Source organism: Streptomyces sp. NPDC012827 (genome assembly GCF_042900905.1).
Classification (GTDB): Bacteria; Actinomycetota; Actinomycetes; order Streptomycetales; family Streptomycetaceae; genus Streptomyces; species Streptomyces gulbargensis.
This window is the reverse complement of the sequence record NZ_JBIBBY010000009.1, coordinates 61,677-119,347: the sequence shown is the minus strand read 5'-3', so window position 1 is coordinate 119,347 and position 57,671 is coordinate 61,677. Positions and strand designations below refer to the sequence as shown.

41 protein-coding genes and 1 riboswitch (2 of these 42 cut by a window edge) are annotated in these 57,671 nt (G+C 73.0%); of the genes, 11 read left to right on the top strand and 30 right to left on the bottom strand.

Features of this window, described 5'->3' with window-relative positions; genetic code table 11:
• Positions 1–2,866 carry the 5' portion of a GNAT family N-acetyltransferase gene (locus ACFY60_RS20715; RefSeq protein WP_388612252.1) on the bottom strand. 167 nt of this gene lie to the left of the window's left edge, so only the first 2,866 of its 3,033 coding nucleotides appear in the window; it begins with the start codon at positions 2,864–2,866; its stop codon lies off the left edge, out of view.
• 174 nt (positions 2,867–3,040) lie between these two features.
• Here ACFY60_RS20715 and ACFY60_RS20710 point away from each other — a divergent pair, with 174 nt between their 5' ends.
• Positions 3,041–3,322 (top strand): HPr family phosphocarrier protein, encoded by a 282-nt coding sequence (locus tag ACFY60_RS20710; RefSeq protein ID WP_309050903.1) that lies wholly within the window; start codon positions 3,041–3,043, stop codon positions 3,320–3,322.
• Positions 3,323–3,533: 211 nt separating this feature from the next.
• On the opposite strand, the gene ACFY60_RS20705 is transcribed toward ACFY60_RS20710, so the two are convergent.
• The 4 genes from ACFY60_RS20705 to ACFY60_RS20690 all read right to left on the bottom strand — a co-directional run bounded on the left by ACFY60_RS20705 (position 3,534) and on the right by ACFY60_RS20690 (position 8,303).
• On the bottom strand, positions 3,534–4,217 hold the full coding sequence (locus ACFY60_RS20705; protein WP_388612250.1) for a GntR family transcriptional regulator: 684 nt from the start codon (positions 4,215–4,217) through the stop codon (positions 3,534–3,536).
• A 188-nt stretch (positions 4,218–4,405) separates the two neighbouring features.
• Positions 4,406–5,176 carry a M23 family metallopeptidase gene (locus ACFY60_RS20700; RefSeq protein WP_388612248.1) on the bottom strand — a complete coding sequence of 257 codons (771 nt, stop codon included), beginning with the start codon at positions 5,174–5,176 and terminating at the stop codon, positions 4,406–4,408.
• 10 nt (positions 5,177–5,186) lie between these two features.
• Positions 5,187–5,351: riboswitch (cyclic di-AMP (ydaO/yuaA leader) on the bottom strand.
• A 211-nt stretch (positions 5,352–5,562) separates the two neighbouring features.
• Positions 5,563–6,960 carry a M16 family metallopeptidase gene (locus tag ACFY60_RS20695; protein ID WP_388612247.1) on the bottom strand — a complete coding sequence of 466 codons (1,398 nt, stop codon included), beginning with the start codon at positions 6,958–6,960 and terminating at the stop codon, positions 5,563–5,565.
• The gene (locus ACFY60_RS20690) at positions 6,957–8,303 is read right to left on the bottom strand and encodes a M16 family metallopeptidase (protein ID WP_388612245.1); all 1,347 of its coding nucleotides are present in this window, start codon (positions 8,301–8,303) and stop codon (positions 6,957–6,959) included. Before ACFY60_RS20690 ends, ACFY60_RS20695 begins: the two co-directional genes overlap by 4 nt.
• Positions 8,304–8,505: 202 nt before the next feature.
• Here ACFY60_RS20690 and ACFY60_RS20685 point away from each other — a divergent pair, with 202 nt between their 5' ends.
• Complete coding sequence (locus tag ACFY60_RS20685; RefSeq protein ID WP_388612243.1) at positions 8,506–10,962, top strand: DNA topoisomerase (ATP-hydrolyzing) subunit A; 2,457 nt, start codon at positions 8,506–8,508, stop codon at positions 10,960–10,962.
• Between the two features lie 48 nt (positions 10,963–11,010).
• Here ACFY60_RS20685 and ACFY60_RS20680 read toward each other — a convergent pair whose 3' ends face one another.
• The gene (locus ACFY60_RS20680; RefSeq protein ID WP_388612241.1) at positions 11,011–12,090 is read right to left on the bottom strand and encodes a CobW family GTP-binding protein; all 1,080 of its coding nucleotides are present in this window, start codon (positions 12,088–12,090) and stop codon (positions 11,011–11,013) included.
• A 240-nt stretch (positions 12,091–12,330) separates the two neighbouring features.
• Between ACFY60_RS20680 and ACFY60_RS20675 the strand changes: the two genes are divergently transcribed.
• Positions 12,331–14,016, top strand: coding sequence for an ATP-binding protein (locus ACFY60_RS20675; protein ID WP_388612239.1), 1,686 nt, complete (start codon positions 12,331–12,333; stop codon positions 14,014–14,016).
• Positions 14,013–14,708 carry a response regulator gene (locus ACFY60_RS20670; protein WP_388612237.1) on the top strand — a complete coding sequence of 232 codons (696 nt, stop codon included), beginning with the start codon at positions 14,013–14,015 and terminating at the stop codon, positions 14,706–14,708. The genes ACFY60_RS20675 and ACFY60_RS20670 overlap by 4 nt, the downstream gene beginning before the upstream one ends.
• 45 nt (positions 14,709–14,753) lie before the next feature.
• Here the strand turns inward: ACFY60_RS20670 and ACFY60_RS20665 are convergent, their stop codons facing one another.
• The 3 genes from ACFY60_RS20665 to ACFY60_RS20655 all read right to left on the bottom strand — a co-directional run bounded on the left by ACFY60_RS20665 (position 14,754) and on the right by ACFY60_RS20655 (position 19,155).
• Positions 14,754–16,346, bottom strand: coding sequence for a cation acetate symporter (locus ACFY60_RS20665; RefSeq protein ID WP_388612235.1), 1,593 nt, complete (start codon positions 16,344–16,346; stop codon positions 14,754–14,756).
• Complete coding sequence (locus ACFY60_RS20660; protein WP_388612589.1) at positions 16,343–16,819, bottom strand: DUF485 domain-containing protein; 477 nt, start codon at positions 16,817–16,819, stop codon at positions 16,343–16,345. The genes ACFY60_RS20665 and ACFY60_RS20660 overlap by 4 nt, the downstream gene beginning before the upstream one ends.
• 218 nt (positions 16,820–17,037) lie before the next feature.
• Positions 17,038–19,155, bottom strand: coding sequence for a type IIA DNA topoisomerase subunit B (locus ACFY60_RS20655; RefSeq protein WP_388612233.1), 2,118 nt, complete (start codon positions 19,153–19,155; stop codon positions 17,038–17,040).
• Between the two features lie 432 nt (positions 19,156–19,587).
• Between ACFY60_RS20655 and ACFY60_RS20650 the strand changes: the two genes are divergently transcribed.
• Positions 19,588–19,818, top strand: a complete 231-nt coding sequence (locus tag ACFY60_RS20650; protein ID WP_030211728.1) for a hypothetical protein — start codon at positions 19,588–19,590, stop codon at positions 19,816–19,818.
• Positions 19,819–19,941: 123 nt separating this feature from the next.
• Here ACFY60_RS20650 and ACFY60_RS20645 read toward each other — a convergent pair whose 3' ends face one another.
• The 7 genes from ACFY60_RS20645 to ACFY60_RS20615 all read right to left on the bottom strand — a co-directional run bounded on the left by ACFY60_RS20645 (position 19,942) and on the right by ACFY60_RS20615 (position 30,256).
• Positions 19,942–20,760, bottom strand: coding sequence for a S1 family peptidase (locus ACFY60_RS20645; protein ID WP_388612231.1), 819 nt, complete (start codon positions 20,758–20,760; stop codon positions 19,942–19,944).
• A gap of 129 nt (positions 20,761–20,889) precedes the next feature.
• A complete protein-coding gene (locus tag ACFY60_RS20640) occupies positions 20,890–22,440 on the bottom strand; it encodes an RNA polymerase sigma factor (protein WP_388612229.1) in 1,551 nt (516 codons plus the stop codon).
• A 376-nt stretch (positions 22,441–22,816) separates the two neighbouring features.
• Positions 22,817–23,758, bottom strand: coding sequence for a FadR/GntR family transcriptional regulator (locus ACFY60_RS20635; RefSeq protein WP_388612228.1), 942 nt, complete (start codon positions 23,756–23,758; stop codon positions 22,817–22,819).
• Positions 23,759–23,864: 106 nt separating this feature from the next.
• Positions 23,865–25,649 carry an ATP-binding cassette domain-containing protein gene (locus ACFY60_RS20630; protein ID WP_388612226.1) on the bottom strand — a complete coding sequence of 595 codons (1,785 nt, stop codon included), beginning with the start codon at positions 25,647–25,649 and terminating at the stop codon, positions 23,865–23,867.
• A 121-nt stretch (positions 25,650–25,770) separates the two neighbouring features.
• A complete protein-coding gene (locus ACFY60_RS20625; RefSeq protein WP_388612225.1) occupies positions 25,771–26,541 on the bottom strand; it encodes an NUDIX domain-containing protein in 771 nt (256 codons plus the stop codon).
• 108 nt (positions 26,542–26,649) lie between these two features.
• On the bottom strand, positions 26,650–28,716 hold the full coding sequence (locus tag ACFY60_RS20620) for a glycogen debranching N-terminal domain-containing protein (protein WP_388612223.1): 2,067 nt from the start codon (positions 28,714–28,716) through the stop codon (positions 26,650–26,652).
• Between the two features lie 115 nt (positions 28,717–28,831).
• Positions 28,832–30,256, bottom strand: a complete 1,425-nt coding sequence (locus ACFY60_RS20615; RefSeq protein WP_388612221.1) for a DUF4192 domain-containing protein — start codon at positions 30,254–30,256, stop codon at positions 28,832–28,834.
• A gap of 142 nt (positions 30,257–30,398) precedes the next feature.
• On the opposite strand from ACFY60_RS20615, the gene ACFY60_RS20610 reads away from it, so the two are divergent.
• Positions 30,399–32,582, top strand: a complete 2,184-nt coding sequence (locus ACFY60_RS20610) for a RecQ family ATP-dependent DNA helicase (protein ID WP_388612219.1) — start codon at positions 30,399–30,401, stop codon at positions 32,580–32,582.
• Between the two features lie 229 nt (positions 32,583–32,811).
• The gene (locus ACFY60_RS20605) at positions 32,812–33,441 is read left to right on the top strand and encodes a hypothetical protein (RefSeq protein WP_388612217.1); all 630 of its coding nucleotides are present in this window, start codon (positions 32,812–32,814) and stop codon (positions 33,439–33,441) included.
• Positions 33,442–33,679: 238 nt separating this feature from the next.
• On the opposite strand, the gene ACFY60_RS20600 is transcribed toward ACFY60_RS20605, so the two are convergent.
• The 5 genes from ACFY60_RS20600 to ACFY60_RS20580 all read right to left on the bottom strand — a co-directional run bounded on the left by ACFY60_RS20600 (position 33,680) and on the right by ACFY60_RS20580 (position 37,776).
• Positions 33,680–34,312 (bottom strand): hypothetical protein, encoded by a 633-nt coding sequence (locus ACFY60_RS20600; RefSeq protein WP_388612216.1) that lies wholly within the window; start codon positions 34,310–34,312, stop codon positions 33,680–33,682.
• A 103-nt stretch (positions 34,313–34,415) separates the two neighbouring features.
• Positions 34,416–35,126, bottom strand: coding sequence for a ribonuclease HII (locus ACFY60_RS20595; RefSeq protein ID WP_388612214.1), 711 nt, complete (start codon positions 35,124–35,126; stop codon positions 34,416–34,418).
• A gap of 426 nt (positions 35,127–35,552) precedes the next feature.
• Positions 35,553–36,461, bottom strand: coding sequence for an ADP-ribosylglycohydrolase family protein (locus ACFY60_RS20590; RefSeq protein WP_388612212.1), 909 nt, complete (start codon positions 36,459–36,461; stop codon positions 35,553–35,555).
• Between the two features lie 12 nt (positions 36,462–36,473).
• Positions 36,474–37,133 (bottom strand): histidine phosphatase family protein, encoded by a 660-nt coding sequence (locus ACFY60_RS20585; protein ID WP_388612210.1) that lies wholly within the window; start codon positions 37,131–37,133, stop codon positions 36,474–36,476.
• Between the two features lie 37 nt (positions 37,134–37,170).
• Positions 37,171–37,776: a YdbC family protein gene (locus ACFY60_RS20580; protein WP_388612208.1), complete on the bottom strand. Its 606-nt coding sequence runs from the start codon at positions 37,774–37,776 to the stop codon at positions 37,171–37,173.
• 233 nt (positions 37,777–38,009) lie between these two features.
• Here ACFY60_RS20580 and ACFY60_RS20575 point away from each other — a divergent pair, with 233 nt between their 5' ends.
• Positions 38,010–38,540 carry a TerD family protein gene (locus ACFY60_RS20575; RefSeq protein ID WP_388612206.1) on the top strand — a complete coding sequence of 177 codons (531 nt, stop codon included), beginning with the start codon at positions 38,010–38,012 and terminating at the stop codon, positions 38,538–38,540.
• Positions 38,541–38,638: 98 nt separating this feature from the next.
• On the opposite strand, the gene ACFY60_RS20570 is transcribed toward ACFY60_RS20575, so the two are convergent.
• Together ACFY60_RS20570 and nrdR are read right to left on the bottom strand one after the other, a co-directional pair.
• Positions 38,639–41,533, bottom strand: a complete 2,895-nt coding sequence (locus ACFY60_RS20570) for a vitamin B12-dependent ribonucleotide reductase (RefSeq protein WP_388612205.1) — start codon at positions 41,531–41,533, stop codon at positions 38,639–38,641.
• Positions 41,534–41,708: 175 nt separating this feature from the next.
• The gene (nrdR, locus tag ACFY60_RS20565) at positions 41,709–42,218 is read right to left on the bottom strand and encodes a transcriptional regulator NrdR (RefSeq protein ID WP_388612203.1); all 510 of its coding nucleotides are present in this window, start codon (positions 42,216–42,218) and stop codon (positions 41,709–41,711) included.
• 436 nt (positions 42,219–42,654) lie between these two features.
• Here nrdR and lexA point away from each other — a divergent pair, with 436 nt between their 5' ends.
• Complete coding sequence (gene lexA, locus ACFY60_RS20560) at positions 42,655–43,443, top strand: transcriptional repressor LexA (protein WP_209497163.1); 789 nt, start codon at positions 42,655–42,657, stop codon at positions 43,441–43,443.
• 127 nt (positions 43,444–43,570) lie between these two features.
• Here lexA and ACFY60_RS20555 read toward each other — a convergent pair whose 3' ends face one another.
• From ACFY60_RS20555 to ACFY60_RS20535, 5 genes are all read right to left on the bottom strand, one after another.
• Positions 43,571–45,544 carry an ATP-dependent DNA helicase gene (locus ACFY60_RS20555; protein ID WP_388612200.1) on the bottom strand — a complete coding sequence of 658 codons (1,974 nt, stop codon included), beginning with the start codon at positions 45,542–45,544 and terminating at the stop codon, positions 43,571–43,573.
• 37 nt (positions 45,545–45,581) lie between these two features.
• A complete protein-coding gene (locus tag ACFY60_RS20550) occupies positions 45,582–47,495 on the bottom strand; it encodes an IucA/IucC family protein (RefSeq protein WP_388612198.1) in 1,914 nt (637 codons plus the stop codon).
• 104 nt (positions 47,496–47,599) lie between these two features.
• Positions 47,600–48,337 carry a GNAT family N-acetyltransferase gene (locus ACFY60_RS20545; protein WP_388612196.1) on the bottom strand — a complete coding sequence of 246 codons (738 nt, stop codon included), beginning with the start codon at positions 48,335–48,337 and terminating at the stop codon, positions 47,600–47,602.
• Between the two features lie 109 nt (positions 48,338–48,446).
• Positions 48,447–50,294, bottom strand: coding sequence for an IucA/IucC family protein (locus ACFY60_RS20540; protein ID WP_388612194.1), 1,848 nt, complete (start codon positions 50,292–50,294; stop codon positions 48,447–48,449).
• Positions 50,295–50,330: 36 nt separating this feature from the next.
• Positions 50,331–51,842 (bottom strand): diaminobutyrate--2-oxoglutarate transaminase family protein, encoded by a 1,512-nt coding sequence (locus ACFY60_RS20535; RefSeq protein WP_388612192.1) that lies wholly within the window; start codon positions 51,840–51,842, stop codon positions 50,331–50,333.
• A gap of 314 nt (positions 51,843–52,156) precedes the next feature.
• Here ACFY60_RS20535 and ACFY60_RS20530 point away from each other — a divergent pair, with 314 nt between their 5' ends.
• Positions 52,157–53,332 carry a trypsin-like serine peptidase gene (locus tag ACFY60_RS20530; protein WP_388612191.1) on the top strand — a complete coding sequence of 392 codons (1,176 nt, stop codon included), beginning with the start codon at positions 52,157–52,159 and terminating at the stop codon, positions 53,330–53,332.
• 218 nt (positions 53,333–53,550) lie between these two features.
• Entirely contained in the window at positions 53,551–54,717 is a 1,167-nt protein-coding gene (locus tag ACFY60_RS20525) for a trypsin-like serine peptidase (protein WP_388612189.1), read from the top strand.
• Positions 54,718–54,849: 132 nt separating this feature from the next.
• Here ACFY60_RS20525 and hflX read toward each other — a convergent pair whose 3' ends face one another.
• Positions 54,850–56,343: a GTPase HflX gene (hflX, locus tag ACFY60_RS20520; RefSeq protein ID WP_309055116.1), complete on the bottom strand. Its 1,494-nt coding sequence runs from the start codon at positions 56,341–56,343 to the stop codon at positions 54,850–54,852.
• 205 nt (positions 56,344–56,548) lie between these two features.
• On the bottom strand, positions 56,549–57,671 hold the 3' portion of the coding sequence (locus ACFY60_RS20515; RefSeq protein ID WP_388612187.1) for a M1 family metallopeptidase. 467 nt of this gene lie beyond the right edge of the window; only the last 1,123 of its 1,590 coding nucleotides appear in the window; the start codon falls outside the window, past its right edge — the gene reads right to left on this strand; its stop codon occupies positions 56,549–56,551.

The window sequence follows — 57,671 nt, the reverse complement described above, 5'->3', positions numbered from 1 at the left end:
GCAGCTCCTCCAGGGCCGGGGTGTCGACGGGGGCGGAGCCGCGCCAGCCGAAGAGGAGCGGGGCGGTCCGGATGGACCGGACCAGCTCGGCGGCGTCCCGGTCGGTGGCCGGAACCAGCCGGTGGGCCGTGTCCCCGAGGAGTTCGGAGGCCGCGCCCGCGAGCCCGAAGGAGAGGACGGCCCCGACGGCCGGGTCGATGGCCGAGCGGACGACGGTGTCGACGCCCCTCGGGACCATGGCCTGGACGACGGGTTGCAGCTCCTCCGGCTTGCCGAGGACCTCGGTCAGCTCGGTGTAGGCGGTGCGGAGCTGCTCCTCGGTCGCCAGGTCGAGCCGGACCCCGCCGAGGTCGGGGCGGTGGCGCAGGTGGGGGGCGGTCGTCTTGAGGGCCACCGGGTAACCCAGGCGGGCGGCCGCGGCGACGGCGGCGTCGGGGGTGGGCGCGGGCAGGGCGGTCAGGACGGTGATCCCGTACCGGGCGAGAAGCTCAGCGGCCTGTGCGGCGCCTAGGGTGATGCCCCGGCCGTCCTCGGTCGCCTCCGCGAGGCCCCGCGCGATGAGCGCGGCGGCTCCCGTCTCGTCGATGTCCTCGTACTCGGGCACCCGCCCCGGCTCGGCGGCCTGCCGGCGCCACTGCCCGTACCGCACGGCCTCGGCGAGCGCGCGTACGGCCCGCTCGGCGGCGGGGTAGGCGGGAATCGTGCGGCACTCGGCCCCGTCGGCCCCGGCGTCGGGGCCCTCGGTACCGGGCGCGGCGGCCTCCGTCTCCCGCCGCCCGGCTGCCGGGGAAACCCCGTCCACCCGGGCGGCCCCTCCCGCGTGCGCCACCGGCCGCGCCGCGTGCAGGCCGGCGCCGGCGGCCGTACGGGAGGACGACCCCGCGCCGGCGGCCGCGCCCGTACGGGGTACGGCTGCCGCTCCCCCGCCGTCCGGGCGGCCCGGGGCCGGCGGGCGCGTGCTCGTGGCGGCGGCGAGGGCGTCCGCGAGGGCGCCCATCTCGACGTGGACGACGACCACCGGCTTGGCCGCGCCCGGGACGGAGGCGACGGCCTCGCGCAGGGCGGCGGCCAGGGTCTCGCCGTCGCCCGACTCGGTGGCGCCGTTCTCCCCCACCCAGGGGATCGCGGTCACGACGACCGCGTCGCTCGTCTCGTCCGCCAGCGCCGCCGCCAGCGCGTCCCGGAAGTCGGCCGGGCCCGCCGCGGTCGTCAGGTCGAGGGGCCGCATCGGGCGCAGCCCCTCCGTGAGGCAGGCGTCGTACGTGAGGAGGCCGAGGGACTCCGAGTTGCCGAGGATCGCCACCCGGGGCCCGGCGGGCAGCGGCTGGGCGGCGAGGAGGAGGCCCGCGTCGACGAGCTCGGTGACGGTGTCGACGCGGATCACCCCCGCCTGGCGCAGCAGCGCCGAGACGGTGGCGTGCGGGACGCGGGTGACCGGCACGCGGTGGCCGGGCGGGGCGCTGCCGCTGTGCCGGGCCCCCTTGACGACGACGACCGGCTTGACGGCGGCGGTGCGCCGGGCCAGCCGGGTGAACTTGCGGGGGTTGCCGATGGACTCCAGATAGAGGAGGACGACGTCGGTGCCGGGGTCGTCGTACCCGTGCTGGAGGAAGTCGTTCCCGGAGACGTCGGCGCGGTTGCCGGCGGAGATGAAGGAGGACAGGCCCGCGCCTCGCCGGTGGAGTCCGGCGAGGAGGGCGATCCCGATGGCGCCCGACTGGGCGAAGAGGCCGATCCGCCCGGCGGCAGGCATCTGGGGGGCGAGCGAGGCGTTGAGCCGGACGTCCTCGGCGGTGTTGATGATGCCGAAGGCGTTGGGGCCGATGATCCGCATCCCGTAGGAGCGGGCCTGGCGGACGAGGGCGCGCTGGCGCTCCCGGCCGGCCGGGCCGCTCTCGGCGTATCCGGCGGAGAGCACGACCAGGCCCCGGACGCCGTGCTCGCCGCAGTCGGCGACGGCCTCGGGGACCCGCTCGGCGGGGACGGCGACGATCGCGAGGTCGACCGGTTCGCCGACGGCGGCGACGGAGGGGTGGGCGGGGACGCCGTCGAGCCGGTCGGGCCCGTCGGTGAGCGCGGCGTTCACCGCGTACACCCGTCCGGTGAAACCGCTGTCGAGCAGATTGCGCAGGACGGTCCTGCCGACGCCGCCGGGGGTGCGTCCGGCGCCGACGACGGCGACGGACCGGGGGGCGAGGAGCCGCTGCACGGAGCGGGCCTCGGCGCGCTGCTCGCGGGCGCGCTGGACCGCGAGGGAGCGATCGGTGGGTTCGAGGTCGAGGTGGAGGCGGACGGAGCCGTCCTCGAAACTCCGCTTCTGGGTGTAGCCCGCGTCCGTGAAGACCTTGATCATCTTGGTGTTGGCGGGCAGGACCTCGGCGGCGAAGCGCCGGATGCCGCGCTCGCGCGCGACGGCCGCGATGTGTTCGAGGAGGGCGGAGGCGACCCCGCGCCCCTGGTGCGCGTCCTGGACGAGGAAGGCGACCTCGGCCTCGTCGGCGGGAGCGGAGGCGGGCAGTCCCTGGGCGTTGATGCGGTCGTAGCGCACGGTGGCGATGAACTCGCCGCCCACGGTCGCGGCGAGACCCACCCGGTCCACGAAGTCGTGGTGGGTGAAGCGGTGCACGTCCTTGGCGGAGAGCCGGGGGTAGGGCGCGAAGAAGCGGTAGTACTTCGACTCGTCCGAGACCTGCTCGTAGAAGCTGACCAGCCGGTCGGCGTCGGCGGCGGTGATGGGCCTGACGCGCGCGGTCCCGCCGTCGCGCAGGACCACGTCCGCCTCCCAGTGGTCCGGGTAGACGTGCTCCGGCGCTGCCGGTGGTGCCTGCCGTGCCGCCGCTTCCGGCTCTTCCGACGCGCTCTGCATGGGGCAAGCGTACGGCGGGGGTACGACAGTGGCACCGGTCGCGCGGCAGGGGTGTGCCGTGCAAGGTGGGGAGGGCCGGGCGGCGGCCCGCGCGGGGCCGGGCCCTGCGCGAGCACCGCGCATCCCGTGAGACACTGGTCTAGACAACCCGCTTGAGACTTGAAGGGCAACACCATGGCTGAGCGCCGCGTCAACGTCGGCTGGGCCGAGGGCCTGCACGCCCGCCCCGCGTCCATCTTCGTCCGTGCCGCCATGGCCTCCGGCGTTCCGGTGACGATCGCCAAGGCCGACGGCAACCCGGTGAACGCCGCGTCCATGCTCGCGGTGCTCGGCCTGGGCGCGCAGGGCGGCGAGGAGATCGTGCTCGCTTCGGACGCCGAGGGCGCCGAGGCCGCTCTGGACCGTCTCGCGAAGCTGGTGGCCGAGGGTCTCGAGGAGCTTCCCGAGACCGTCTGAGCCCGGCGCGGGTCCGCCCGCCGCTCAGCACGTGGCCGCGAAAGGGCCGGGGTCCGCTCATGGGCGCCCCGGCCCTTTCGCGTAGGCGCGCCCGTCCCCGCATCGCCTTCACCGCGGGGCGGACTGCACCGAATTCACTTCGTACCCGTGCCGCTTTTCGAGCAGCACAAAATACCCCCGCTTTTTCTTTTCTCTTTGTAGGGCACGCGTGTTAATTCCGCGCACTCGCCGTGTTGACGGCATGTTGCGGAAGCCTCACACGCCCCCGCGCCGGCCTTTTCAGCCGGTGCAGCGGCAGCGAGTGTTCCGCGTGCATCGCCGTCAGCGCGCGGGCCCGCTCGGCGTCCCCGCGCGCCACCGCGTCCACGATCGCGCCGTGCTCGGCCCAGGCCTCCACGGGCCGCTCCGGCTGCTCCACCACGTACATCCAGGCGATCTTGTGCCGCAGCTGGGTGAGCAGGGCGGCGAGGGCGGGTGAGCCGGAGGCCTGGGCGAGCGTCTCGTGGAACCAGCCGCCGAGCGGGCGCAGGTCCTCCCCCTGGCCCCGCCGGGCCCGCTCCTGCCCCAGTCTGACCAGGCCGCGCAGCACCTTCAGATGGGCCTCGGTGCGCCGCTGGGCCGCCCGGGCCGCGCCCAGCGGTTCGAGCAGCGCCCGGACGTCGAGCAGATCGGCCGCCTCCTGCTCGGTGGGCTCGGCGACATGGGCGCCGGCGTGACGGCGGCTGACGACGAAGCCCTCGGACTCCAGGGTCCGCAGGGCCTCGCGGACCGGGACGCGCGAGACGCCGTACCGGCCGGCGAGCTGTTCCTCCGTCAGCCGGCCGCCGGGCTCCAGAACGCCCGAGACGATGTCGTCCCGGATCGCCGTGCACACCGATTGCGCGGGAATGCGCATGTCCGACCTCCGCTTTGTTCCGCGCAGCGCTCGGCACCCTCGTGCCTTTCCGCGAATTCATTGCACGCGACTCTAGGGCAAGGGGCGGGAAATTCCGATGGCCGGGCCCCCTTCAGGGCATTCTTTTGGCCGAAGAAAAACCCCGGCTCGCGGGGAGCCGGGGCGGGTGGAGCTTTCGGTCGGGTGCCTCAGAGGGCGACACCACGGGCGCGCAGGTACGCGACCGGGTTGATGTCCGAGCCGTACTCGGCGCTGGTGCGGGCCTCGAAGTGGAGGTGCGGTCCGGTGGAGTTGCCGGTCGAGCCGGAGACGCCGATCTGCTCGCCGGGCTCGACGGTCTGGCCGACGTGGACCTCGATGGAGGCGAGGTGACCGTACTGGGTGTACGTGCCGTCGTTCATCCGGATGACGATGTTGTTGCCGTACGCGCCGCCCCAGCCGGCCTCGACGACCGTGCCGGCCCCGACGGAGACGACCCGGCTGCCGTAGGCGGCGTGGAAGTCGACACCGGAGTGGCTGCCGGAGGACCAGAGGGAGCCACCCGTCTTGTACCCGGTGGAGACGTACGAGCCGGCGACCGGGAGCTGGAAGGAGGCGAGGCGGCGGCGCTCGGCCTCGCGGGCGGCGCGCTCGCGGGCCTCGCGGATCTCCTGGGCGCGGGCCTCGGCCTTGCGCTTCGCCTCGGCGCGGGCCTTCTCCTTGGCGGCGGTCTCGAAGGCTTCCTGCTCCTGGGCGGCGACCTGCGCGTTGACGCGGTCGGCGAGCGAGTCCTCGGTGATGACGCGGGTGAGGCCGGTGTCCTCGGGAGAGCGCTCCTCCGTGTCGGCGGCGAGCGCCGGCGAGGCGAGGGTTCCGATGACGCCGGAGGTCGCGAGGGTGGCCGCGCCGGCGATGCCCACGCCGCGGCGCGCCATCCGGCTCGGAGCACGATGCTTCCCGGTGGCACGGGTGAACGCCAAGAGGACGGTCCTTTCCTTCCTTCTCGCCTACCGGGTTAGCTGACGGGTTCGGAGCAGGAAGGTCTCCTACGGGCCCCTCCGCGCGTGGCGAAGGCGTCCGATTCACCCCAGGGACTGCGTGCGGGTCCCCGGCTCCCCAGGCTCGCGCCTGACGGGGACTCGGCGATCGCTGTCCGATGCCGCGGGTGCGGCGCGTGCAACGGGCGGACAGCGCACATGACGCTATGCGTACGATCTTTCAATCGGCAAACAGACTCGGCTGTTTGTAAGACATGCCACAGGGCAGACGCGCACCCTTGCCCCCAATACGGACAAAGCGGAGGACCCTGACGTCCTGTGACATCAGGGTCCTCCGCCCGTTTCGCGGTCGGTCGACCGGTCGGCCGTCAGCCGGTCACGACGGTCACGTCACCGATGCCGAGGGCGCGTACGGGCTCCTCGATCTGTGCCGCGTCGCCCACCAGGACGGTGACGAGCCGGTCCACGGGGAAGGCGTTGACGACGGCGGCCGTGGCCTCGACCGTGCCGGTCTCGGCGAGCCGCGCGTACAACTGCGCCTGGTAGTCGTCCGGCAGGTGCTGCTCGACCTGGTCGGCCAGCGTGCCGGCGACGGAGGCGGCCGTCTCGTACTTGAGCGGCGCCACCCCCACCAGGTTCTGCACGGCCGTCTCACGCTCGGCGTCGGTGAGCCCCTCCGCGGCGAGCGTCCGCAGCACCTTCCACAGGTCGTCAAGTGCCGGGCCGGTGTTGGGGGTGTCGACGGAGCCGCTGATGGCGAGCATCGAGGCGCCGTTGCCCGCGGCGTCGGAACGGAGCACCTGCCCGAAGGCCCGCACGCCGTAGGTGTAGCCCTTCTCCTCGCGCAGGACGCGGTCCAGGCGGGAGGTGAGCGTGCCGCCGAGGCAGTACGTGCCGAGGACCTGGGCCGGCCACACGCCGGCGTGACGGTCCGGGCCGATCCGGCCGATGAGCAGCTGCGTCTGGACGGCGCCGGGGCGGTCCACGATGACGACCCGTCCCCTGTCGTCGGCGGTGATCGGCGGCATCGGGCGCGGCTCGGCCGGCTCACCGGTCCAGGCGCCCAGGGTCTCGGCGAGCACCTTGTCGAGGTCGACGTCGGTCAGGTCGCCGACGACCACGGCGGTGGCCGTGGAGGGCCGGACGTACGCCTCGAAGAAGGCGCGGACGGCGGCGGCGTCGATCGCGGCGACGGTCTCCTCCGTGCCCTGGCGCGGCCGGGAGACGCGCGAGTCGGCCGGGAAGAGTTCCTTGGAGAGCTGCTTGGCCGCCCGGCGGGACGGGTTGGCGGTCTCGTGCGGGATCTCGTCGAGGCGGTTGCGCACCAGGCGCTCGATCTCCGACTCCAGGAACGCCGGGGCGATCAGGGCCTCCGCGAGCAGGCCGAGCGCCTTGGGCAGCCGGGAGACGGGAACCTCCAGGGAGACCCGTACGCCCGGGTGGTCCGCGTGCGCGTCGAGAGTCGCGCCGCACCGCTCCAGCTCCGCCGCGAACTCCTCCGCGGTGTGCTCGGCGGTGCCCTCGGAGAGGGCGCGGGCCATGATGGTCGCCACGCCGTCGAGCCCGGCGGGCTCCGCGTCCAGCGGGGCCGCCAGGAAGACCTCCACGGCGACGACCTGCTGTCCGGGGCGGTGGCAGCGCAGGACGGTCAGGCCGTTGGAGAGCGTGCCCCGCTCCGGTGCCGGGAAGGCCCACGGCTTCGCCGTGCCGGCCGTCGGCCGCGGGTGGAATTCCATGCTGGTCAAAGACACGGCAGCGTCGCTCACTGGTCGGCTCCCTCTTCCTCGTCGCCGTCGTTCTCCTCGGTGCTCAGCGGCTCGTAGACGAGCACCGCGCGGTTGTCGGGGCGCAGCCGCGCCGCCGCGGCCTCCCGCACCTCCTCGGCGGTGACGGACAGCACCCGGTCCACCGCGGTGAGGGCGAGCTGCGGGTCGCCGAACAGGACGGCGTACCGGCACAGTTCGTCGGCGCGGCCGGCGACCGTGCCGAGCCGGTCGAGCCACTCGCGCTCCAGCTGGGCCTGGGCGCGCTCCATCTCCTCGGGCGTCGGCCCCTCGGCGGCGAAGCGGGCGAGCTCCTCGTCGACGGCGGCCTCGACGCGCGGCACCTCGACGCCGCCGGAGATCTTGACGTCCAGCCAGCCGAGCGAGGGTGCCCCGGCGAGCCGCAGCAGGCCGAAGCCGGCGGCGACGGCCGTACGGTCGCGGCGGACCAGCCGGTTGTGGAGGCGGGAGGACTCACCGCCGCCGAGGACGGTCAGGGCCAGGTCGGCCGCGTCGCACGCGCGCGTGCCGTCGTGCGGCAGCCGGTAGGCGGCCATCATCGCGCGCGCGGGGACGTCCTCGACGACGACTTCCCGAAGCTGCTCACCGATGATGTCGGGCAGCGAGCCGTCGCGCGGCGGCAGTTTCCCGTCGTGGGACGGGATGGAGCCGAAGTACTTCTCGATCCAGGCGAGGGTCCGCTCCGGGTCGATGTCGCCGACCACCGACAGCACCGCGTTGTTCGGCGCGTAGTACGTGCGGAAGAAGTTCCGCGCGTCCTCCAGGGTGGCCGCGTCCAGGTCGGCCATCGAGCCGATCGGGGTGTGGTGGTACGGGTGGCCCTCCGGGTAGGCCAGTGCCGTCAGCTTCTCGAAGGCGGTGCCGTAGGGCACGTTGTCGTACCGCTGGCGGCGCTCGTTCTTCACGACGTCCCGCTGGTTCTCCATCGACTCCTCGTCGAGGGCCGCGAGCAGCGAGCCCATGCGGTCGGCCTCCAGCCAGAGCGCCAGCTCCAGCTGGTGCGCGGGCATGGTCTCGAAGTAGTTGGTGCGCTCGAAGCTGGTCGTGCCGTTGAGCGAACCGCCCGCCCCCTGCACCAGCTCGAAGTGACCGTTGCCGTGGACCTGCTTCGACCCCTGGAACATCAGGTGCTCGAAGAGGTGGGCGAGGCCGGTGCGGCCCGGCACCTCGTGACGCGAGCCGACGTCGTACCAGAGGCAGACCGCGGCGACCGGGGTCAGGTGGTCCTCGGAGAGCACCACGCGCAGGCCGTTCGCCAGCCGGTGCTCGGTCGCTGTCAGGCCGCCGGAGCCGGCCTCGGCCGTGGCCGTGTGACCCATGGGCATGTACGTCCCTTCGATCGCGATGTGGAAAAGTCCTGCCACTGTATGCAAGCGCGCCGACACCTGGCGAAGTTCCCGGCCTCCCGCCATGTCCCTCGTCCGGGTCGCGGTCCGCGTTGTCGGTGGCACGGTCCACAATGGTCCGCGTCAGAACAACCTTGTTGGTGAAGCAATCCACCTTGTTGGTGAAGGAGCCGCAGCCGCGATGGCCCGCCGCAGCACGAAGACACCGCCGCCGGACGACGCGTACGAGGAGAGGATCCTCGACATCGACGTCGTCGACGAGATGCAGGGCTCCTTCCTCGAGTACGCGTACTCGGTGATCTACTCGCGCGCGCTGCCCGACGCCCGCGACGGCATGAAGCCCGTCCAGCGGCGCATCGTCTACCAGATGAACGAGATGGGGCTCCGTCCGGACCGCGGCTTCGTCAAGTGCGCGCGCGTCGTCGGCGAGGTCATGGGCAAGCTGCACCCGCACGGCGACGCCTCGATCTACGACGCGATGGTCCGCATGGCACAGCCCTTCTCCATGCGGCTCCCGCTCGTCGACGGCCACGGCAACTTCGGTTCCCTGGGCAACGACGACCCGCCGGCCGCGATGCGGTACACGGAGTCGCGGATGGCTCCGGCCGCGCTCCTGATGACCGAGTCGATCGAAGAGGACACGGTCGACTTCGCGCCGAACTACGACGGACAGGAGCGCGAACCGGTCGCGCTCCCCGCCGCCTACCCGAACCTGCTGGTCAACGGCGCCTCCGGCATCGCCGTCGGCATGGCGACGAACATGCCGCCGCACAACCTCGGGGAGGTCGTCGCGGCGGCCCGCCATCTGATCCGCCACCCGAACGCGGACCTCGAGACCCTGATGCGGTACGTGCCCGGCCCGGACCTGCCGACCGGCGGCCGGATCGTCGGCCTGGCCGGCATCAAGGACGCCTACGAGTCGGGCCGCGGCACGTTCAAGATCCGTGCCACGGCGACGGTCGAGAACGTCACCGCGCGCCGCAAGGGCATCGTCGTGACCGAGCTGCCGTTCTCGGTGGGCCCCGAGAAGGTCATCGCCAAGATCAAGGACCTGGTCGGGTCGAAGAAGCTCCAGGGCATCGCCGACGTCAAGGACCTCACCGACCGGGCCCACGGCCTGCGCCTCGTCATCGAGGTCAAGAACGGTTTCGTGCCCGAGGCCGTCCTGGAGCAGCTCTACAAGCTGACGCCGATGGAGGAGTCCTTCGGCATCAACAACGTGGCCCTGGTCGACGGGCAGCCGCTGACGCTCGGCCTCAAGGAGCTCCTGGAGGTCTACCTCGACCACCGCTTCGAGGTGGTGCGGCGCCGCTCCGAGTTCCGCCGCGGCAAGAAGCGCGACCGGCTCCACCTGGTCGAGGGCCTGCTCGTCGCGCTTCTCGACATCGACGAGGTCATCCGCCTGATCCGGCAGAGCGAGAACTCCGCGCAGGCGAAGGAGCGCCTCATCGAGCACTTCTCGCTGAGCGAGGTCCAGACGCAGTACATCCTGGACACCCCGCTGCGCCGGCTCACCAAGTTCGACCGCCTGGAGCTGGAGTCCGAGCGCGACCGGCTCACCGGCGAGATCGACGAGCTGACCGGGATCCTGGAGTCCGACGCCGAGCTGCGCAAGCTGGTCTCCTCGGAACTGGCGTCGGTCGCCAAGAAGTTCGCCACCGACCGCCGCACGGTCCTGCTGGAGTCGGCGGGCGCTCCGGCCACGACGGTCTCCCTGGAGGTCGCGGACGACCCCTGCCGGGTGCTGCTCTCGTCGACGGGCCTGCTGGCCCGCACGGTGACCGAGGAGCTGCCGCCGACGGTGGAGGGCAGGCGCGCCAAGCACGATGTGATCGTCTCGGCGGTCGCTGCGACCCAGCGCGGCGACATCGGCGTGGTCACCTCGGCCGGACGGCTGCTGCGGCTCGCGGTGATCGACCTGCCGCAGCTGCCCGACACGGCCACCGCCCCGAACCTGGCGGGCGGTGCGCCGCTGGCCGAATTCGTCTCCCTGGAGCCCGGGGAGACGGTGGTCTGTCTGACGACGCTCGAAGAGGCCTCGCCGGGCCTGGCGATCGGCACGCTCCAGGGCGTGGTCAAGCGGGTGGTGCCGGACTACCCGGCGAACAAGGACGAGCTGGAGGTCATCACCCTCAAGGAGGGCGACCGGATCGTCGGCGCGACCGAGCTGCGGACGGGCGAGGAGGACCTGGTCTTCATCACCTCCGACGCCCAGCTGCTGCGCTACCCGGCCTCCCAGGTACGGCCGCAGGGCCGGCCGGCCGGCGGCATGGCGGGCGTCAAGCTGTCTGCGGGCGCCGAGGTGATCTCCTTCACCGCGGTGGACCCGGCGGCCGACGCCGTGGTCTTCACGGTCGCGGGCGCCACCGGCACCCTGGAGCCCGCCTCCGGTACGTCGGCGAAGGTGACGCCCTTCGACCAGTACCCGCGCAAGGGCCGGGCGACCGGCGGCGTGCGCTGCCAGCGGTTCCTGAAGGGGGAGGACGTCCTGGTCCTGGCCTGGGCGGGCGCCACCCCGGCCCGCGCCGCCCAGCGCAACGGCACCCCGGTGGAGCTGCCCGAGCCGGACCCGCGCCGCGACGGCTCGGGCACGCCGCTCGCCAAGCCGGTCGAGGTCGTCGCAAGCCCGGTCTCCTGACCCGCCCCGGAGCCGAGGCCGCCGGCCTCGGCTCCGGTCCTGCCCGGCTCATTCCCCGGCGGCGTCCCCGTCCTCCGCTTCGGGCACCTCGGGTTCGTCGCGGTGGGGGACGAACCGCAGCACGCCCCACATGTCGTGCTCGTCGGGGGCGTCCTGCGGGCCGTGCTGCTCGCAGGCGGCGAGTTCCTTGCGCAGGGCCGCCGCGTCGACGCCGGAGCCGATGAGGACGAGCTGGGTGAGGCGCTCCTCGCCCTCCGGCCACGGTTCGGGGTAGAAGCGCAGGAAGCGGCCGACGGCGTGGACGGCGTACCGGTGGGCCGGGTCGGCGGCGCCGAGGTCGATGAAGCCCTTGATCCGGTAGAGGCCCTCGGGACGGGAGTCCAGGAAGGCCATCAGGCGCCGGGGGTGCAGCGGGACGGGCGTGGCGAGGGAGACCGTCTCGTAGGCCGCGTGCGGGTGCGCGTGCTCCTCGTCCCCGGAGCCGTACAGGATGTCCTCGATCGACAGCTGCCCCTCGATCTCGCCCTCGACCACCACCCGGTCGAAGAGGAGCTCCGGATCCACCCGCCCGTGCGCGGCCTCGATCACGGCGGCGCGCCCGGCGAGGCCGGCCACGGTCTCCCGGACGGCCCGCAGCGCGTCCTCGCCGACCCGGTCGGCCTTGTTGACGACCACGAGGTCGGCGAGGGCGAGGTGCCGGTCGGTCTCGGGGTGCCGCTGCCGCGTGGCGTCGAACTCGGCGGCGTCCACGACCTCCACCAGGCCGCCGTACACGATCCGCTCGTTCTCGCTGGCGAGGACCATGCGGACCAGCTCCTGCGGCTCGGCGAGGCCGCTCGCCTCGATCACGATCACGTCGAGCCGGGCCTCGGGCCGGGTCAGGACCTCCAGGTACGTGTCCAGCTCGCTCGCGTCCACGGCGCAGCACAGGCAGCCGTTGCCGAGGGAGACGGTGGAGCCGACCTGTCCGGCGACGGTCATGGCGTCGATGCCGATGTCGCCGAAGTCGTTGACCATGACCCCGATCCGGGTACCCCGTGCGCTCCGCAGGAGGTGGTTGAGGAGCGTGGTCTTGCCGGCCCCGAGAAACCCGGCGAGGACGACGACGGGGATCTGGTGGGTGGTCACGGTGGGACGCCTTCCGTGTTCTCGGTCCTGTCCCGCGGCCCGCGCGCCGCGGAAAGGTTCAGGATACGGCGGACGAGCGGTTCCGCTTCGGGCCCGGCGCCTCCCGGCGGCCACTCGGTGGACTCCCGGAAGGTGAGGGAACCCCCGAGCGGCGAGACCCTCCGTCTCGGGCCGGCCCGCCGGGTACCCTCCGCGGCCGGTATTTCCGGTCGCGGGCCGTCGCCCTTTACCGTTTCCGGCATGAGCCCCGCACCGACCGGCCCCGCGCGGCCCCTCGTACGCCGTCTGCGGTTCGGGTGGCCTCGGCGGGTGTTCTCGCAGGTCCTGCTGATGCAGCTGGCCGTCGCGACGGGCGTCACCGTTCTCGCCACCGGCCTGTTCCTGGCCCCGCTGAGCGCCCAGCTCGACGACCAGGCCATGCGGCGGGCCCTCGCCATCGCCGAGAGCACCGCCTCGCCCCGGCTCGCCGCGGACCTGACCGCCACGCCGCCTTCGGCGGGCGGCCCGGTCCAGGCGGAGGCCGAGCGGATCAGGAGCGCCACGGGCGCCGAGTACGTCGTGGTCATGGACGGACGCGGTGTGCGCTGGTCGCACCGCGACCCGGCGCAGATCGGCCGGCGGGTCTCCACCGATCCGAGCACCGCGCTGGCAGGTCACGAGGTGATGGAGATCGACAGCGGCACCCTCGGCCGCTCGGCGCGCGGCAAGGCGCCGCTGCGGGACGCCGGCGGGCGGATCGTCGGCGCGGTCTCGGTCGGTATCGAGTACGACAGCGTGCGCGCCCGGCTCCTGGCCGCCATCCCCGGGCTGCTCGCCTACGCCGGTGGGGCCCTCGCGGTGGGCGCTCTCGCGGCGTACCTGATCTCCCGGCGGCTCCAGCGCCGCACGCACGACCTCGCGTTCTCCGACATCTCCGCGCTGCTCGCCGAGCGGGAGGCCATGCTGCACGGCATCCGGGAGGGCGTGGTCGCCCTGGACCGGGCCGGGGCGGTACGGCTCGTGAACGATGAGGCCCAGCGTCTGCTCGGGCTCGGTCCCGAGGCGGCGGGGCGCCCGCTGGAGGAGCTCCTCGGTCCGGGCCGTACCGCCGACGTCCTCGCCGGGCGGGTGACGGGTGAGGATCTGGTGGCCGTCCAGGGGCACCGGGTGCTGATCGCGAACCGGATGCCCACGCACGACGGGGGCGCCGTCGTGACGCTGCGCGACCGCACCGAGCTGGAGCGGCTCGGGCGCGAGCTGGACTCCACGCGGGGTCTCATCGACGCCCTGCGGGCCCAGGACCACGAGCACGCCAACCGCCTGCACACCCTCCTGGGGCTGCTGGAGCTGGAGATGCACGAGGAGGCCGTCGAGTTCGTCACCGAGGTCGTCGGCGTTCACCGGGCCACCGCCGAGCAGGTCACCGAGAAGGTGCGTGACCCGCTGCTCGCGGCGCTGCTCGTGGGCAAGGCGACTGTGGCGGCCGAGCGCGGCGTCTCCCTGCGGATCGCTCCGGACTCGCTGCTTCCGGACCGGCTGGTCGACCCGCGCGAGCTGGTCACCGTCGTCGGGAACCTGGTGGACAACGCGCTGGACGCCGTCGGCGGCGCACCCGGCGCCCGGGTGGAGGTGGCGCTCGGCACCCGCGGCCGTACCGTCGTGCTGACCGTCTCGGACACCGGCCCGGGCGTCCCGGAGGAGTGCCGGGAGCTGATCTTCACCGAGGGCTGGTCCACGAAGGAACCGCCGTCCCACGGCAAGCGGGGCCTCGGTCTCGCGCTCGTGCGCCGGCTCGCCGAGCGCCGCGGCGGCAGCGCCGTGGTGGCCTCCGGCCCCGACGGGGGAGCGGAGTTCACCGTGGTCCTGCCCGACGCGCTGACCGATCCGGAGCCGTACGCGGTCGCCGTGCCGGCCACCCCCCGGACCCCGGGGGAGGCTGGACGGTGATCGGCGTACTCGTGGTGGACGACGACGTGCACGTGGCCCGGATCAACGCGGCGTACGTCGCCAAGGTGCCCGGATTCCGGGTGGTGGCCACCGCGCACTCGACGGCCGAGGCGCTGGCCGCCCTGGCCGAGCACCCGGTGGACCTGGTCCTGCTGGACCACTATCTGCCGGACGAGAACGGGCTCGCGGCGGTACGGGAGCTGCGGGCGCGTGGCCACCAGTGCGACGTGATCATGGTGACGGCGGCCCGGGACGTGGCGACCGTGCAGGCCGCGATGCGGCACGGCGCGCTCCAGTACGTGGTGAAGCCGTTCAACTTCGCCGGGCTGCGCGCCAAGCTGGAGGCGTACGCGACCCTCCGCACGGCCCTGGAGGGCGGGGGCGAGGCGGAGCAGGCCGAGGTGGACCGGATCTTCGGGACGCTGGCGGCCGGCGCGGTCGCCCCCGACCTGCCCAAGGGCCACTCCCCCACGACGGCCGAGCTGGTCCGCCAGGTCCTGCTCGCCGCCCGGGGCCCGCTCTCCGCCCAGGAGATCGCGGACCGGGCCGGCGTCAGCCGTCAGACGGCGCAGCGCTACCTCAAGCTCCTGGAACGTACCGGGCGGGTCCGGCTCTCGCTCCGGTACGGGGAGACGGGCCGTCCCGAGCACCGCTACACCTGGGCGCCCTCCGCGCCGTCGGCGGGTCTCTGACCGGACCGCGTCCTGGCGTCGGCGCGGGGGGTCGGAGCGGCCGTGTCAGACGGCGCCGGCGCCCGTCAGCGCCCTGACCTCGGTCTCGGCGTGCCGCGCCGCGTCGGGCGGTTCGGGTGAGGTGACCGTACCGATCCAGCCGGCGAGGAAGCCGAGCGGGATGGAGACCACTCCGGGGTTCTGCAGCGGGAAGACGTGGAAGTCGAGGCCGGGGAAGACCGCCTCGGGGCTTCCCGAGACGACCGGCGACAGGAGGACGAGCAGCACCGCCGGAACCAGGCCTCCGTAGACGGACCAGACCGCCCCGCGCGTGGTGAACCGGCGCCAGAAGAGGGAGTAGAGCAGCACGGGAAGGTTGGCGGAGGCGGCGACCGCGAAGGCGAGGCCGACGAGGAAGGCCACGTTGAGGTCGCGCGCGAGGAGTCCGAGGCCGATGGCGGCCGCCCCGATCCCCGCGGCGGCGAACCGGGCGACCGTCACCTCGCTGTACGGCGTGGAGTGGCGGCGGCGCAGCGACCGGTACAGGTCGTGGGCGACCGAGGCCGAGGAGGCCAGGGTGACGCCGGCGACGACGGCGAGGATGGTGGCGAAGGCGACGGCGGCCACGACGGCGAACAGCACGGTGCCGCCGGTGGAGCCGGCGCCTCCGCCGAGGTCGAGGGCGAGCAGCGGTACGGCGGTGTTGCCGGAGGCGTGCGAGGCGCGCACGGCGTCGGGACCGATGAGGGCGGCCGCTCCGAAGCCGAGGACGATGGTCATCAGGTAGAAGCCGCCGATGAGGCCGATGGACCAGACGACGGACCGGCGGGCCGCCCGGGCGGTGGGCACGGTGTAGAAGCGCGACAGGATGTGCGGCAGGCCGGCGGTGCCCAGGACGAGGGCGAGGCCGAGGCTGATGAAGTCGAGGCGGGCTGTCCAGTCGCCTCCGTAGCGCAGGCCGGGGGCGAGGAAGTCCAGGCCGTGGCCGCTGCGTTCGGCGGCGGTGGAGAGCAGGGCGGTCACGTCTCCGTGGAAGCGGAGCAGGACGAGCACGGTGAGGGTGATCGTGCCGGCCATGAGCAGGACGGCCTTGACGATCTGGATCCAGGTGGTGGCGCGCATGCCGCCGAGCGACACGTAGATCACCATCAGGGCGCCGACGCCGACGACGGTCCAGGAGCGGGCCGCCTCGCTGGTGCCGCCGAGGAGCAGGGCCACGAGGCTGCCCGCGCCGACCATCTGGGCGACGAGGTAGAGCACCGAGACGACCACGGAGGAGCTGCCGGCGGCGATCCGTACGGGCCGCTCGGCCATGCGGGCGGCGATGACGTCGGCGAGCGTGAACCGTCCGCAGTTGCGCACCAGTTCGGCCACCAGGAGGAGGACGACCAGCCAGGCGACGAGGAAGCCCACGGAGTACAGCATGCCGTCGTAGCCGTAGAGCGCGATCAGTCCGGAGATGCCGAGGAAGGAGGCGGCGGACATGTAGTCGCCGGCGATGGCGAAGCCGTTCTCCAGCGGGGAGAAGAGCCTGCCGCCGGCGTAGAACTCCTCGGCGGAGCCGTGCCGGTGCCGGCTGACCCAGGTGGTGATCCCCAGGGTGACGGCGACGAAGACGCTGAACAGCACCAGGGCCAGGGTCTGGTGGCTTCCGGTCATCGCGGCGCCACCCCCCGGGTCATCTCCTGGGTGTCCCAGCGCAGTTCGAGGGCGGCGCGGTCCCGGCGCAGCCGTGCGTGGCGCGCGTACGCCCAGGTCAGGAGGAAGGTCGTGAGGAACTGCCCGAGCCCCGCGATCATCGCGACGTTGACCGACCCCGCCACGGGGCGGGCCATGAGACCCGGCGCCGCCGTGGCGGCCACGACATAGGCGAGGTACCAGAGGAGGAAGGCGAGGGTCGCGGGGAACACGAACCGGCGGTAGCGGCGGCGCACCTCCTGGAAGGCGGGGCTCCGCTGGACCTCCAGATAGATCTCGGCAGCGCTGTGGGCCCGCTGCCGGGGCACCCCGTCCGCCGGGCCGGCGCCGGGCGCCGTGGCGTCCTCGTACGTGACCCCGGCGGAAGGCACCGCCTCGTACCAGGGGTCGTCGGCCCGCGTCGTCGCGACGCCGGGCCCCTCCTGCTTGTCCACCTGCTCCACCGGCCAACTCTCCTTGTCAGCGAACCGTTTCGGCCGCTTGCCCAAGGATGGACAGAGCAGGAAGATCCTGGACTCTTCTCCCCCTTCGCTTCACCCCATCAGGTGATCTCGTCCCCGCGCGCCCTGACGGGGCCGGGCCGATATGCGTACCGCGTCCGCCCGGCCCGCCCCGCCACGGCCGGTCCTCCCCGCGGGGAGGACCGGCCGGATCAGGCGTCGATGCGGGAGCGGTCGAGGGTGGCGGCGGAGCTGGTGATGAACTCCTTGCGGGGCGCCACGTCGTTGCCCATGAGGAGGTCGAAGACCTGCTCCGCGGAGTCCAGGTCGCCGATGTTGATCCGCCGCAGGGTGCGGTGGCGCGGATCCATCGTGGTCTCCGCGAGCTGGTCGGCGTCCATCTCGCCCAGACCCTTGTAGCGCTGGATGGTGTCCTTGTAGCGGACGCCCTTGCGCTGGAACTCCAGCAGCGTCTGCCGCAGCTCGTTGTCGGAGTACGTGTAGACGTACTTGTCCTGGCCCTTCTTGGGCTGGACCAGCTCGATGCGGTGCAGCGGGGGCACGGCGGCGAAGACCCGGCCGGCCTCGACCATGGGACGCATGTAGCGCTGGAAGAGGGTCAGCAGGAGCGTACGGATGTGGGAGCCGTCGACATCGGCGTCGGTCATCATGATGACCTTGCCGTAGCGGGCGGCGTCGATGTCGAAGGTGCGGCCCGAACCCGCTCCTATGACCTGGATGATCGCCCCGCACTCCGCGTTCTTCAGCATGTCGGCGACGGACGACTTCTGGACATTGAGGATCTTGCCCCGGATGGGCAGCAGGGCCTGGAACTCGCTGTTGCGGGCCAGCTTGGCCGTGCCGAGCGCGGAGTCGCCCTCGACGATGAACAGCTCGCTGCGCTCCACGTCGTCGCTGCGGCAGTCGGCGAGCTTGGCCGGCAGGGACGAGGACTCCAGCGCGGTCTTCCTGCGCTGCGCCTCCTTGTGCTGCCGGGCGGCGATACGGGTCCGGGCCGCGGCGACGGCCTTCTCCAGGACGGCCCGGGCCTGGGCCTTGGCGTCCCGCTTGGTGGAGGACAGGAAGGCCTTGAGCTCCTTGGCGACGACGTTCGCCACGATCCGGCGGGCGGCGGACGTGCCGAGGACCTCCTTGGTCTGCCCCTCGAACTGCGGCTCGGCGAGGCGGACCGTCACGACGGCCGTGATGCCTTCCAGGGCGTCGTCCTTGACGATGTCGTCCTCGGCGACGCGGAGCATCTTGGCGGAGCGCAGCACCTCGTTGACCGTCTTCGTGACGGCCTGCTCGAAGCCGGAGACGTGGGTGCCGCCCTTGGGGGTGGCGATGATGTTGACGAAGGACTTGACCGTGGAGTCGTACCCCGTGCCCCAGCGCAGGGCGACGTCGACGCCCAGCTCACGGGTGACCTCGGTGGGGGTCATGTGCCCGCGGTCGTCGAGGACGGGGACGGTCTCCTTGAAGGTGCCCTGGCCGGTGAGGCGCAGGACGTCGCAGACGGCCTTGTCCTGGGCGAGGTACTCGCAGAACTCGCTGATGCCCCCGTCGAAGCGGAAGGTCTCCTCGCTCTTGCCCACTCCGTCCAGGTCGCGCTCGTCGCGGACCACGATGGTGAGGCCGGGCACGAGGAAGGCGGTCTGCCGGGCGCGCTGGTGCAGCGTCTCCAGGGAGAGCTTGGCGTCCTTGAGGAAGATCTGGCGGTCGGCCCAGTAGCGGACCCGGGTGCCGGTGCGCATCTTCGGCACCCGCTTGATCTTGCGCAGGCCGTTGCCCGGGTCGAAGGGGCTGTCGGCGCCCTGCTCGGTGAAGATGCCCGGCACACCGCGGCGGAAGCTGATGGCGTGGGTCGAGCTGTTCCGGTCGACCTCGACGTCGAGACGGGCGGAGAGGGCGTTGACGACGGAGGCGCCGACGCCGTGCAGACCACCGGAGGCGGCGTAGGAGCCGCCACCGAACTTGCCGCCGGCGTGGAGCTTGGTCATGACGACCTCGACGCCGGAGAGCCCGGTCTTCGGCTCCACGTCGACCGGGATGCCTCGGCCGTTGTCGCGGACCTCGACCGACCCGTCGTGGTGGAGGATGACCTCGATGTGGTCGCAGTAACCGCCGAGGGCCTCGTCGACCGAGTTGTCGATGATCTCCCAGAGGCAGTGCATGAGGCCGCGGCTGTCGGTGGACCCGATGTACATACCGGGACGCTTGCGAACCGCTTCGAGCCCTTCCAGTACGAGCAGGTGCCGCGCGGTGTAGTTGGAACCGTCACGGTCTGCGGTCAGCAGCGCACTGGACGGCACGGACGTTTCGGCGGTCACGCGGTTCGCTCCTCGCTGAATTTGAAATCCTGGCCTGGTGGGTAAGGCCCGGCGTCGTTCACCGGTCAGAGGGTACCGATGCCTGGTAGAGCCGTTGCCACGCCACCCACCGGTTTCCTCATGCTAGTCCACGGTCGCATGAGTGTTCGATCCCTCGAAGGGGTGACGTGAACATCACGTTCCCTTCCAGGCATGAACCATTTAGGCTCCGGGCACGTCCTCATGAACAACCGGCAACCGCGCCGGGAGGACGGACCGACACCAGCAATGCGAAATCCGTAGAGCGACGCAATACGGCTCATTCGCCGCCAACCGGCAGCAGACAGCCACCTCGGGAAAAATTTTCGAGGAAAAGCCACGAGCGGGAACGTTTTCGGCCTGGTTGGATGTTGACCCTGGTACGACAGCTCGTCGAGCTAGAGAAGAGGCGACGTGACTACTGTTCTGACCCCCGCGAGCCCCCTGACGGCCGCTGACCGCTGCGACCGCTGCGGCGCCCAGGCATACCTGCGTGTCGTCCTGACCAGCGGAGGTGACTTGCTCTTCTGCGCCCACCACGGTCGCAAGTTCGAGCCGGAACTCAAGAAGATCGCCGTTGAGATACAGGATGAGACGGACCGGCTCACCGACGTGCCGGCCCGCACGGTGGGCGACGAGCACTGACGCCTCCGCGCTTCATCCACGACGAGCCAAGGGCCGGTCGCTGACCGGACGGCGGGCGGCCGCCCCCGCGCACATGGGGGGTGGCCGCCCGTTCTCGTACGCTCCGCCCGCGCGGAGACGCCCTCAGAACCGCTCGGGCAGCACCGCGGAGACCCGCGTGTAGACGCCCGGGTTCTCCGCCTGCCCACAGCCGCTCCCCCAGGACACCAGGCCGACGAGCAGACCCTCGGCCACCAGCGGGCCGCCGCTGTCCCCCTGACAGGCGTCCTTGCCGCCGCGCGGGTCGCCCGCGCACAGCATCGTGTCGCCCCGGTACGCCACACCACCGCCCTCCGGATAGGCCCGCTCACAGGCCGCGTCCGGCAGCACCTCCACGCGCGCGCTGCGCAGAGTGGTGGCGTAACTCCCGTTGCCGCTCGTGTCACCCCACCCGTAGACGTCCGCCGGCGTGCCGGGCGCGTGGGCCGCGTCTCCCGGCCGGGCGACGCCGATCACGTACGACCCCGGCAGCGGGCTCGCCAGGGTGAGCACGGCGAGGTCCCCGGAGTTGGTCGTCGGATCGTAGTCCGGGTCGACCCAGGTGTCGGAGATCCGCACCTCCTGACCGCCCTCCCCTCGCAGCTCCGCACGCCCCGCGATGACCGCCAGGTCGCGCACCTGCCACGGCTCGCCGCCGAGCACCTCGCGGCCCAGGCAGTGGGCCGCGGTGAGCACCTTGGTGGGCGCCACGACGACGCCCCCGCAGAACTGCCCGGCGCGGTTACCCCCGAACCGGTCACGGCTGGACAGCGCCACGACCCAGGGGGCGTCCGTGATGCGGGCGGGTCCGCCGCCCACCACGACACTGTCGGCGGCGACGGGGGAGGCGCCCATCACCTGCCCCGCCGCCGCCACGATCACGCCGAGGGCACCTGCCACTGCTCGTGCGAAGGGACCACGCATGGAGCCTCCTGACTCTCCGCTGATGTCGGTTCACCCAGCGTCCAGCACACACGGAGAGCCCGCACCCGCGCACGCCGAAGGGCCCGGTTCCCCCTTTCGGGGGGCCGGGCCCTTCGGTCGCGCTTTCGATCAGTCGAGGTAGTCGCGCAGAACCTGCGAACGCGACGGGTGACGCAGCTTCGACATCGTCTTCGACTCGATCTGGCGGATCCGCTCACGGGTCACGCCGTAGACCTTGCCGATCTCGTCCAGCGTCTTCGGCTGGCCGTCGGTGAGGCCGAAGCGCATCGAGACGACGCCCGCCTCGCGCTCGGAGAGCGTGTCCAGGACCGAGTGCAGCTGCTCCTGGAGGAGCGTGAAGCTGACCGCGTCGGCCGGGACGACCGCCTCGGAGTCCTCGATGAGGTCACCGAACTCGCTGTCGCCGTCCTCACCCAGAGGGGTGTGCAGCGAGATCGGCTCACGACCGTACTTCTGGACCTCGATGACCTTCTCCGGGGTCATGTCGAGCTCCTTGGCCAGCTCCTCCGGGGTGGGCTCACGGCCCAGGTCCTGGAGCATCTGACGCTGCACGCGCGCGAGCTTGTTGATGACCTCGACCATGTGCACCGGGATACGGATGGTGCGGGCCTGGTCGGCCATGGCGCGGGTGATCGCCTGACGGATCCACCAGGTGGCGTACGTGGAGAACTTGTAGCCCTTGGTGTAGTCGAACTTCTCGACGGCGCGGATCAGACCCAGGTTGCCCTCCTGGATCAGGTCCAGGAAGAGCATGCCGCGGCCCGTGTACCGCTTGGCCAGCGAGACGACCAGTCGGAGGTTGGCCTCCAGGAGGTGGTTCTTGGCCCGGCGGCCGTCCTCGGCGATGATCTCCAGCTCGCGCTTGAGCTTCGGGGCGAGCTTGTCGGAGTTGGCCAGCTTGTCCTCGGCGAACAGACCGGCCTCGATGCGCTTGGCGAGCTCGACCTCCTGCTCGGCGTTGAGCAGCGGGACCTTGCCGATCTGCTTCAGGTAGTCCTTGACCGGGTCGGCGGTGGCACCGGCCACGGCGACCTGCTGGGCGGGAGCGTCGTCCTCGTCCTCGTCGGACAGCACGAAGCCCTTGGTCTCGCCCTCGGCCTCCTCGTCCTCGCCCTTGCCGGGCGCGACGTCCTCGAGCAGCTCCTCGCCCTCGAGCAGCTCGTCGGCGTCCTTCTTCGACGCGGTCTTCTTGGCGGCCGTCTTCTTCGCGACGGTCTTCTTGGCCGTGGCCTTCTTGGCGACGGTCTTCTTCGCGGCCGCCTTCTTGGCGGGCGCCCCGGCCTCGTCGGACGGGTCGGTGCTCTCGGCCGCCGGGGCCGCCGCGCCGGACGCGACGGTCGACTTCGTCACGGCCGACCTGGCGGTGACGGTCTTGGTGGCGGTGCGCTTGGCAGGACTCTTCGCTGCGACGCTCTTGCGGGCGCGCTTCGGCGACTCCGCTGCACTGACCATCAGCGTCACACCCTCTTCCTCGAGGATCTGATTGAGGCTGCGCAGAACATTCTTCCACTGGGTTGGCGGAATCTGGTCAGCCTCGAAGGCCCGACGCACGTCATCGCCGGCGATCTGCCCATCAGCCTTTCCCCGCTCGATGAGCGCCATCACAGACTCGGACTCGGCGATCTCCGGCGGGAGCGTACGGGATGTGCTGGCCGACACGAACAACCTCTCGGAACGATGGAAACGGCTTCCGGCCCCGCCCTGATCGGGCCGGAGCCGACGACGTCGGCGGGGAATGTGCCGACGGCGCGGGCTGGACCGGGGAACTGCACAGCGCCTCCGTGGGCTGCTGTATTCCTTCCTCGGCCGTCACCTCTTAGGTCATCGCACGGCTCGGAGGAGTGTTACGCCCAATCTTCGTGGCCCGAGTCACACCCCGCGCAGGACGGAACCTGTCCAAAGAGGAGGATAGGTACACATTGCACGCCACCGGCGCCTGGCGCTCCCCGGGGAACCCCGCCGGGCTCCCCGGACCGCGCTCGGGCCGGCGGCACGCGACGCTCGGCTCTCCGCACTCTCGGCCATGGCCCGCCGGTCAGTGTTCGCGGGGGGCGGGGACGACGCGCTCCGTCTCGGGGCGGACCGTCAGCAGCTGCCGCATGGCCGTCTCGGCGCCGTGGGCGTCGCCCGCGGCGAGCGCGTCGACGATCCGGGCGTGGTGCGTGAGGCAGGCCTCGCCGGGTCGGTCGCAGGCGGTGACCGGACCCCCGGAGACCTGGAGCGCCGCGGCCACGATGCCGGAGAGGTGCTCCAGCATCCGGTTTCCGGCGAGCTGGATGAGGAGCGAGTGGAACTCGGTGTCGGCCCGGGAGAAGGTGAGGGCATCGCCCTGCGCGTACGCGTGGCCCATGATCTCGACCATGTCGGCGAGACGCTGCTGGACGTCCTCCCGGCCGTGGCCGGCGGCGAGGCGGGCCGCCAGGGGCTCGATCGTCCAGCGCAGCTCGTTCAGCTCGCGGCGCTGGTCGTCGCGCTGGGGGCCGTAGGCGCGCCACTCGATGATGTCGGGGTCGAGGAGGTTCCAGTCGCTGACGGGCCTGACCCGGGTGCCGACGTTGGGGCGGGCGCTGACGAGGCCCTTGGCCTCCAGGACGCGCAGCGACTCGCGCACGACCGTGCGGGAGACCTCGAAGCGCTGGCCGATCTCCTCGGGGACGAGGGGGCGGTCCGCGCCGAGGTCCCCGGAGACGATCATCTGGCCGAGCTGCTGGACGAGCTGCCCGTGCAGGCCCCGTCCGCGGCTGCCGGTGGCGCGGCGGCCGACCCGTCCCAGGTCGGTTTCCACCCCTTCCCAGGAGGACGGGGCCACGCGGTCGGCCCCGGGCGCCTCCGTGTAGGTGTAGCGGTCGAGATCGCCCGGGGCGCCGAGGCCGGACTCGACGGAGCGGGCGGCGGTCATCATGGTGTGCGCAAGGGTACTCACGCATCCTTTGTCGGCGTGCCCTCCATCTCCCTTGAGGTCTTTGGTGAAAAGCACACGAAAGGGTGATCAGCACCTGCTACACAATTGACGATTACCCGGACATAAACGGCACCCCTCACGGGAGTTGTCGAAGATTCGGACGGTTTCACGTCCGGAGTGATCACCAACGGGCGTTCCGGCGAAGCCCCGTGAGCACATATGCGCAGAGCAGACCGGTCAAGGTGAGCGAGAGGGCCACCCCCGAGGGCTGTCCGAGCACGCTCAGCACCCCCTTCAGCCAGCGGTCCACGGCCGGAGGCCACAGGGGGCCCGCGAACTCACGGAGCCGCGCGGGGAGTCCGGCGGCCGAGCGGACCGAGGGCCCCGTGAGCACCTTCTGCAACAGCGGGACGAAGGCGACGGGAACGGCGAGGACGGCGGCCACGCCTGCGGCGGCGGCCCGGAACACCCCCGCCCCGAGCACTCCCGCCCAGGCGCACCCGACGAGCAGGCCCAGCCAACGGGCGCTCATGGACGGCCAGTTCGAAGGCACGGAAATCAACTCGCCTCCGAAGAACAGCCTCAGCGCCCCGAGGTCGGCCGCCACGACCACCGTCCCGAGAAGGACCGCGACCACCGCCGCCACCGCCAGTTTGGCCAGCAGCAGACCGAGCCTGCGGGGCACGGCGCCGCGCCCGGAGGTGAGCGCGGGGTAGCGGTACTCCTCCCCGAAGGAGAAGGCACCGAGAAGCCCCGCCCCGAGGGCCGCCGGCGGCAGCGGAAAGAGCGCCGGCCAGCCGGCCAGCACCGCCGGTAGATCGGTCCGGCCGCCGCGCCCGAGGAGCAGGGCGCAGACGACGGAGGCGGCGAGGGCGCCGGCCAGGACGAGGAGGGTGGCGGGCACACCGACGAGCCGGCGGACCTCGTACCGGAGCGGGCGCAGCGGCGACCGTGCGGGCCTGCGCGCGGCGGCCCCGGGTGCGGGGGCGTCGCGTCCGCGGGACGCCTGCCTGGCCGCGGGCGCAGGACGGGGAGGCGAGGAGGCCGAGAACCCGGCTCCGGCTGCGGCTTCGGCTCCGGCGAGCTCGGCCGCCGGGGCCGGGCCGGTCTCCTCGGTGAGCCGGTGGACGAGCACGCCGTGGCGGAAGGCCGTCTCCCCGATCGCCGCGCAGTCGCTGCCGTAGACGGACAGGCGGTTGCCGGACTCCGCGACCACCTCGACCGGGCGCCGGGCGGCCCTCGCCTCCTGGGTCAGGGCCGCGGCGAGGCGGGCGGCGTGCGGGGTGCGTACGGCGACCCGGGGGCGCAGCCTGGTGCGGGCGAACTCCGTGACGTCCTGGTCGGCGGCCGGCCGGCCGCCGACCAGGGACACCACCCGGTCCGCGTTCCTGGCGGCGTCCCTGGGGTCACCGGTGGTGTAGAGAACCGTCCCGCCGCCCTCCGCGTGCGCCCGCACGAGGCGGTGGATCCAGGCACCCTCGGCCGGGGAGAGACCGGCCGTCGGCTCGTCGAGGAGCAGGGCGTGCGGGTCGCCCAACAAGGCGCACGCCAGGCCGAGTCGGCGTTCCGCACCGCGCGGGAGGGTGCCGAGGCGGCTGCCCTCGAACTCGGCCAGCCCCAGGGTGCGGATCAGTTCGTCCACCCGCGCCGCCGGGGTCCCGGCCGCCGCGCCGAGCATGCGCAGCTGGCTCCTCAGGGTCCGGGAGGGGTGCCCGGGGACGTCACCGAGGAGGACGCCGACCTCGCGTGCCGGATGGGCGATCCGGTGCAGTGGCCGGCCCCTGAAGTACGTGATCCCGCGGCCCGGTTCGAGCTCGAGCATGAGCCGGATGGCCGTGGTCCTGCCGGAGCCCGGTGGGCCGAGGAGGGCGGTCACGCGACCCGGGCGGGCCTCGAAGCTGAGGTCGTCCACGGCCGGAGGGCGATCACGGCGGGGGGTGCTGGTGAGTCCGATGGCCTGGAGCATCGCTTCTCTCGCGGTTGACGTCACCGCTCCGCGGCAGGGCGGCGCTACCGCAGCAAGATAACGCTACATTTCGGACTTTTGGTGCAGGGTGGGGGCCGTGGGGCGGCGGTCCCGCCTTCCGTCAGACCTCCGGACGCAGCATGGGCGGGTTGAGCAGGGTCGCACCACCCGCCCTGAACAGCTGGGCGGGCCGCCCTCCCTGACGGGTGGTGGTGCCCCCGGCCGGGACGAGGAAGCCGGGCGTCCCCGTCACCTTCCGGTGGAAGTTGCGCGGATCGAGGGACACGCCCCAGACCGCCTCGTACACCCGGCGCAGCTCACCGACCGTGAACTCCGGCGGACAGAACGCGGTGGCGAGGGAGGAGTACTCGATCTTGGAGCGGGCGCGTTCCACTCCGTCCGCGAGGATCCGCCCGTGGTCGAAGGCGAGTTCTCCGGAGGGGCCGTCCTCGTCGTCCTCGGCCTTCCGCTGCCCGAGCACCTCCTCGACCGGGGCCCAGCGGGCACTGTTGGCGTCGCCGCCCGCCCTCGGGGCGGGGAGGTCCGGCGCGAGCGCCAGGTGCGCGACGCTGACGACCCGCATACGCGGATCGCGGTCGGGCGCTCCGTACGTCGCCAGCTGCTCCAGGTGCGCCCCGTTGCCCGGTACGGGTTCGGCCGCGGCCGGGTCGTAGGCGGTCAGGCCCGTCTCCTCGAGCAGCTCACGCGCGGCGGCGGCGCCGAGGTCCTCGTCGGCGCGGACGAATCCGCCGGGCAGGGCCCAGCTGCCCTGGAACGGCGGCTCTCCGCGGCGGACCACCAGGGTGCAGAGCGCGTGACGGCGCACGGTGAGCACGACCAGGTCGACGGTGACGGCGAAAGGCGGGAAGGCCGACGGGTCGTAGGGAGGCATGCGGCGATCATAGTCGTCTTCCTGACGATAAACACGCCCTGTGCCGACCACTGCGTCGTGGTTCCCGCCGTGCCACGGGCTCGCCCGGTCCTCGCCCCGGGCGTACCGTCACACCCCCAGCTGAAGGCCTTCCGCGGCCTCCTCGACCACTCCCAGACCGAGGCGCCCGACCCGTACGGCGAAGGGCCGGCCGGCGACGACGAGCCCGGAGAGCCGGATGGCGCCGAGTGGCACGGAGGCCTGCGGGTGGACCGACACCGTTCCGCCGGGCGCGTCGGGCCGGATCCCGGCGAGGGCGGTGAGCGCGTGCACCGCCCCGGCCGCGGCGACGGCGGCCGGCCGGCAGGCGGCGGGGTGGGGCACCGGCCGGGCCCCGGCCGTCCGCCGGTGCCCGCCGTACATCTCGGGCAGCCGGTGCCCGAAGGAGTCGGCGGCGTCGAGGAGTCCGCGCAGCAGGGAGGCGGCCTCCTTCTCGTGGCCGGTGGCGGCGAGCCCGGCCACGGCGACGGCGGTGTCGTGCACCCGGACGGCGCCCGCCCGGTGGCCGAGGGGATTGTGTCCGGGTTCCTTGTCGCCGAGGCTGCGCAGTCCCCATCCGGAGTCGAGCGCGGGGCTGCCCAGGAGCCGCGCGACCTGCTCCGTGGCCGCCCTGTCCAGCAGGCCCGGCGCGTACCGCCCCCCGCCGAGCAGCCCGGTGTCGAGGAGGTGGGCCGCCCAGCCGCCCGTGTGCGGCCAGGTACGGCCGTCCGGTGTGCGGGCGGCCGCGGGTCCGCCGCCCGCCGGGTCGTCGAGCCGGAGCTCCCGGCGGAACCGCTCGCGCAGCACCTCCGCGGTGTCCCGCAGGTCGTCCCCGCCGGGCAGGCCGCAGGCGTCGAGCAGGTCGGCGCCGAGCAGCGCGGCGCGGTGGGCGTGCGCCTGAGTCTCGGCACGCCAGGGCCCTGCGGGGCCGGGGTCCGGAACGAGTCCACCAGCCGCGGCGGCGCGGCGGAGCCAGCCGAGACACCGTTCGGCCACCGGCAGAAGCTCCTCGAGGTCCGCCGCGGGGAGCCCCCAGCGGCGGGCCTCGGCGAGGACGGTGGGGAAGCCGAGGGTGGCCTCGATGCCGGTGCAGCGGGGCGGCAGGTGCGGGCCCGCGTCCCGGAGGGGGCCCGGGATCCGGCCGGATTCCGGTCCGGTCCCGGTGAGTTGCCCACGGGCCAGGGCCCGGAGGGTGCCCGCGACGAGCCGGGTGCCGAGCGGCAGGGCCATGCGTGCGGCCCACAGCGCTTCGGCGGTGACCGGTCCGCACCGCCAGGGGGCGCCTGCCGCGAGGTGGACGTCCGCGGGGTGGGCGGGGTCGCGCTGGAGCAGGGCGCGCAGATCCCCGACGGAGGTCCGCAGGAGCTCGCCGGCGCGGGGGTCGTCGCCCTCGGCCACGGCCTCCGCCAGGAGGTGGCCTCCGGGTCTCCCGGTGCCGCCGGTCGGGGTCGCCGCGGTGGCGCTCCCCCGTTCGGCACGCACCCGCAGGACGATCGTGAAGGAGCTGCCGGGAGCCAGCTCGCACTCCCAGCGCAGGACCCCCGTGACCGCCAGCGCGTCCATGGGCGGCGGGTCCGCGGCGACGGCGACGGAGCGTCCGCCGTCGTCCGTCCAGCGCAGGCCCGTGCCGTGGACACTGGCGCGCCGTTCGGGTCCCGGCCGTCCGGACGCCACCGCCCCCAGGTCCGCGAGATCCGTCCCCAGAGTGATGTCCACCGGGAGGCGGCAGGTGCGGGGGGCGGTGCTGCGCAGGACGATCCGCTCGGTGCCCTCGGCGTCGCGGGTGCGCTCGACGAGGAGGCCCGGGTCAGGACCGGGGTCACCGGGGAGGCGCAGGGCGCCGTGGAAGACGGCGCGGTCGGCGCCGGCGAGACGGCCCTGGAGGGCGAGGGGTTCGCGTCCGGCGACCCGCAGAACACTGCGGGAGAGGAGCCTCCGGCCCTCCCGGTACACCCCCTCCGGGCCCTGCCCGCTGAGCTGGCCGTGCGGGGCGTTGACGGTGAAGGCGGGCAGGGCGACGCAGAGAAGCGTGTCGTGGACCGGCGGCAGCTCCCCCGCCCTTCCACCGCGCGGGAGCGTGAGGCCCGCGAGGGTGGGGCTGGGGCCGGCGGGAGGGCCCGTGGGGTGTCCGGGAGGCGGGACAGGGTGGAGGGCCATGGCGGGTGTGGGGTGCTCTCTGTGCGAACCGGACGGCCGGCGGGGCGTCGGCGGCACGGCTCGGACGGCTCCGCCGCAGTCTTGAACGCGTCCGCGGGCGCCCGGGTCACGGTTGTCATCCACCGCTCCTGCTGCCGCGGCGGCCGTCGGGACGCGGGGCTCGGCCCGCCGGCCCGGTCCTGGCCTTCCCGCCCGGCCGAACACCGGCCGGCGGTGCGGCCTTGGCCGGTGCGGTGGTCCTCCGTCCCGGCTTTCCCGAGGTGCGCCGGGTGGTGGCGGTGCGGCCCGCCCCCGGTACGGCCGGTGCGGCCGGCGTCTCCGTCCGCAAGTCCTGTTCCGCCGTCCGCTCGGAGACGGGAGCGGGCCGGTCCCCCGCGAGCCGCGCGTCCCGCTCGCTCCTGAGGCAGGCGCGGAGGGACTCGGGATCCAGCCCCTCGTTGCAGGCCTGGTGCAGCAGCCGGGCGAAGACGTACTCGGGGTCGGCCTCCAGGGCCAGGCCGAGGGCGACGCGCGCGGCGGGTTCGTCCCCGGTGGACCAGGCCGTCCATCCCGCGAGGGTCAGCGGCGCCGCGGCGTGCTCCTGGTAGGGGGCGACACAGCGCCGGGCGAGCACTCGCCAGAGCCGCAGTGCGGCCCGGCCTTCCGCGCCTTCCATCCATTCGGCGACCTGGTCCCGCGTGGTCCGGTCCTGGAGGCCGATGATGAGGGCGGCCGCCTCGGCGGTGCCGACCAGGGCGTCGTCGATGGCGTCGGCCTCGGCGGTGCCCGCGACACCGCCCGGCTTCTCGCTCCCCCCGGCGGGCTGGGTGAACTTCCCGAGCAGGTCCCGGGCCAGCCGCAGGGTCGTCTCCCGCACCTCCTTCCGGCCCTCCTCCTCCGCTCCGTCGAGGATCCGCGGGACGATCGAGGCGGCCGCGGCGTCGAGCGCGGCCCGCTGCCGCTCCTGACCGGCGGACCCCCCGGGCCTGAGCCGGGCCTGCATGTCCCGCAGCGAGCCCCGTACCTGGATGCCGGCATAGGTAGCGGCGGCGGCCATGACCGAGGTGCCGCTGAGTGCGAGGGGCGTCCCGTCGGGCGGGCAGCAGCGGGAGTCCGGACAGCAGTAGGAGAAGTAGAGGCCGTCGGAGATGCACAGGGCTTCGTAGACGGGGATGTCGAGGGCTCCGCAAGCGGTCCGAAGACGCTGCGCGAAGGGCCGCAGCCGCTCCATGACACGGCGGGCCGTCTCGCCGGGGGCGGGGTTCTGGCACAGGAAGACGACGATGCCGTCGGGCCGTTCGCCGCGCCTGCCGCATCCTTCGACCAGAGTGTCGGCCAGGTGGTCGGCGGTGGCCTCCCATTCGTGCGGCGAGCGGGGGATACCGAGCCTGACGCGTCCGCCGAAGCGGCCGTGCTCGCCGTGGAGTGCCGCCAGGACGACGGAGTCGGTCGGGTGGAAGCCCAGCATGAACGGGAGCGCGTCGGCCAGCTCGGCCGGGCCGCGCAGGGTGATCTGCTGGGTACGGGTGGGACCGGTGATTTCGTGGTGGTTCGCGTTCATGGTCACGACGGTCTCGTGATCTTCCGAAATCGGAAACCCCTGTGGATAACTCCCGGTCCGGGTGATCCGTCCGGCCCTGGAGTTGTCCACAGGTGGGGCCGCTCGTTCGCGAGATGTCCGACCCATCGGGTTGCATGGGGGCATGACCCACGCAGATCCCCTGGAAGACCGGGCCGCGCTCCGCGCCGCCGCCGACACCGTGCTCGCCCGTCTCGTCTCCGACCCGACCGGCAGGGCGAGACTGCGCGAGGACCAGTGGCGGGCGATCGAGGCCCTGGTCGCCGACCGGCGCCGGGCGCTGGTGGTGCAGCGGACCGGGTGGGGCAAGTCGGCGGTGTACTTCGTCGCGACCTCGCTGCTCCGTGAGCGCGGGAGCGGCCCCACCGTCATCGTCTCCCCGCTGCTCGCGCTCATGCGCAATCAGGTGGAGGCGGCGGCGAGGGCGGGCATCCGCGCCCGGACGATCAACTCGTCGAACACGGAGGAGTGGGAGACGGTTCAACAGGAGGTGGCGGCCGGGGAGGTCGACGTCCTCCTGGTGAGCCCCGAGCGGCTCAACAACCCGGATTTCCGCGACCAGGTGCTGCCCCGGCTCGCCGCCGCCACGGGCCTGCTGGTGGTGGACGAGGCGCACTGCATCTCGGACTGGGGGCACGACTTCCGGCCGGACTACCGCCGGCTGCGGACGATGCTGGCGGATCTGCCGCCGGGGGTTCCGGTGCTCGCCACGACGGCGACGGCGAACGCCCGGGTGACGGCGGACGTGGCGGAGCAGCTCGGCACCGGCGCGGGCACGGACGCCCTGGTCCTGCGGGGGCCGCTGGACCGGGAGAGCCTGAGTCTCGGGGTGATCGGGCTGCCGGACGCGGCCCACCGGCTCGCCTGGCTCGCGGACCACCTGGGAGAGCTTCCGGGGTCCGGGATCATCTACACGCTGACGGTCGCGGCGGCCGAGGAGGTCACGGCGTATCTGCGTCAGTGCGGTCACACCGTCGCCTCCTACACGGGCCGGACGGAGAACGCGGACCGGCAGCAGGCGGAGGACGACCTGCTCGCCAACCGGGTCAAGGCGCTGGTGGCGACCTCGGCCCTCGGCATGGGCTTCGACAAGCCGGATCTGGGCTTCGTGGTGCACCTCGGTTCGCCGTCGTCCCCGATCGCCTACTACCAGCAGGTGGGACGTGCGGGCCGCGGGGTGGAGCACGCGGAGGTGCTGCTGCTGCCCGGACAGGAGGACGAGGCGATCTGGCGCTACTTCGCCTCGGTCGCCTTCCCGCCCGAGGAGCAGGTGCGCCGGACGCTCGACGTGCTGGCGCAGGCCGGCCGGCCGCTCTCCCTGCCGGCCCTGGAGCCGCTGGTCGAGCTGCGCAGAACCCGCCTGGAGACGATGCTCAAGGTCCTCGACGTGGACGGGGCGGTACGGCGGGTGAAGGGCGGCTGGGAGAGCACCGGCCGGCCGTGGGTGTACGACACGGAGCGGTACGCGTGGGTGGCCCGGCAGCGGGCGGCCGAGCAGCAGGCGATGCGGGACTACGCGGCGACGACCGGCTGCCGCATGGAGTTCCTGCGGCGCCAGCTGGACGACGAGGAGGCCGCCCCGTGCGGTCGCTGCGACAACTGCGCGGGGGCGCGCTTCGATCCCAAGGTGTCCGGCGCGGCGCTGGACGCGGCCAAGGGTGAGCTGGGCCGTCCGGGCGTGGAGGTCGAGCCGCGCAGGATGTGGCCGACGGGCCTGGCGGCGGTGGGGGTGGATCTGAAGGGCCGGATCCCGGCGGACGAGCAGGCCTTCTCGGGGCGGGCGCTGGGACGGCTCTCGGACATCGGCTGGGGCAACCGGCTGCGCCCGCTGCTCGCCGACGGCACTCCGGACGCGCCGGTGCCGGACGACGTGGTGCAGGCCGTGGTGAGCGTTCTGGCCGATTGGGCCAAGGGGCCGGGGGGTTGGGCGTCCGGTGCGCCGGACGCGCCGGCGCGGCCGGCCGGTGTGGTGACGGTGGCCTCGCACCGCAAGCCGGAGCTGGTCGGGTCGCTCGGTCGCCGGATCGCCGAGATCGGCCGCATGCCTCTCCTCGGCGCGGTGGAGTACGTGCCGGAGGCGGAGGATCTGCGGATCTCGCGGACGAACAGCGCCCAGCGGGTGGTCGGGCTGCACCGGGCCCTCGCGGTGCCGCCCGAGGTGGCGGAACGGGTGTCGGCCGCCGGGGGCCCCGTCCTGCTGGTCGACGATCTCTCCGACAGCGGCTGGACGTTGGCGGTGGCGGCCCGCCTGCTGCGTCGGTCCGGAGCGGAAGGGGTGTTTCCACTGGTGCTCGCCGTCCAGGGGTGAAACGGGTGGGAGAACGGGGAGTGAACACTGGGCAACTGGGCAGGGATATGAGTGTCATACCGCCGCATTCCCGTCAGCGGTCTCAATTGCTCGTTGCCGCCCCCGCTCGGGCCGGGCAAGAATTGGGACACCGCCCCGCACGGCCCGTCAGCGGCCTGGAAGGACTGTGCCGTGGTGCGCCCTCACCCGACCTCGCCCGCCCCGCGGGCGCGTATCCGAAGGGAGGACCGTGACCCTCGGATTCGCTCCGCCCACAGCCACTTCGATCAGATCGTCGTCCGGGTCCGCCAGCCGCCTCGCTCGGATGCTCGAACCGACCGAGTGGGCCGCGGCGGGAATTCCCCTGCTGCGCAACCCCCGTGAGGTCGTCAGCGGACTGCACTCGCGGCACCGGCCCACGCCCTCGACCGCGGTGGTGGCGGTCCTGGACCACGAGGAGCGGCTCGCCGCCAGCGCCTCGTTCGTCCGCCGTCCCGCCCCGGCGGACGGCTGGGAGTTCAGGAACGCCCTCCTGGCACATCTGCGACGGGTCATCCCTCACGACCTGCGGCGTCGCTCGCCCGTGCGGACGGCGGTGCTGCTCTACTGCCGTGACGGCGACGAGCGTTGGACCGAGGAGGACGGGGCCTGGATGTGGGGCCTGCGGGACGCCTGCACGCTCCACGGGCTCCGCTGCGGCGCCTACATCACCATGACCACGAGCGGGTGGCAGGTCCTCGGCGAGGGCCGTGGTGGCCGTCGCCCGAGCTCCGACTCCGAGCCGGTCCCCCTCGGGGAGGAGCCGGCCGAACGCGACCGCCTCACCCCGCGCACCGCCGGCGGCGCGTCCGAGCCCCTGCGGTGGGCCGCGGCGCGCTGACGCCCGTACCGTACCGACGGCTTCATCCGTACCGCGCTCACCGCGTCCGGGCGGAGGCGGAGGGGCGCCACCCGGCCCCGCCGGGGCCGGTCATGTCCGGCGGAACCGGGGGCGCACACGATCCGACCGGGCCCGGACGAGGCCGGGCCTGCGCACGTGGACGCGATCACGTCCGCGTGCTCACGGCCCTTCGGATCTCGGAACCGTACGCGCGCCCCGGACCGGCGGGGGGTAGCGGTCAGACGCCGGCGCCGAGGAGCGCGGTGACCCGCTGCGGGTCACCGCAGACGACCAGGAGCGCGCCGGCGCGGGCCCTGGCCGCCGGGAGCACCCGGGCGATCAGGTCGTCGTCCCCGCCGTTGACGGCGACGACGACCACGGGCCGGGTGGCCGCGCGCTCGACGGACGCGCCCTGGGCGAAGAAGACGTCCTCGCGGGCGTCCTGCTGGGCCCAGTAGGCGTTCTCGCCGAAGGACAGCTCGTGCGCCGTCCACGGGTGCGGGTCGCCGGTGGTGAGCACCAGGACGTCGCCGGGGGTGCGACCGCTCTCCAGGAGCAGGTCCACGGCCTCCTCGGCGGCGTCGAGGGCGCCGTCGGCCGGGGCCGGGATCACCTGGAGCTGCGGGGCCGTTCGGCTGTCGGAACGATTCTCCCCGGGCTTCGCCGGGGACTGTCCGGCGCCGGGGCTCGGACGGGGCGCCGGCGGCGTGGGCCTGGGAGGGCCGGGAACCGGACTGCCGGGACGTGGAGAGGCCGCGGAACGCGGGCCGGGTACGGGACGGGGGGTCGGCGCGGGGCGGCCGGGGGCCGTGGTGGCGCGGGGACCCTGGGCACTCTCGTGAATCTGAGGCTCCTCGGGGATGAGAGGCATGGGTGGATGTCTATCAAATGCCGCCGCACGCGGCAGCGGCGGGTGGGCACACGGGGCCCACCGGCTGCGTGACCGTCCCACCGGGGGACGCGCGGCCAAAAGTTCAGAAGTCGAAGCCGAGTTGGCCCCCGCTCTCCAGCGCGGCCGCCTCGGCGGAGAGGCGGACCTTCTTGAGGTGGCGCCATCGCGGGAGGGCGTCCAGATACGACCAGGAGAGCCGGTGGTACGGGGTGGGCCCCAGCTCCGCGAGCGCCGCCTTGTGGACCGGCGAGGGGTAACCCGCGTTGGCGGCGAAGCCGTAACCCGCGCAGGCCGCGGACTCGGCCTCCAGCTCGGCCATCAGGGCGTCCCGCCGGACCTTCGCGATGACGGAGGCGGCGGCCACGGCGACACAGGACTGATCGCCCTTGATCACCGTACGGACCTGCCACGGCGCTCCGAGGTAGTCGTGCTTGCCGTCGAGGATCACCGCGTCCGGTCGCACGGGCAGGCCTTCGAGGGCCCGGATGGCGGCGAGCCGCAGGGCGGCGGTCATCCCGAGTTCGTCGATCTCCTCCGGGGAGGCGTCGCCGAGCGCGTACGCCGTGACCCAGGTCTCCAGCTCCGCCGCCAGCTCCGTACGGCGCTTCGGGGTGAGCAGCTTGGAGTCGGTCAGCCCGGTGGGCGCCCGGCGCAGACCGGTGACGGCCGCGCAGACGGTGACGGGACCGGCCCATGCTCCGCGCCCGACCTCGTCGACGCCGGCGACGATCTTGGCGCCGGTGGTGGCTCGGAGCGATCGCTCGACGGTGTGGGTGGGGGCTTCGTACGGCATGGCGCCACACAGGTTACGCCGACCGGGGCCGACCGCGACACCCGGATTCCCTCCGGGCGCCCGCGCACGGCTCACGGGGCTGTCGCAGAGGCCCCGGGGAGCCGTGCCCGGGGAGGTCACCGCGCGGCGCCGGCGGGACGGTCCGGCCGGCCGGCCCTTCGCTCCCGTACACCTCCGGCGGGTGGTTCGTCGGGCCGCGACGACACCGGAACCGCGTGGTCACTCCCCCGCCGGGCCCCTCCCGTCAGGACCCGGCGCGGCGCTTCGGTCACAGGCGTGAACGCCACCCGTCCGACGCGGCCGGGCGGGGAGACGGGGCACGCCCCGGCACGTCGGTGCGGCGCGCGGAATCACGAGCGGATGTTTTCCAGGTCGGATCCCGCCGCGGGCTCGTCCACCAGGGTTCCCGGTGGCGGGCCTGCCTTGTCAGGCGGCGCCGCGCGGCAGCCACTCCGGGAGCGCTTCGGTCCGCTCCACCCAGGCCGCCGGAGGGGCGCCCGCCTTCGTGGACGCGACGACTCCGCCGGCGATCGCGCAGGTGGTGTCGACGTCACCGCCGACCTGCGCCGTCGTCCAGAAGGCCTCTTCGAAGTCTCCGAGGGACCGCGCCGCGGACCAGAGGGCGAAGGGCACCGTGTCGTGGGCGCTCGTCCGCCGCCCGCTGCCCAGGACGGCCGCGACGGTGGTGGCGTCGCCGTAGTCGAGCATGTCGCGGGCGCGCCGCAGACCGGCCCCCACGGCGCTGCGCGGCACGAGCGCGACGACTCCGTCGAGCAGGGCCTCGGGGGTGGGGGGACCGTCGGGGGCGGCGGCCAGCGCGGCGGCGGCGGCCACCGCCATGGCGCCCACCACGGCCTCCCGGTGCTGATGGGTCGTGTAGGCGGAGATCTCGGCCTGGTGCGTCGCCTGCTCCGGATCGTCCGCGTACCAGGCGCCGAGGGGGGCGATGCGCATGGCGGCGCCGTTGCCCCAGGAGCCCTGGCCCTTGAACAGGGCGGCGGCGAGTTCGCGCCAGTCACCGCCCTCCCGGATCAGCCGGAGCATCCGGTCGACCGCGGGGCCGTAGCCGCGGTCGAAGTCATGGTGTTCCGCGAAGGAGGCGGCCAGGGCGTCCTGGTCGATCCGTCCGTGTCGGGCGAGCACGGCCAGGACGGAGCAGGCCATCTCGGTGTCGTCGGTCCACTGCCAGGGCGCGGCGGGCAGCTCGCGCCCCTTCAGCAGGGGGTAGTGGGCGGGGACGAAGAACTGGGAGCCCAGGGCGTCCCCCACGGACAGCCCGCGCAGGCTGGCCAGGGCGCGGTCGAAGCGCCGGTCGAGTGAGGAGTCAGCGGTCATCGCGCAGCCACTCTATCCGGTGGATCCGTACGGTTCCGGGGCACGCCAGCGGTCGAAAGGCCTGTCCAGGCGGTACTTCCCGTCCTCCCCGAGCAGGAGGACCCGGGTCTCGCCGTTCCCCGGGTTGGACAGGGACTCGAATTCGGCCACCGTCCAGTGGAACCAGCGCATGCAGAAGAGGCGCATGGTCAGGCCGTGGGTGACGAGCAGGACGTTGGGCGGGTGGTCGGGCGCCTCGAAGCTGCGGTAGAGGCTCTCCAGGAACGCCCCGACCCGGTCGTAGACATCGGCGCCGGACTCGCCCTGCGCGAAGCGGTAGAAGAAGTGCCCGTAGGCGTCCCGGTAGGCCTTCTGCAGGCGTACGTCCTCGTGGTCCTGCCAGTTCCCCCAGTCCTGCTCCCGCAGGCGCGGCTCCTCGCGCACCCGCACCCGGTCGGCGGGGAGGCGGAAGGCCTGGAGGGTCTCGTGGGTGCGGCGGTACGGCGAGACGTAGACGCTCACCCGCTCCTCGCCGAAGAGGTCCCTGAGCCACTCCCCCGTCTCCTCGGCCTGCCGCAGCCCGGCCGGGGTCAGCCGCAGGGCGTGGTCCGGCTCCCTTTCGTACACCGTGTCATCGGCATTGCCCTCCGATTCTCCGTGCCGTACGAGAACGATGCGCCGCGGTCGTGCCATACCCCGACCCTAGAGGGCCGCTGTCCGACCGGCTCGGTCAGACCGTCCAGGACGGTTCCAGGCGCACCACGTCGCCGGTCAGCGCGGCCACGTCGGCCTCCGTCCGGGCCCGCAGGCCGAGCCGCTCCACCCGCTCCGCCCGGTACTTGCCGTGCTCGGCGGCCGATTCCCACAGCGACAGCACGAGGAACTCGTTGCCCGGCGCCTCACCGAAGAGGCCCCTCAGCATGCCGGGCGAGCCGGCCATGGCCGGATTCCACACCTTCTCCTGCATGAGGGCGAAGTGCTCCGCCCGTTCCGGGTGGATCCGGCAGTGGGCCACACGTGCGACGTCGGCGTCGGCGAAGCGGGGCTCGAAGCCCGTCTTCACGTCGAATCGGTGGTCGAACAGCTTGACCTGCCCGTCCTTGAAGGTGCCGGCCTGCGTCGCCGCCAGCCGGTCGTGGGAGCGGGCCATGAAGGAGTCGTAGAAGGCGCGGCTCTCCCAGAACGCGAAGACATGGGCGACATCCGGCCGCGACCGGCTCCAGCCGCCGCCCTGCCCCCGGAACCCCGGTTCGCCGAGCAGCCCCGCCCATTTCCGCTGCCCCCGCTCGAAACCGCGACGGTCCACCACGGTGCAGCGAATCCACTTGACCAGCACCGCGCCATCGTACGGCTCCGGGGCACACCCCGGCAGACCCTCTCGGATCACGCCATTCGAACGTCGAGATCCGGCTGCTCGGCCTTTCGGAGGGTCAATCTCCGCCACCAGCCCCGGCGTTCTGTCGGACCCCCGTGACACCATGAACGGAGAAGCCCCCGCCCCGGGGCATTCGAGTGGGGCGAGGGTTCGTGAGAGCCACCCGCGGCGGCGCGGGTGGGAGGGGAGGCATCGTGAGCGGGCTCAACAAGGGGGTCGGCAAGATCGAGGTGACGCTCCGGTGGGATCCGGCGCGGGCCGGTGCGCCGGCGCACGACCTGGATCTGATCGCCGGGGTCTTCACGGCGGACGATCCGTACGGGACGCCGGATTATCTGGTGCACTTCGGCAGCCGGTCGCCGGACGGCACGATCACCCTTCACCGCGACAGCCGTACGGGGCAGGGTTTCGGCTACGACGAGGCGATGACGCTGGAGCTGGAGCGGCTGGCGCCGCGCTACACGCGCGTGGTGGTGGGTGTGGCGATACAGCAGGGCGGCGGGCGGCTCACGTTCGCCGGCGTCACCGGCGCGGGCGTGCGGGTGAGCGAGGGGTACACCGAGCTCCTGGCGCACGACTTCGCCGAGTTCGCCGAGGCCCGGTCGGCGACGGTCGTGGAGTTCACGCGGGACGGTACGGACGGCTGGTCGTACCGGCCGCTGCGCCGGGGCTTCGACGCGGACCCGGGCGAGTTCGCCGCCGTCCTCGGAGCGGCCCGCGCCTGACCCGTCCCTCCGCCGGGCCGCCGTACGGACGGGGGCGGTGACACGGCGGAAGGGGCGCCGGCCGAGGGCCGGCGCCCCTTCACTCACCTACGGGCGGATCAGCTGCAGCCGCTGGTGGAGCCGCAGCCCTCGCAGATGTAGCAGGAGCCGGCCCGCTGCATCTTCGTACCGCAGGAGAAGCAGAGCGGAGCGTCGGCACTGATGCCGAGCTGCATCTCCACGAGCTCCGCGGAGGTGTGGGCCTGCTTCGGGGCGGGCACCTCGGCCTTGGGGGCGGCCGGGGCGGCGACGGCCTTCAGCTCCTGGGCGAGGGGCGCGGACTGGGCCAGGCCCTCGACGTCCACGTCCTCCTCCGCCGGCTCGTACGAACCGGTCTCCAGGTGGCGCTGGCGCTCCTCGGCCGAGTGGATGCCGAGGGCGGAGCGGGTCTCGAAGGGGAGGAAGTCGAGCGCCAGGCGGCGGAAGATGTAGTCGACGATCGACTGCGCCATCCGCACGTCCGGGTCGTCCGTCATGCCGGCCGGCTCGAAGCGCATGTTGGTGAACTTCGAGACGTAGGTCTCCAGCGGGACGCCGTACTGGAGGCCGACGGAGACGGCGATGGAGAAGGCGTCCATCATGCCCGCGAGCGTCGAACCCTGCTTGGACATCTTCAGGAAGACCTCGCCGAGACCGTCGTCCGGGTAGGAGTTGGCGGTCATGTAGCCCTCGGCGCCACCGACGGTGAAGGAGGTGGTGATCCCCGGGCGGCCCTTGGGGAGGCGCTTGCGGACGGGGCGGTACTCGACGACCTTCTCGACGGCCTCGCGGATCGTCGCCTCGGACTTCGCGGTGACCTCGGCCTTCTCGTCGTCCTTCTTCTTGGCGGAGAGCGGCTGGCCGACCTTGCAGTTGTCGCGGTAGATGGCGAGCGCCTTGACGCCCATCTTCCAGGCCTCGAAGTAGATCTCCTCGACCTCCTCGACGGTCGCCGTCTCCGGCATGTTGACCGTCTTGGACAGGGCGCCCGAGATCCAGGGCTGGATGGCGGCCATCATGCGGACGTGGCCCATCGCGGAGATGGAGCGCTCGCCCATGGCGCAGTCGAAGACCTCGTAGTGCTCGGTCTTCAGGCCGGGGGCGTCGATCACGTTGCCGTGCTCGGCGATGTGGGCGACGATCGCCTCGATCTGCTCCTCCTGGTAGCCCAGGCGGCGCAGGGCCTGCGGGACGGTGCCGTTGACGATCTGCATCGAGCCGCCGCCGACGAGCTTCTTGAACTTGACCAGGGCGAGGTCGGGCTCCAGACCGGTGGTGTCGCAGGACATCGCGAGACCGATGGTGCCGGTGGGGGCGATGACCGAGGCCTGGGAGTTGCGGAAGCCGTTCTTGGCGCCGAGGCGGATCACGTCCTGCCAGGCCTCCGTGGCGGCGGCCCAGATCGGGGTGTCCAGGTCGTCCACGCGGACGGCCTTGTCGTTGGCGTCGGCGTGCTGCTTCATGACGCGCTGGTGCGGCTCGGCGTTGCGGGCGTAGCCGTCGTACGGGCCGACCACCGCGGCGAGCTCGGCGGAGCGCCGGTAGGAGGTGCCGGTCATCAGGGAGGTGATGGAGCCGGCGAGGGCGCGGCCGCCGTCGGAGTCGTACGCGTGGCCGGTCGCCATCAGCAGGGCGCCGAGGTTGGCGTAGCCGATGCCGAGCTGGCGGAAGGCGCGGGTGTTCTCGCCGATCTTCTCGGTGGGGAAGTCGGCGAAGCAGATGGAGATGTCCATCGCGGTGATGACGAGCTCGACGACCTTGGCGAAGCGCTCGACGTCGAAGGACTGGTTGCCCTTGCCGTCGTCCTTGAGGAACTTCATCAGGTTCAGCGAGGCGAGGTTGCAGGACGTGTTGTCCAAGTGCATGTACTCGCTGCACGGGTTCGAGCCGTTGATGCGGCCGGACTCGGGGCAGGTGTGCCAGTGGTTGATCGTGTCGTCGTACTGGATGCCCGGGTCGGCGCAGGCCCAGGCGGCCTCGGCCATCTTGCGGAAGAGGGCCTTGGCGTCGACCTCCTCGATGACCTCGCCGGTCATGCGGGCGCGCAGGCCGAACTTCCCGCCGGACTCGACGGCCTTCATGAACTCGTCGTTCACGCGGACGGAGTTGTTGGCGTTCTGGTACTGGACGGACGTGATGTCGTCGCCGCCCAGGTCCATGTCGAAGCCCGCGTCGCGCAGCGCGCGGATCTTCTCCTCCTCCTTGACCTTGGTCTCGATGAAGTCCTCGATGTCGGGGTGGTCGACGTCGAGGATGACCATCTTGGCGGCCCGGCGGGTGGCGCCGCCCGACTTGATCGTTCCGGCGGAGGCGTCGGCACCGCGCATGAAGGAGACGGGACCCGAGGCGTTGCCGCCGGAGGAGAGGAGCTCCTTGGAGGAGCGGATGCGGGAGAGGTTCAGGCCGGCGCCGGAGCCGCCCTTGAAGATCATGCCCTCTTCCTTGTACCAGTCGAGGATCGACTCCATGGAGTCGTCGACGGACAGGATGAAGCAGGCGGAGACCTGCTGGGGCTGCGGCGTGCCGACGTTGAACCAGACCGGCGAGTTGAAGCTGAAGATCTGGTGCAGGAGGGCGTAGGCCAGCTCGTGCTCGAAGATCTCGGCGTCGGCGGGCGAGGCGAAGTAGCCGTAGTCCTCGCCGGCCTTGGTGTAGGTCTTCACGATGCGGTCGATGAGCTGCTTCAGACCGGTCTCGCGCTGCGGGGTGCCGACGGCCCCGCGGAAGTACTTGCTGGTGACGATGTTGACCGCGTTCACCGACCAGAAGTCGGGGAACTCGACGCCACGCTGCTCGAAGTTGATCGAGCCGTCGCGCCAGTTGGTCATGACGACGTCACGGCGCTCCCAGTTCACCTCGTCGTACGGATGTACGCCGGGGGTGGTGTGGATGCGCTCGATCCGCAGGCCCTTGCTCGCCGCCTTGGTCCCCTTGGTGCGGGAACCACGTGCCGGGCCGCTCGCCGTCTCTGTCATGCCGCCTCCCATATACGGGCAAAACACCCTTTGGCGCCCAGATAATCCCAAGGCACCGTCTTCTGTACTGCCATCTGTACTGCTGGAGCCACGAGCGCCGGTCGGGGCGCTCGGGGCACGTCTGTCCACGGCCGCGCGGCGGCCGGTGGCGGGCCCTCGTCGGCCCGGCCCGCCGTCAGTCGGCGGGGGTGGCGGGAACGGGGACCCCAGGGGTCGCGCCGGTCCCACGGTTCTCAGCGGGAGGCCGCTCGCGGAGTTCCGCGATGGCGGCCTCGAAGTCTTCGAGGCTGTCGAAAGCCTTGTACACGGACGCGAAGCGCAGGTACGCGACGAGGTCGAGCTCCTGCAGCGGGCCGAGAATGGCCAGCCCCACGTCGTGGGTGGTCAGCTCGGCGCTCCCGGTGGCGCGCACCGCCTCCTCGACCCGCTGGCCGAGCTTGGCGAGGGCGTCCTCGGTGACCGGTCGCCCCTGGCAGGCCTTGCGGACGCCGGAGATGACCTTGGTACGACTGAAGGGCTCGGTGACACCGGACCGCTTCACCACCATGAGCGAGCACGTCTCCACCGTCGTGAAACGGCGGGAGCAGTCGGGGCACTGGCGGCGGCGTCGGATCGACGTGCCGTCGTCGGTGGTGCGACTGTCGACGACCCGGCTGTCGGGGTGCCTGCAGAAGGGGCAGTGCATTGGTTCCGACCCTCCTTCTTGGCACGACTGACAAGCCTCGCGCCACCCCGTCAAGGGCCCCGCGAAGCGACCACCAGCATAGGCGATGCGAGGGGCCCCGGAAGACCGGGACCACTATCCCTGGGCGGCCAGTGCCATCCAACCACTAGATCTTGGGTTGGGGGTGCTTCGACACCCCCAGCGTGTCGCGGCGGCACGGAGCGCGCGGGAGGGGGTCGTCGATGCGGGACCGGGCCGGCGCCGAGGGGGCGCGGACCCAGCCGGGAAGGCTACCGTAAGGGCCTGATCGAGCCGCGAGCGCGGGGGCACATACACCTCCCCATGGGCAGGCGTAAGGCAATCTGCGGATTTTCACTCGAACGTGTGTTTGGCGCAACCTTTCGAAAGCTACTACCGTTGTGCCAGCCAGGGAGACCATTCGAGAGGGGCCGACGACGTGACCACCACCGCAGACAGTGCCACCATCACCGCCCAGGACCGCTCCCAGGGCCGACTCGAGCCGGTGCACGCGATGAACGACACATCCATGAACGGTGAGGAGCCCGGGCGACCCGCCCGCGCCCTCCCCGGACGACCCCCAGGCATCAGGGCCGACAGCTCCGGCCTCACCGACCGGCAGCGCCGGGTCATCGAGGTCATCCGCGACTCGGTCCAGCGGCGGGGCTACCCGCCCTCCATGCGCGAGATCGGCCAGGCGGTGGGCCTCTCCAGCACCTCGTCGGTGGCTCACCAGCTGATGGCGCTGGAGCGCAAGGGCTTCCTCCGCCGCGACCCGCACCGGCCCCGGGCGTACGAGGTCCGCGGCTCCGACCAGCCCAGCACCCAGCCGACGGACACCACCGGCAAGCCCGCGGCCTCCTACGTCCCCCTGGTGGGCCGGATCGCCGCCGGTGGCCCCATCCTGGCCGAGGAGTCCGTCGAGGACGTCTTCCCCCTCCCCCGGCAGCTGGTCGGCGACGGCGAACTCTTCGTGCTCAAGGTCGTCGGCGACTCGATGATCGAAGCGGCCATCTGTGACGGCGACTGGGTCACGGTCCGCCGCCAGCCCGTCGCCGAGAACGGAGACATCGTCGCCGCCATGCTCGACGGCGAGGCCACGGTCAAGCGTTTCAAGCGCGAGGACGGCCACGTGTGGCTGCTGCCGCACAACGCCGCGTACCAGCCCATCCCCGGTGACGAGGCGACCATCCTTGGCAAGGTCGTGGCGGTGCTCCGGCGGGTGTGACCCCTCTCGCCGGCTCTGGCCGGGCCCCGGGACCCACTGCGCCGGTCCCGGGGCCCGCTGTTTTCCCGGCACGCACCACGGGCCCTCCCCGCCGCCCGGTGGGCGAGAGCGACGGGACCCCGGACCGTCAGACGCCGGCCGCCGCCGACGCGGCGTCGATCGCCGCCAGCGACTTCCGCACCTGATTGCGGTCCGTCGTGTACCAGAAGTCTGGCATCGAGGCCTTGAGGTAGCTGCCGTAGCGGGCGGTGGCCAGCCGGGGGTCGAGAACCGCCACCACGCCCCGGTCGCCCGTGGCCCGGACGAGCCGCCCCGCGCCCTGGGCCATCAACAGGGCCGCGTGCGTGGCCGCCACCGCCATGAAGCCGTTGCCGCCCGCCTCCTCGACCGCCTTCTGCCGCGCGCTCATCAGCGGGTCGTCCGGCCGCGGGAACGGGATCTTGTCCATGACGACCAGCTGGCAGCTCGGGCCCGGCACGTCCACGCCCTGCCAGAGGGAGAGCGTGCCGAAGAGACAGGTCCGCGGGTCGGCCGCGAAGTTCTTGATCAGCTCGCCCAGGGTGTCCTCGCCCTGGAGCAGGATCGGCAGCTCGGGAATCCGCCCCCGCAGCTCCTCGGCCGCCAGCTGGGCCGCCCGCATCGAGGAGAACAGCCCGAGCGTACGGCCGCCGGCCGCCTGCATCAGCTCGCACAGCTCGTCGATCATGTCGCCCCGGTCCCCGTCGCGCGCCGGGCGGGCCAGGTGCTTGGCGACGTACAGGATGCCCTGCTTCGGATAGTCGAACGGCGAACCGACGTCGAGCCCCTTCCACACCGGCAGGTCGTCCCCCGTGGTGCCCTCGGGGGCGAGGCCGAGCGAGGCCCCCACGCCGTTGAAGTCGCCGCCCAGCTTCAGGGTGGCCGAGGCCAGCACCACCGAGCGCTCGGAGAACAGCTTCTCGCGCAGCAGACCGGAGACGGTCAGCGGCGCCACCCGCAGCGAGGCGCCGAAGCGGTCGTGGCGCTCGTACCAGACGACGTCGTACTCGGAGCCCTGGGTGATCCGCTCCGCGACGCCGTGGACGGTCTCCACGGAGGCCATGGCCTGCTTGCGGACCGCGTCCTCGTCCTGCACCGACCGGTCCCGGGTGTTGCCCAGCGCGGTGATCACGGCACGGGCCGCGTCACGCAGCGCCATCAGCGCGTACGCCAGGTCCTCCGGAATATTCTCCAGGCGGCCCGGCAGCGCCAGCTCCATGACCCGCTCGAAGCCCTCCGCGGCGGTCTGGAGCTGGTCGGCGGTCTTCTCGTCCACGAGCTTGGCCGCCCGGCGCACGGCGCGGTTGACCTGGCCGGGGGTGAGTTCGCCGGTGGCGACCCCGGTCACGCGGGAGACCAGCTCGTGGGCCTCGTCGACGATCAGCACCTCGTGCTGCGGCAGTACGGGCGCGCCCTCGATGGCGTCGATGGCGAGGAGGGCGTGATTGGTCACCACGACGTCCGCGAGCTTGGCCCGCTCACGGGCCGACTCGGCGAAGCACTCCGCCCCGTACGCGCACTTGCTCGCGCCCAGGCACTCACGCGAGGAGACGGAGACCTGGGCCCAGGCGCGGTCGGAGACGCCGGGCGTGAGGTCGTCCCGGTCACCGGTCTCCGTCTCGTCCGACCAGTCCCGCAGCCGCAGCAGGTCCTGCCCCAGCTTGCTGCTGGGCGCCGCCGCCTCGAAGGGGTCGAAGAGGCCGTCCTCCTCGTCCTGCGGGACGCCCTCGTGGAGGCGGTGCAGGCAGAGGTAGTTCGACCGCCCCTTGAGCATGGCGAACTGCGGCCGGCGGCGCAGCTGCGGGTGCAGCGCCTCGACCGTCCGCGGCAGGTCGCGCTCCACGAGCTGGCGCTGGAGCGCCAGGGTGGCCGTGGCCACCACGACGCGCTCCCCGTGGGCCAGGGCCGGAACGAGATAGCCGAGCGACTTTCCCGTACCGGTGCCGGCCTGGACGAGGAGGTGGGAGTTGTCGTCGATGGCCTCGGCCACGGCCTCGGCCATGGCGACCTGGCCGGGCCGCTCCGTGCCGCCGACGGCGGAGACGGCGGCGTGGAGGAGGTCGGGGAGGGATGGCTTCGTCATAGCGCTTCCAGCCTACGGGGCCGCACCGACAGCCCGGTCACCCCCGCTCTCGGGCGAGCGGGTTCGGCACCGTCCCGTGGACGGCCGCGTGGGGGCGGTCCGGGCGGTCGCGGTAGCCGTCGAGGTGGAGCCGGTTGCGGTTGAGGCAGAGTCGCTCGATCCTCGGGGTGAGGAGATCGAACAGCTCGAACCGTTCCTTCAGCTCCGGGAAGCGTTCCTGGTAGCGGAGGATCTCGGCGCGGACGAGGGCCCAGAAGTCCGCTTCCGGCACGCCGAGTTGCTCCTCGCAGAGCGGTGCGAGATAGCGGAAGACACCGACGAACAGCCCCGAATGGATGAACTGGGTGAGGAAGGCGGGTTCCTCGGTGAGCAGGACGGCCCGGACGTCGTCCGGCATCGTGGCGTGTTCCGGCAGCGGCCGGGCGCTGATGTTGACGTCGTCGACGAAGTCCTTGATCGCGAGGCGGACGGGGACGTCGTGCTCGTCGTGGACGACGATGGCGTTCTCCCCGTGCGGGGAGAAGACCGTGCCGTACCGGTGGAGGAAGTGCAGCAGGGGCGGCAGCAGCGCGGCGAAGAGGTGCTGGAGCCAGGCCTCGGGGGCGAGGCCGGACCGGTGGACGAGTTCGGCGACGAAGGCCCGGCCGTCGGGGTCGGTGTGGAGGAGCGAGGCGAGGGTGCGGGCCCGCTGGCCCGGGGGCAGCCGCAGCGGTTCGCGCCAGATCGCGCCGAGCAGTTCCTTGTACTGGTACGGGACTTCGGGCAGCCGGTCGTAGAGGGGGTGTTCGACGGTGACGGAGGCGACCTCGCCGAGGAGGATCACTCCGCACTCGTCCCGGAGGAAGGGGTCGGCGTCGCGCAGGCCCTGCACCCAGGCGGTGACGGCGGGGGCGGCGAGGGTCCGTTCCGTGGGCAGGCCGCGCCAGACGAGGGTGTTGAGCACCGAGAGCGGGAGCTTGACCGTGTGCCGGTCGGGGCGGCTGATGTTGAGGAAGGTGCGGACGGACTGCTGGGGCAGCCGGAGGTCGGGGTCGGCGGTGAGGGGCACGAGGGTTCCGGCGGCGACGGCGGGGGCGTAGAGCGGGAGGAGGATCTCGTCCCACTGCCAGGGGTGGACCGGCAGGAGGAGGTAGCCGTCGGGCTGGTGGCCGCGCGCGGCCAGCGCCGCGCGGAAGGCCGCGTGGACCTCGGGGTCGAGCTCCTGGGCGTAGAGGCGGTCGGGTGTGTCGAGGCCGGGGACGCCGCGGTAGGCCGCGATCCGGTTGCTGACGGCGATCCAGGGCAGCGGGGTGGCGCGACGGGCCTCGGGGGCCCAGCGCGCGGTGTCGCCGGCGGAGAAGCCGATGCGGCCCTTGTTGAGGACGAGCCAGGGGTGGCCGGTCTGGTGGCCTTCGAGTTCGGCGTACGGCAGGTCGGCGAGGCGCGCGGCGGGGAGCGCGGTGCTGTCGAGACGGGCGTCGGCGGCGAGGGTGGCGGAGAGCTCGTGGATGAGGTGGCCGAGGGTGGGACCGTCGAGACCGAGGAGGGTGCGGGCGCGGACCAGGAAGTCGAAGGGGTCGGTGAGGGGACGGCCTTCGTGGGTGATCGAGCCGGGGTCGACGCGCCAGCCGTCGTAGGCGCCGCGACGGGCGGTGAAGGTGAGGGTGGTGCCGTCGTCGAGGGTGAGGGCGTGGCGGCCGGGGTTCCCGTCGTCCAGGGGGGTGGGGCGGAGGATCTCCTCGTAGGAGAACTCGGCGAGTGCCTTGGCGAGGAGCCGGGAGCAGACGCGGGTCCAGGTGTCGGGGTTCAGCTCGGCGGGGGCGAGCAGGTCCGGGGCGGTCGGGGTCCGGGGCCGCCGCGCGGCGGCGGAGGTGTCCTCGGGCCCGGCGGCCCGGCTGGGGACGGCCTCGCCGGGAGGGGACGGCTGGACGGGGATGGTGGGTCGTGCGGAGTCATGGGGTGCAGGGGACATCGACACGAGGACTCCTCGGAGTGGGAACCACCGCGGGACGGGCGGTGGAGGGGGACAGGGCGGTGGGTCGGGGGACGGGAAGTGGGCCGGAAGGCCGGGGTGGATCACAGGACATGGCGGAGGGCGCGGTCGCGGATCATGAGCGCCGCGCGCTTGTCGGGGAGGTCGGCGTCCGCCGCGTGGCGGAAGCCGGCGTTGCGGAAGGCCGCGACGGAAGGCGTGTTGCGGACGTCGGGTTCGGCGACGACACGGGTGCAGGCGGGACGGTGGTCGAGGATCAGGTCGGCGACGGCGCGCAGCAGGGCGCTGCCGAGGCCGCGGCCCCGGTCGGCGGCGTCCCCGAGGAGGAGGTGGACGCCGGTGTCGTGGGGGCGGGCCGGGTAGAAGCGGGCCAGCGGGTCGAGGTCGGCGCGGTAGATCTCGAAGTAGCTCATGGGCGTGGCGTCGAGCAGGCCGAGGCAGGGGACGCTGCGGCCGTCTCCCTCCAGCTGGGTGCGGAGGTGGCCGGCGGTCACGGTCACGGGGCCCGCGAGTTCCCAGAAGGCGGCGACCACGGGGTCGTTCATCCAGCGGGTGAGGAGCGGCAGGTCCCGTTCGAGGCGTACGGGCACGAGCCGGAAGGAGCCCACGGGGGTGGCCGCCGGGCCCCAGGTGGCGACGGAGTCGAGGAGGTCGCCGTCGAAGGGGTCGCGGCGGCGGGGGTCACCGGCCGGGGGCTCGTCGCCGGCGAGGAAGGCCGGCGGCCGGGGGGCCTCGGCGGTGAGGAGAGCGGCGAGGTCGTCGTCCCTCCGGGGGAGGGTGCGGAGGCCGGGTCGCTCCACCGTGGGTCGGGCGGGGTGCACGGGGGCGCTCTCCTTTCGTCGGTACGTGCGCCGGGCCGGCGCCGGGTACGGGCGCCGGGGCGGTGGATGGGGTGCGGGTGCCGGGCCGGTGGGTGGGCGGAGGGGTGGGTCAGCCGCGGAGGGGGTTGGTCAGGGTGACGTAGACGGACTGGGTGTCGACCGGGCCGACGAGTTCGTCCAGGCCGTCGAGCCGGGTGAGGAGGTTGGCCTTGCTCCGGAGGGTGGCGGCTTCCAGGAGCCGGTGCGGGAGCGGGGAGCCGAGACCGGTGGCGGAGGTGAGGAAGCTGCGGAAGGCGGCGAGCAGGACCCGCTCGTCGGCGAGGTGCTGGGCTCCGAAGGCGCCGATCAGGCCGAGGACGTTGTTGACGCCGAGGTAGTAGGCGAAGCGTTCGTCGGTGACCTGGTCGGAGACGAAGGTGTCGCTGTGGGCGCCGATACCGGGGAGGCGGCTCTCCAGTTCGCCGCGGTGCGAGGCGCGGAAGTAGTAGCCCTGGTTGTCGCGGTAGCGCCCGCCGGCGGGCCAGCCGTCGGGGTCCAGGAGGACCAGGGTGTTCTGCTGGTGGGCCTCCAGGGCGATGCCGGCGTGGCCGTCGAGCCAGAGGACGGGACGGACGACCTGGTCGAGGTAGCGGAGGAACCACTCGGCGGCCACGGCGGTGGTGGGCCGGCCGGTGCGGGCGGCGAGGCGGCCGATGATCTCGGCGAGGCGGGAGCGCATGCCGGGGGCGCCGGGACGCGGGTGGAGGCCGGTGAGGGAGGCGACGCAGACGGCGTCGTCGCCGGGCCCGAAGGGGTTGTGGCGGATCATGACGTCGAGCCCGGGGACGGGGGTGCCGTCGGGCAGGTCGACGCCGAGCCAGGCGGGGTCGCGGACGATGTCGAAGCCGGGGTGGGCGGCCTGCCACTCGTCGACGAGGCCGGTGCGCAGGAGGCGGTGGACCTCGACGCCGCGGTGGAGTTCCTTGCGCAGGTTCTCGCGGCGGGAGTTGGTGATGCGCAGGCCGAGGGAGAGCTTGAGCATGGCCCGGGCGCCGGGGCGGTGCACCGTGCGGACGGAGGAGGTGGGATGCCAGTGGCTTCCGTGGGGACCGAGGTCGTGGAGGAGGCCTTCGGCGAGGAGGGCGCGGATGTCGGGGCGGTGGCGGAGCTCGCGGGCCTGCCAGGGGTGGACCGGCAGGGGCGCGGTGTCGGCGGGGAGGGCGAGGCCGTCGGCGAGACCGAGGGCGAGCTGTTCGGCGGAGACGGGCCGGCCCTGCTCGGTCCAGGCGGAGTCGGAGGCGAGGAGGGAGCGGTCGACGGCGAACCAGTGGAGGGGGAACGAGCCGTGCAGCTCGGGTGAGTAGAGCCGGGCCTCGGCGTCGGTGAGTCCTTCGCGGCTCTTGGGGGTGGGGTGGAGCGGGTGCCCCAGGAGGAGGCTCTGTTCGGCGGCGAGGAACAGGTCGGCGTCGGGGTGGGGCCGGGGGCTGCGGCGGCGCTCGGTCAGGAACTCGGCGGTACGGCGGGTGGAGTCGGCGACCCGGCCGACGAGGTCGGTGCCTTCGGGGCGGCCGGTCTCCCGGCCGAGCAGGGCGGCGAGGGTGACGGCGTCGACGGTGGGGGCCGAGGAGGGCAGGCCTTCCAGGGTGGGGGCGCCGAAGCGGTGCCAGCCGGTGGGTGACCAGTAGGCGACGGGGACGAGGAGGGCGGTGGCGCTGGCGTCGAGGGGGATGCGCAGGGTGCCGGAGCCGGGTGCGGCGAGGTTCTTCTCGCGGACCCAGCAGCGGAGGAGGTTCTCGCGGGCGGCGGCGTCGGCGGCGCGCCGGGGGTCCGGGTCGTCCAGCGGGTCCTGGGCGGTGGCGCCGGCCGTGCGGGGGCGCGGGGAGGCGGAGTGACCGGGGTGCTGGCGCGGGACGAGGTGCTCCTCGTCGGCGAGGGGGGTTGCGGTCTCGGGCGCCTGGGAGGTGGGGGTGGCGTTCACGCGGGTTCCTTGGGGGGTGGGGCCGGGGTGGTCCGTTCAGAGGGACGGCCCGGCGGCGTTCCGGTGGGCCGTGGCCCGGGAGGGGACGGACGGTGCGGCGGGCGGCACGTGGGCCCGTTCGGCGGCCGCCAGGGCGTCGGCGAAGCGGTCGAGGACGGCGGTGGCCTGCTCGTCGGTGAGGGTGAGCGGCGGCAGGAGCCGGACCACCGCAGAGTGGCGGCCGCCGAGTTCGACGATGAGACCGCGGGCCAGGCACTCCTGCTGGACGGCGAGGGCCAGGGCGGGAGCGGCGGGCGGGGCGGGGTCGCCCGGGTCGGCGGCCTCCGGGTCGACGAGTTCGACGCCGATCATCAGCCCCCTGCCGCGGACGTCGCCGACGCAGGGGTGGGCGGAGGCGAGGCCCTGGAGCCGCGAGAGCATGCGGGCGCCGAGGGTGCCGGCCCGTTCGGCGAGCTTGTTCTCGCGGACGTAGGCGAGGGTGGCGGTGCCGGCGGCCATGGCGAGCTGGTTCCCGCGGAAGGTGCCCGCGTGGGCGCCGGGCTCCCAGGCGTCGAGTTCGGCCCGGTAGACGACGACGGCGAGGGGGAGGGAACCGCCGATGGCCTTGGAGAGGACCATCACGTCGGGGACGATCCCGCTGTGCTCGACCGCCCAGAAGGCTCCGGTGCGGCCGACGCCGGTCTGGACCTCGTCCACGACGAGGGGGATGGAGCGGTCGGAGGTGATGCGGCGCATGCGGCGCATCCAGTCGTCGGGGGCGGGGATGACACCGCCTTCGCCCTGGACGGCCTCGACGATCATTCCGGCGGGCAGGGCGACCCCGCTCTTGGGGTCGTCGAGGAGGCTCTCGGTCCAGCGGGCGCCGAGCTCGGCGCCCCGGTCGCCGCCGACGCCGAAGGGGCAGCGGTACGCGTGGGGGTACGGGAGCCGGGTCACCCGGACGTCGTCCGCGCCGCCGGAGGCGTCGAGGGCTCCGGCGGTCATGCCGTGGTAGGCGCCGGTGAAGGCGAGGAGTCCGCGCCGGCCGGTCGCGGTGCGGACCAGTTTCAGGGCGGCCTCGACGGCGTCGGTGCCGGCCGGCCCGCAGAACTGGATGCGCGCGTTCCCGGCGAGTTCGCCGGGGAGGGTGGCGAAGAGTTCGGAGGTGAAGGCGTCCTTGAGCGGGGTCGCGAGGTCCAGGACGTGGAGGGGGGCGCCCGAGTCGAGGACCTTCTTGACGGCTTCGAGGACGACGGGGTGGTTGTGGCCGAGGGCGAGGGTCCCGGCGCCGGAGAGGCAGTCCAGGTAGCGGCGGCCGTCCGCGCCCTCGATGGTCAGCCCCCGGGCGCGTACCGGGACGATCGGGAGGGAGCGGGCGTACGTGCGGGCCGCGGACTCCCGCTGGGACTGGCGGCGCAGAATGCCCTCGTACCCGGTGTCCTCGCGCTCGGCGCGGCCCGGTTCCGCGCGCCCGGCGCCGGAGGGTGCCGGGGTGCCGGGGCCGTCGTCCGGGCGGCTGGGCGTCCGCGTGTCCGGTGTGACGGCCGGAGCTGGTTCGGTGACGGCCACGGCTCGCTGTCCTCCCGCTGTAACGGTTGCGTTGCACCTACGGGGGCTCCACCGAGGCGCCGCACAGCGCCTCCGCACGCCACCGTCGTGTCCCCCGCCCGTACCAACGACGGGACCTGCCGGGGATCACGGGCCGGGCGCAAGTTCCTCGGCGTGTCCGGGATCACGGCCCGGCAACGGCTGCCGGGGGTCCGGAACCGGCGGCCGGGCGCGTACCGTCCCCTCCGGCACCGGCATAGTGGGGGCCGGCCGTCCGCGCGATCACGGCCGCCGCACGCATGCACACACCGACGAAGTCCCAGGGGGATCACGAGATGCGATCGATCCGTCCGCTGCTGACGGCGGTCTCCGCCGTCGCGGCGCTGACGCTCACCGCCACGGCCTGCGGGCCGAGCGAGGAGAACGCGGGTGACAAGCCCGTGGCGCCGACCACCCAGAGCCCGGTCGACAAGATCAGGATTCCGGAGGACCTGAAGGACCGCCTGAAGGAACACGGGATCGACCTGGACAAGTGGCGCGACGGCGAGTGGCGGAACTGGGACCGGGACAAGTGGCTGCGTGAGGCCAAGGACTTCGTCAACCCGATCATCGAGGACCTGTGGAACCCGGACCGGATGCGGGAGGCCGAGCGGCCCGACAGGCCGGTCGAGGAGGAGGACATCTCGGGTGACGAGGGCGTCACCGACCCGACTCCGGCCCCGGTGCGGGCGAAGGCCGTCGCGCCGAAGTACCACAGCAGCGCGCCCGAGGCGGGGAAGGTCTTCTTCGACGGCCCGCAGGGTTCGATGGTCTGCTCCGCCACGGTGGTGAAGGACCCGGCGCACCCCGGCAAGTCCAACCTGGTGTGGACGGCCGGCCACTGCGTCCACAAGGGCAAGGAGGGCGGCTGGTACCGCAACATCGCCTTCGTGCCCTCGTACAACGACTCGGCGCTGCCGACGCCGGCGCTGGAGAAGGCCCCGCGTGAGGAGATCGCCCCGTACGGCGTCTGGTGGGCGGAGTGGGTCAAGACCTCCGACCAGTGGATCGCCCAGGGCGCGTCGACGGGTGGCGCGGGCGCTCCCTACGACTACGCCGTCATCCGGGTGACCCCGGAGAAGGGGAGCTCGGGCAAGTCGCTGGAGGAGACGGTCGGTTCGGCGCTCCCGGTGGACTTCAACGCCCCGGCCGCGCCGAAGATCGCGGGCATGACGGCGACGGGTTACCCGGCGGCGCCGCCGTTCGACGGCCAGAAGATGTACCAGTGCCAGGACAGGCCGGGCCGTCTGTCGCTGAAGGCGGAGCAGCCGACGATGTACCGGATCGGCTGCACGATGACCGGTGGTTCGTCCGGTGGCGGCTGGGTCGCCCAGGGCCGTGACGGCAAGCCGGCGCTGGTGTCGAACACCTCGGTCGGCCCGGTCTCGGCGGGGTGGCTCGCGGGTCCGCGCCTCGGCGCGGAGGCGAAGGCCATCTTCGACGAGGTCAGCAAGAAGTACGCCGGCCGGTAGTCCGGCCGCCGTCCGCCGGGCGGCACGGGCGCGCGGGCCGACCGCGTGCTCCGGCAGGGAGTGGAAAGCGGAGGCGGGACCTCGGGGTCCCGCCTCCGCCGTGTCCGGACCGCCCGGCATACTGTGCACCGCAAGTGACGCGTCCATGGCAATGGCGGGGCTTCGCGCCCCCGGCCTGCCCGTTCGGACGCGGAAACACCTCAGGGGGAACTCACCACATGCGTTCTGTACGACTTCTGCCCGCCGCTCTCGGCCTGGTCACGGCGCTCGCGCTGACCGCCACGGCCTGCGGCCCCACCGGGACGCCGGCGGCCGACAAGCCCGCCGGCACCGCGAACAGCTCCGCACCCGCCACCGGCGAGGACGGCGCCGCCCTCGCCCAGGACCTCGCCGACAAGCTGCAGAAGCACGGCGTCGACCTGGAGAAGTGGAAGGACGGCGAATGGAGGAACTGGGACCGGGAGACCTGGCTCCGTGAGGCCGAGGACTTCGTCAACCCGGTGATCGAGGGGCTCTGGGACCCGGAGCGCATGAAGACCGCGCAGAGCCCGGACCAGACGATCGCCCCGCAGGCCGGCGCCGGCGGCACCGACCCGACGCCCCGCCCCGTCCGGGCGCAGCGCGAGAAGACCCCGTACCACCGCAACGCGGCCCCGGTCGGCAAGATCTTCTTCGACTCGCCGCAGGGCCACATGGTCTGCTCCGGCACCGTCGTGAAGGACCCGCGCCGTCCCGGGAAGTCCAACCTGGTCTGGACGGCCGGCCACTGCGTCCACGCGGGCCGCAAGGGCGGCTGGTTCCGCAACATCACCTTCGTCCCGGCCTACAACGACCTGGGCAAGTCGGCGTCGGCCCTGCGCGACGCCCGGCCGCACGAGATCGCTCCGTACGGCCAGTACTGGGCCGACTGGGCCGTCACCTCGAACGACTGGATCCAGCGCGGCGGCACCCAGCAGGCCTGGCCGTACGACTACGCCGTGCTGCACGTGAAGCCGGAGCGGGGCCGCAAGTCCCTGGAGGAGACCGTCGGGGTCGCGCTGCCGGTCGACTTCTCGGCGCCCGCGCCCGCGCGGGCCGGGACGGTCGGTGCCTGGGGCTACCCGCAGGCCGCCCCGTACAACGGCCTGATCATGCACAAGTGCCTGGACCGGGCGACGCGGATGACGACCGCCCCGGCCACGCCCACCATGTACCGGATCGGCTGCACGATGACCGCGGGATCCTCCGGCGGCGGCTGGTTCCGGGCCCTGCCGAACGGTACGACGGCCCTGGTGTCGAACACCTCCATCGGCCCGGCCGGCGGCAACGGCTGGCTCGCCGGACCGCAGCTGGGACGCGGCGCCAAGGACGCCCACGACATGGTCAGCAAGAAGTTCGCCCGCTGACCCGCCCGGACACACGAAGGCGCCGGTCACCCCCGAGGGGTGACCGGCGCCTTCACGTCGGCCCGGCCGGCACACCACCGGCCTCGTTCACCGGTCCCCCTCCCGTGGGGGCGGGGACCGGTGGGCGGTGGATCAGTGGGCGGCGGGAACGAACGGCGCGAGCAGCGCCGCCAGTTCGCCGTGGACCCGCGCCTTGAGCAGGGTGCCCTCCGGGGTGTGCTCCTCGAGGTCCACCTCGCCCTCGGCGTGGACCCGGGAGACGAGACCACCCTGCGTGTACGGCACGAGGGCCTCGATCTCGACCTCCGGGCGCGGCAGCTCGGTGTCGATGAGCGCGAGCAGCTCCTCGATGCCCTGGCCCGAGCGGGCCGAGACGGCGATGGAGTGCTTCTCGACCCGCAGCAGGCGCTGGAGCACCAGCGGATCGGCCGCGTCCGCCTTGTTGACGACCACGATCTCCGGCACGTTCACCGCGCCGACCTCGCGGAACACCTCGCGCACGGCGGCCAGCTGCTCCTCCGGGGCGGGGTGCGAGCCGTCCACCACGTGCAGGATGAGGTCGGCGTCGGCCACCTCCTCCATGGTGGAGCGGAAGGCCTCGACCAGGTGGTGCGGCAGGTGCCGGACGAATCCGACGGTGTCGGCGAGGGTGTAGACACGACCGGTGGGCGTCTCCGCCCGGCGGACGGTCGGGTCGAGGGTGGCGAACAGCGCGTTCTCCACCAGCACGCCCGCGCCGGTCAGCCGGTTGAGCAGGGACGACTTGCCGGCGTTGGTGTAGCCGGCGATGGCGACCGAGGGCACCTTGTTGCGCCGGCGCTCCTGCCGCTTGATGTCACGGCCGGTCTTCATCTCCGCGATCTCCCGGCGCATCTTCGCCATCTTCTCGCGGATCCGGCGCCGGTCCGTCTCGATCTTGGTCTCACCGGGACCACGGGTGGCCATGCCGCCACCGCCGCCGCCACCCATCTGCCGGGAGAGCGACTGACCCCAGCCGCGCAGCCGCGGCAGCATGTACTGCATCTGCGCGAGGGCGACCTGCGCCTTGCCCTCTCGGGACTTGGCGTGCTGGGCGAAGATGTCGAGGATGAGGGCGGTCCGGTCGACCACCTTCACCTTGACGACGTCTTCGAGGGCGATGAGCTGGCCGGGGCTGAGCTCACCGTCGCAGACGACGGTGTCGGCTCCGGTCTCGACCACGATGTCCCGCAGTTCACGGGCCTTGCCGGAGCCGATGAAGGTGGCCGGGTCCGGCTTGTCGCGGCGCTGGATGACGCCGTCGAGCACGAGGGCGCCCGCCGTCTCGGCGAGGGCCGCGAGCTCCGCCAGGGAGTTCTCCGCGTCCTGAACCGTCCCCGTGGTCCAGACACCGACCAGCACGACGCGCTCCAGGCGCAGCTGGCGGTACTCGACCTCGGTGACGTCCTCGAGCTCGGTGGAGAGGCCGGCGACGCGGCGCAGAGCCGCGCGCTCGGAGCGGTCGAACTGGTCGCCGTCCCGCTCTCCGTCGATCTCGTGGCTCCAGGCGACGTCCTCTTCCATCAGGGCATCGGCCCGAAGGCTCTCGGTGCGGCTCGTCTCCGCGAAGCTCTGCGCGTCCTGGGAAGGGGAAGAAGAGGAGGTCATTTGATCCTTACGTCGAACAAGCGATGAGTCGCCCGGACGGTCCCGGGACGATTCCGTATCCGTGGCAACGCGTCACGGCCCCGGAAGATTCCCGGGTCCGCCGGCGGCGTCACCGACCCGTCGATGGTGACACGGCCCGGCACGGCCCGTCATCCGGGTTTCCCCTGGTTCCCGCGGACCGCGCGGGGCGGGCGTTCCCCGCGGGTCAGACCGCCGGCTCCTCGGCGGGGTGGCTGCGCCAGTCCGGGTGACCGGGCATGGGCGGGGTCTTCTCCCCGTACAGCCAGCCCTGGAAGAAGGCGGTGAGGTCGCGGCCGGCGATCCGCTCGGCGAGGGCGGTGAAGTCGGCGGTGGTCGCCGTCCCGTCCCGGTGCCCGGCGACCCAGCGGCGTTCCAGGCGGTCGAAGGCCTCGGCGCCGATCTCCTGGCGGAGGGCGTAAAGGACCAGGGCGCTGCCGTCGTAGACGACGGGGCGGAAGAGGCTGATCTTCCGGCCGGGCGCGGGCGGCTCGGGAGCGGCGGGCGGGCCGCCTGCCGCCCGCCACCCGTCGGAGGCGGCGTAGGCGTCCCGCATGCGCCGTTCCATGGTCTCCCCGCCGTGCTCCTCCGCGTACAGGGCCTCGTACCAGGTCGCGTGGCCCTCGTTGAGCCACAGGTCGGACCAGGTGCGGGGCGAGACGCTGTTGCCGAACCATTGGTGCGCCAGCTCGTGGACCATGATCGAGTCGACGTACCACTCGGGCAGCCTGGTCGCGGTGAACAGGCTCCGCTCGAAGAGGGAGAGCGTCTGGGTCTCCAGCTCGAACCCGGTGCGCGCGTCCGCGACGAGGAGGCCGTACGTCTCCAGGGGGTACGGGCCGACCCGGTCCTCCATCCACGCGATCTGGCCGGGTGTCTTGCGCAGCCAGGGTTCCATCAGCTCCCGGTCGGCGGTGCGCACCACGTCCCGCAGGGGCAGCCCGTGCGGGCCGGTGCGGTGCAGGACGGTGGAGCGGCCGATGGAGACCTGGGCCAGTTCGGTGGCCATGGGGTGGCGCGTGCGGTACGTCCACGTGGTGGTCGCGCCGTGGTCGTCCCGGCCCTCGGGCAGACCGTTCGCGACGGCGGTCAGGTCGCGCGGGACGGTGATCCGGAAGGTGAAGTGCGCCTTGTCGGAGGGGTGGTCGTTGGAGGGGAAGACGCGGTGGGCCGCGTCGGCCTGGTTGGCCAGGGCGAGGCCGTCGGTGGTGCGGACCCAGCCGCCGGTGTCGGCGGGCCCGCGCGGGTCACTGGTGTGGGTGACGGTGATCTCGACGGCCTCCCCCGCGTCGATCGGCTCGGCCGGGGTG

Coding starts and splice junctions, on each gene's coding strand:
- nrdR (WP_388612203.1), bottom strand. CDS start 42,218: ATGCACTGCCCCTTCTGCAGGCACCCCGACAGCCGGGTCGTCGACAGT.
- ACFY60_RS20625 (WP_388612225.1), bottom strand. CDS start 26,541: ATGCCTCCCTACGACCCGTCGGCCTTCCCGCCTTTCGCCGTCACCGTC.
- ACFY60_RS20710 (WP_309050903.1), top strand. CDS start 3,041: ATGGCTGAGCGCCGCGTCAACGTCGGCTGGGCCGAGGGCCTGCACGCC.
- ACFY60_RS20620 (WP_388612223.1), bottom strand. CDS start 28,716: ATGGCCCTCCACCCTGTCCCGCCTCCCGGACACCCCACGGGCCCTCCC.
- ACFY60_RS20645 (WP_388612231.1), bottom strand. CDS start 20,760: ATGCGTGGTCCCTTCGCACGAGCAGTGGCAGGTGCCCTCGGCGTGATC.
- ACFY60_RS20555 (WP_388612200.1), bottom strand. CDS start 45,544: ATGACGAAGCCATCCCTCCCCGACCTCCTCCACGCCGCCGTCTCCGCC.
- ACFY60_RS20595 (WP_388612214.1), bottom strand. CDS start 35,126: ATGCCGTACGAAGCCCCCACCCACACCGTCGAGCGATCGCTCCGAGCC.
- ACFY60_RS20525 (WP_388612189.1), top strand. CDS start 53,551: ATGCGTTCTGTACGACTTCTGCCCGCCGCTCTCGGCCTGGTCACGGCG.
- ACFY60_RS20685 (WP_388612243.1), top strand. CDS start 8,506: ATGGCCCGCCGCAGCACGAAGACACCGCCGCCGGACGACGCGTACGAG.
- ACFY60_RS20615 (WP_388612221.1), bottom strand. CDS start 30,256: ATGAACGCGAACCACCACGAAATCACCGGTCCCACCCGTACCCAGCAG.
- ACFY60_RS20570 (WP_388612205.1), bottom strand. CDS start 41,533: ATGACAGAGACGGCGAGCGGCCCGGCACGTGGTTCCCGCACCAAGGGG.
- ACFY60_RS20675 (WP_388612239.1), top strand. CDS start 12,331: ATGAGCCCCGCACCGACCGGCCCCGCGCGGCCCCTCGTACGCCGTCTG.
- ACFY60_RS20600 (WP_388612216.1), bottom strand. CDS start 34,312: ATGCCTCTCATCCCCGAGGAGCCTCAGATTCACGAGAGTGCCCAGGGT.
- ACFY60_RS20530 (WP_388612191.1), top strand. CDS start 52,157: ATGCGATCGATCCGTCCGCTGCTGACGGCGGTCTCCGCCGTCGCGGCG.
- ACFY60_RS20610 (WP_388612219.1), top strand. CDS start 30,399: ATGACCCACGCAGATCCCCTGGAAGACCGGGCCGCGCTCCGCGCCGCC.
- ACFY60_RS20665 (WP_388612235.1), bottom strand. CDS start 16,346: ATGACCGGAAGCCACCAGACCCTGGCCCTGGTGCTGTTCAGCGTCTTC.
- ACFY60_RS20705 (WP_388612250.1), bottom strand. CDS start 4,217: ATGCGCATTCCCGCGCAATCGGTGTGCACGGCGATCCGGGACGACATC.
- ACFY60_RS20630 (WP_388612226.1), bottom strand. CDS start 25,649: ATGCTCCAGGCCATCGGACTCACCAGCACCCCCCGCCGTGATCGCCCT.
- hflX (WP_309055116.1), bottom strand. CDS start 56,343: ATGACCTCCTCTTCTTCCCCTTCCCAGGACGCGCAGAGCTTCGCGGAG.
- ACFY60_RS20585 (WP_388612210.1), bottom strand. CDS start 37,133: ATGGCACGACCGCGGCGCATCGTTCTCGTACGGCACGGAGAATCGGAG.
- ACFY60_RS20590 (WP_388612212.1), bottom strand. CDS start 36,461: ATGACCGCTGACTCCTCACTCGACCGGCGCTTCGACCGCGCCCTGGCC.
- ACFY60_RS20550 (WP_388612198.1), bottom strand. CDS start 47,495: ATGTCCCCTGCACCCCATGACTCCGCACGACCCACCATCCCCGTCCAG.
- ACFY60_RS20690 (WP_388612245.1), bottom strand. CDS start 8,303: ATGCCCATGGGTCACACGGCCACGGCCGAGGCCGGCTCCGGCGGCCTG.